Consider the following 57671-nt stretch of genomic DNA (forward strand, 5'->3'; position numbering starts at 1 on the left):
ATATTCAAGGATGTATAAAGCTTGGAGAACATGTGGAAATAGGAAAATATGTAACGATAAAAGGAAATGCGATTATTGGAGATCATACAAAAATTGAAAATGGTGTAACTATAGAAGGAAACGTAGTAATAGGTTCTCATTGTCGCATAGAAAACTTTTGCAGGATAGGTCCTGATAGCGTCATTGGGAGTAAAAATCGCATTGGACATTGTGCAGAATTTAGCGGTATTACCTTTGATAACGTCAGTTTTATACATTTTGGTGAAGTATTCGGAATCATAGGTGAATCAACAGATATCGCTGCTGGAGTCACAGTAGGTATTACTCGTTTCGATGATCTGCCTCAAACTCAAAAGGTGAATGGTAGAAGAGAAATTCCTGAGAAATTTGGAAATGCTGTTTATTTTGGCGACTTTACTCGGACCGGTATTTTGAGTCTATATATGCCGGGAACTAAAGTAGGAAGTAATTGCGTTATCGGATCAGGTGTTGCAGTGGAGAAAGATATACCATCTAAGACGTTATTGTATGCCCAACAAACTCTAATTGAAAAAGGATGGGACACTCATCGTTATGGATGGTAAAGCTTAAAAGCTATCATAGTAATAAATTCAAAAATAAAAACTTTTAATGGAGGAAGAACAATGGGATCATTATTTGCGGATTATAGTAAATTCTTTAACAATATTTTAATGGAAGTTCAAGAAACACAAGAAGAAGCCATTATAGAAGGTGCTAACCTCATCTCACAAGCTGTTAAGTCGGGTGGAAGATTTTATGTATTCGGTTCTGGGCACTCTCATATGATTGCCGAAGAGATTTATAATCGTGCAGGTGGACTTGCCTTAGTCACAGCTATTTTACCTCCAGAGTTAATGTTGCATGAACGCCCAAATAAAAGCACCTATCTTGAAAGAATCGAAGGACTTGCGAAGTCGTACTTAAATTTACATGAAGTATCAGACAAAGATGTAATTATGATTGTATCAAACTCAGGAAGAAATACTGTACCCGTTGAAATGGCTATAGAGGCAAGGAAAAAGGGAGCAAAGGTCATTGCTATGACGAGCATTAAACATTCTCAAAGTGTAACTTCAAGACACCAGAGCGGAAAAAAACTTTATGAACTTGCTGATGTAGTACTCGATAATGGCGCTGTTATCGGTGATGCTGGTTTCCGGATCTCAAACTCTGACATTTATTCTGGAGCTACTTCAGATGCCGTTGGATGCTTCCTTGCTCAAGCTCTCATCGTTGAATCTCTACAGCTTTTAATAGAAGCTGGTATTACCCCTCCAGTATTTAAGAGTTCAAATGTAGATGGGGCTGATCAATTTAATGATGAGATATTTTCAAATTATGTGAAATGGTAAGTAATCCATAATTTGTGTTTCCTTATTACGCTTTTAAAAATAAACCAAGAAAAGGAAGAGAGTGCCAAAAGTCTGACTTTTGAGCACTCTCTCTTATTACTTTTCCCTCTCATTACAGCAAACCAAAAATCCCAAAGCTTGAAGTCTTTTGAATCCTTTCTGAAAAGATTGAAACCAGCTTCCGATATATCTTTATAGTCATTATTCTCAATCAAATTTAAAGCCTCTTCAATAATAAAAAGTACAACTTCTAAACTTTTCTGAACTTGTTTGTAGTTCCCCACTTACAGGTATACCTAATCACCACATATTAAAGATATTTTTTCTGAATTACTGCATCTTTAATTGCCTCTTTGGTTTCTACAATACCATCAGGCAATTCCCAACCTCTTCTGGGCTCCTTCTTTTACAAAACCAATTCTTTCTTCAAAAAACTGCCAAGAAAGCACAATAAGCCTTATTTCATTGAATGGCTCTTCGGAATATACTGAAGTTTTTTACAACAACAGCATAAATAAGAAATCAAATTACTGTAACAAAAACAACCAGTTTTGCTACGGGTGGTAGTGGCATACTTTTAGACTATCTAACTCGTATAAAATAATTAAGAATGTTAGCGGGACAATCAATAACAAGGTGAATAGTGGAACAAAAAAGCTTTTTACCACCGCTGGCATTACCTTTTACTAACCATTTTTTTACTTTTTCCGCAAAATAGGTTGCTAAGATAATCGGAATAACACTAGATGTATAAGTCATTAGAACAACGGGAATCCCTAAAAATTCGATTTGAATTGGTGATTCTAATCGTGTTCCTTGAAAAACTGTCATAATTGGATCAAGCGCTTTGATATCCACAAGAGTTGGGTGTACCAAAGCTGTAGCGATAGCCATCCCTAACATTGGTGTTCCGCCAAACTTTTTCATTGCCGTATAACCTAAGAAGATTGGCAAAAATACGAAGAAACCATCGCCTATCGCATTTTAATAAGGCATAGATTCCATAGGTAGACTCCACTGTGCCTGTCTGAGCATTTACTAGTACATTACTGATCCACCCAAATGCCACAAATAATGCATTAAAACCTTTGATAATACCTGTGGCAGCTAGCAAACCTAAAACTGGGGAGAAAATATTTGAAATAATATCAATAAAGCGATTGAGAAGTTGTCGTTTGTGAATAACGATCAGATAGTTTCTTTTTATGTGACTGAAACACTTCTTCTAGTGGAATATTGTACTTGTTGGCAATTACTATTAAATTACCCAGCACATCACCTAGTTCTTCCGTTAACTCCTGTTTATTTTCCTCATATGAGCCTACTACTTCATCTGGCCTGTCTCTACCAATTTCAAGAGCTCTTATAGCGCGTGCTACCTCACCTGTTTCTTCTGCTAAAAAGCCAATTCGAATAAATATGTCTAGATCAGACCAGCCTCTGCCTTCATAATAATCCTTTACCCATTGCTGAAATTCCGTTACATTCATACTCATCTAACCTCCAATTCAATTATAAGTTTATCAAAAATAATGAAAATTTTTTATGGTTTTAATAGGATATTTTCTAGGAGAATTCATTATTTTAAAAGGAATTACAAAAATAAATAAGATTCCTTTTTATTAAAAATTTATAATTTCGCTTATCCATTTTTGAACCATTTTTTCTCTATATTCGTAGTTGGGTATTTTATCAAGCGATATTTTAAACGACTGAAAATTTTCAGGTAAATGATAAACCTTTCTTCTTAATTTCTCATTATCAGTTGATTCATCATCTATTAGTATAATTTCTTTATTGTCAATTGTAACGAACGATCGTGCAGTATATTCTATATTATTAATATGTATATAGTAATGTCCTCTGTGATTCGGCCTGCAATATAGATGACATCCATTAAACTTTGTAAATTCTTCTTTAAATCTTTCAAACTGCTTATCTATTATATAAAACTCTTCTAGATAATATAGGTTTTCTATATGTTTATCTTTATTAATGTCAAAAGTATCTATGATTAATTTTACATCTGGATTCTTAGGAATATTTTTGTTGATTTTATCATATCCAAGGTTCCTAAATGGCATTAACATTTCTTTGACTAAAGTATCTATTCTTTCATGTTCTAAGTCAGAACCATAGTTCAATAAAAAAATGGTTTTCAACTATTTAAGCCCCCATTTCATTTGTATTGGTTACATAACTTTAATGTTTGCTTGCTTACATATATTACTGACTGATTGCATTTACTTTAGCTATATATACTGCAAAATTACTATTTTATTTAAAGGTATAATTTCATTCTGAATGGTATTGAGTGTAAAACCAAGTGTATATTCTTTCACAAGTAGTCAGCTGTATTTCAAAAAGCATTTAGAATAAAATGGGAATCAATAGAACAAAAGGAAAGCAGAAGCCCCCCCTGCTTTCTTACTCATTCACTCAAAATATCGTAAACAGGGGAATTTGGTTTCAAGTCAAAGTCATGGTTTAAGGGATTCTTATATTTTGGATCAATATACATGGATTGCTTATCACTGTTGGAGGCTTCTTTAAAATCTATAAAATCTGTATATTCTTCTCCTTTCCAGATCCATCTTCCCTGTTTGTTCTCTTCTTTATGATAAATATTTTTCACTAGTCGATTATCTACATTTTTTTGAAATTCATTAACGATAAATAACTGTGAAGAACTAGTTGTCATGATATTTTGTTGGATGGTATTCTTTTTGGTATCATATTGCAGAAGCAGCTGTCCCCCCTCTAACCCCTTTGTATCATTTTGATAGAGAATATTTTTTGCAATAATAGTGTTGGTAGTACCGCCACGCTCTTCGTCATATCCCCCAATAGATATACCGGTATAAACATTTTCATAAACTATGTTGTGGGTAATCTCAATATTATCTGCATACTTCTTTCGATGCTCAGATGTTGCCTCAATCCCAAGGTCATTAAGATAAATCGTATTAGCTTTCACTTTTATATTTTTGCCGCCATCTACATATATCCCCGCTGCACTATAATCATCTCCATAAGCGGGATTACCAAATGAAGAATTATTATATACTATATTATTTCTGATCATTCCATTACGGGTGAAGTCATCCTTTTTTCCCGTGCCTTCGTATCCAATTAGATCAATGCCAATATTATCATTATTACGAACTGTATTCCCTTCAATGATAAATCCGTCTATATTACCATTTAAGACAAGTGCTTCACTTGCTCCAAGCTTTAAATCTTGGACCACATTATTGCGAATGACAATATTCTTAATTCCCTCTGTTCCATAAACTGCTATTCCGTGTGCATTCCCATCCTCGTTCATGGTGCTGATTTTTCTTACTACATTGTTCTCTATCACAATATGACTGCTTGACCCTGCTATATATATTCCCATGACTGTTTCATCAGCAAGACTAGTAGATAGGTCTTCCATTATTAATCCTTTAATAGAAACATAATTTTTATTCTGAATGGTTATTAGAGATGTCTCCTCTTCTTTTTCTGCCTTCTCCACACCGCTAATTATTACTTCCTCTTGGTCATAGGCTTGAAAGACAATCGGAAGTTCTTTTTTTCCACTATGTTTAACTGTGAGTGGTTCTTTGTAAATCCCCTCACGTATATAAACAGTTGTTCCTGCTACCGCTTTATCTGTCGCCTTTTTTAATGTTTGAAAGGGATGTTCCTTACTTCCATCATTTCGATCATTTCCTGTTGGAGAAACATAAATGGATTGGTTTCCAGTTTCTTGCTCTTGGTTTATTTTGGGTTCTGTCTCTCTATCCTCTGTTTTTCCTCTCCAATCGATAAACCCATAAATTATGACAACAAGTATTACAATCGCAATTAAGATTACTACTTCTTTTTTCAAATTATTATCCCCTCATCTAATTTATTTTTAATTAATGGTACTCTAGCAGTTATTATACTGCAAGACTTGCCTACCGAAGCACATTCTACTTTTAGAAAATCACAGCAAAAAATAATGAGGCTGGGACAAAACCCACCTCTAAGACGAAAAAAACGGTGAAATTTTACGACAAGTAAAATTTCACCGTTTTGCTTATTTTTACAATAAAAAATAAGGACAACTTCTGATAAAATTAAGTTACCATACCAAATCTAATCAGAAAGAAGTGTCCTTATGTTTAAAGATTATACCATGAATCAAATCGTTTTGCCTCTAGATTTAGAAGTAAAGTTACAAAATAATGATATTGCCTTCCATGTCCATCATTTAGTGGAAAGTATTCCTCAAGAAGCGTTTGAACCATTTCTTCGAAACGAAGGTTGTCCTGCTTATCATCCACGCATGATGCTTAAAATTATTCTATGTGCCTACACTCAATCTGTCTTTTCGGGGCGTAAAATGGAGGCCCTATTAAAAGACAGTATCCGTATGATGTGGTTAGCTCAAGGGTATGAACCAAGCTATCGTACAATTAACCGATTTCGCGTTCAACCAGAAGTAAAAGATTTAATTCGTCAATGTTTCATCCAATTTCGCTGCCAATTGATCGAAGAAAAACTGATCGATCAAGAAGCGATATTTATCGATGGCACAAAGATTGAAGCGAATGCGAATAAATTTACGTTTGTCTGGAAGAAAGCGATTGAGAAATTTCATCAGCGTTTAATTGATAAGTCAAACCAGTTGTACAATGAGTTGCTTGAGAACGAAATCATACCCCAAATGGAACGGGAAAGTGATGAACAGCTATCATTTGGAGAGCTCACTCAAATGGTTCAAAAAGTAGACGAAGTAGTGACCGAATATGATAAACAAATGGAAGAATCTTCAGACGTTACGGAACGAAAAGCCTTACGAAGTGAACGAAAATACCCGAAACAAGTGCGTAAACAGTTGATTGATTTTGTCTTGAGAAAAAGGAAGTACCAACAGGATTTTAAAATCTTTGGACCACGTAATAGCTATTCTAAAACAGATCTAGATGCGACATTTATGCGAATGAAAGATGATTATATGAAAAACGGGCAATTGAAAGCTGGTTACAATGTACAAATCGCAACGGAAGGTCAATATGCGCTTGCTTATAGTTTATTTCCAAATCCCACAGATACACGTACGTTAATTCCATTTTTAGATGAGATAGAGCAACATTATTTCGAGTTACCGAAACATATTGTTGCAGATGCAGGTTATGGTAGTGAACAAAACTTTAGTGATATTCTCTCAAACAGAAACCGAGAAGCACTGATAACATATAACATGTTTTTGAAGGAACAAAAGAAAAAGTACAAACAAAATACATTTAATCCTGATAACTGGGAATATGATCAAGAAACCGATACATATATGTGCCCTAATCAGAAGCGTTTAGAATTTCAATATCATTCTGTCCGAACGGACGCTACAGGTTTCCAAAGGAGTTTCAAAATCTACGAGTGCGAAGACTGTTCAGGATGCCCATTCCGCTCATCATGTACCAAGGCAAAAGAAGGAAACAATCGAAAACTAATGGTGAACAAAAAATGGGAACAGCAAAAAGAATATGTGAGAGCGAAGCTTTCAGAAGAGAAAACGAGTGCCATCTATCGAAAACGCAAAACCGATGTGGAACCAGTTTTTGGATTCTTGAAGGCTAATTTGCGTTTCACTCGATTTTCTGTACGAGGAAAATCGAAGGTGGAAAACGAAATGGGCCTCGCGTTAATGGCAGTGAATTTAAGAAAATTCACTGCCATTAACTAAAATAATAGAAGAATTAACACGAAAAAATAGAGAAAGGTGAATTTGAGTGGACTCAAATTCACCTTTCTCTTTATTAGAGGCTAGTTATGTCCCAGCCTCATTATTTACAAAGAACTATTAGTACAATTTTTGTATAGCCTGATGCCTACTTAAAACTATTTAGAAATTTACTCGCCTCACTGTTAAATTTCCACGTTACCCCGTACTTATCCACTACCATTCCGAAACTTGCTGACCATGGTGTAGAAGCTAACGGCATGATTACAGTACCATCTTCTGCAAGCTTTTCAAATATTTGCTGATTCCTATTTTGATCTGCATCAATAATACTGATTAAGACGGTATTCCCTTTTACGATTTCGCCCGTTATAACTTGCATAAAAGGCAGGACGTCAGAAATCATTAGAATATTCCCTGAAAACTCAATACGAGATTCCATAATCATGTTTTGCTCTTCTTCCGTTAATGGAGCATTAGGATCTTGACCAAAAGCGCCAAATCTCACCTTTTTTACATTTGTTGCATGTAATGCCTTTTCATAGAAGTCTATCGCTTCTTCTGCTTTTCCATCGAATTGTAAATAACCTATTGCTTTCATATTTAATTCCTCCTTTTTATATTTAAAGTATAATAGGACATAAGCGACAACTATATGTCGTATATAGGAGGAGAAAATGAAAAAAATTGAGCGACTTATATCAATAGTAATGATCTTATTACAAAAAGAAGTTGTTTCCGCATCAGAATTTAGTCGACTTTTTCATGTAACGAAACGAACGATTCAACGTGATATGGAAGCATTAAGCTATGCAAACATCCCTATTTATGCGAAATATGGTGCTGAAGGTGGATATGCACTAATGGATGAGTATAAATTCGATAAACGATTACTAAATCAGAAGGATATTGAAAATATACTCATAGCTTTAGGTGGTTTTGAGCAGCTGATTACAAATCAAGAAATTCAAACGACTATTCTAATCAAAGGAATGACCAGTGCAAATATATCTCCAAAATTAGATGTAACTTTTTATGATTGGAAAGGAAGAAGTCAAATAGATGAAGATGTTTTATTAATAAAACAAGCAATGGAAAATAACTGGTTAGTAAAATTTGAGTATGTAGATTCAATAGGAAATATAACTTCCAGAGTTGTAGAACCTTATAAGATGCATTTGCGAGAAATGCATTGGTACCTTTTTGGTTATAGTTTAGAACGGGAAGATTATCGAACCTTTAAATTGACGAGGATGACTAATATCAACAAAGGCGGTTTTTTTATACCGAGAACTGATAAGGTATTGGAAGCAGAAAAGCAGCATAATGAACAACAAGATTTAGTTAATGTACAGCTATTGATAGACGTTTCAGTCAGAGATCAATTTATCGAGAGATATGGCAAGAACGCTGTTAACAAGAGGAATTCAGAAAGTTATCTTGCCACTATTGAATTGCCTATGAATCCATTTGCCTACCAGTTTTTAGCGGGATTCGGTAATAAGGTGAAAATTATAAAGCCTAAAGCTTTTATTGCTGAATACTTAAAATTTTTGGAGGATACAGTGAAGCTTTATAAGTAAAGTTGATGTTAACCATCATTTTCAGTTCCTTAATAATTGCTTAAAAAAACTGGATCAATACTTTTATTATTATTGATGATTAAGTTTAACGGAAAAAAACTCCAATAAGTCATAAAATCCTTTAGAAAAGGGGAATCCAGAGCCTTCCCTCTGATTCCCTTCTCCCCCTCACAAGCGTTGCAATCGAAGTTCCTGGATAAACGCATCGTAATCAATTTCTAATGTTTCACAATTGGCTTTTACTTCTTCAAAGAAGTCGAATTCTCCATCTGCTGGGCGGTCACGGTTTTCGTAGTAAAAGTTGATTAGGTGGTATAGTTTTATAAAAGAATCTAGCTTCTCTTTTTTATTCATTTTTCCCGCTCTCCTCCTGTTTTTCGATACTGTCTTTTTATCTACAAAACTTTAATAGAAGCAATCACAAATCACCTATGCTCCTAAGCTGGAAAGAAGAACCGTCCCTCTCATTCCCTCCTGGCACCACGATTCTTCCAATTGGTTGACTGATAATTTGGCCGTTTTCCATTACTTTTGTTCCGCGGACAATGGTGGCGACTGGCATTCCTGTAATAGGAGTTAGGTCGTATGCTGTTACCTTGCTTTTACTGTGGAGCTCTTCTCTTTTAATAGTATGTTTTTTCTTCATATCTACTATGGTAATATCTGCATCGGTTCCTACTTGTAATGATCCTTTTTGCGGATAGATTCCATATTGCCTTGCTGGGTTTTCGGAAAGGAGTTTACAGGCATCGACTAAAGAGATTTTCTCTTCACTTACTGCGTTTAATAGTAGCGGTGCTAATGTTTCAACCCCACACATTCCAGCAGGAATATCCCATAAGCTGCCATCCTTTTCTTCCTCGGTATGAGGAGCATGGTCGGAGCAGACAACCGTTACGGTACCATCTTGAATCCCTCTCCACAGCTCTTCCTGATCCTTTTTATATTTAATAGGCGGATATACCTTCATCTGCGGGCCAACTCTTGCATAATCCTCATTGAATAAAAAGAGATAATGCGGACATGTTTCTGATGTAATATTTGTATAGCCATCTGCTTGCGCTTGTCTTATTAACTTTACCCCTTCTCCTGTACTTACATGAAGAATATGCAGTCTAGTGCCAAGACTTTTCGCCAATGCAATCCCAGATTGAATGGTCATTTCCTCTGCTAAGTTCGGGCGTCCTTGCAGAAGTGCCTCATAATCTCTTTTCCCGGAAGCTTCTACTTCCTCTGTCAGCCGTTGAATTATTTGATTATTTTCCGCATGAATAGCAAGAATTTGTCCCGTTTTTTGAACTTCTCGGAAAATACTATAGACCTCTCCATCTGAAAGCGGCGGAATGACGCCTTCGTCTCCATCCTTATAGTTATACATCAACTGATAAGTCTCTTTATTAATGGCATAGCCCCAGAAAAACTTAAAGCCAATAACCCCAGCATGATGCAGTGGAACGATATCCTCTCGGTTAGCATCCCCTAAGCAAATTCCCCATATAGCGAAATCCACATGTGCTTTAGCCGTGAGATTTTTCTTTTGTTTCTCAAAATTTTCGACATTATTAATAGGAGGATTAGTGTTCGGCATTTCAAACACAGTCGTAATCCCACCTGCCGCTGCAGCTTGGGTGCTATAATAAAAATCTTCTTTATACGTTGGACCTGGATCCCTTGAATGTATATGGGTATCCATAAAGCCCGGACACACATATAACCCTTCTCCATCTGATACCTCTACCACTTCTCCCGCTAATTCATCCTGAGTGATGGCCGCAATCTTTCCATCTTTAATATAGAGATGCCCTTTTTCAAATCCATTTCCGGTATATAAATAGCCGTTTTTAATAACATGATCCCACAACATACTCTCCACTCCTTTTTTATATGAAAAAATCGATTTATCAACCAATGCGGCGAAGATATCAGCCAAACTTTGGGAGGCATCAGCCAAAATGGCATGCTTATCAGCCAAACCTTGAGAGGTATCAGCCAAAACGCCTTGCTTATCAGCCAAACCTTGGGAGGTATCAGCCAAAACGCCTTGCTTATCAGCCAAACCTTGGGAGGTATCAGCCAAAATGGCATGCTTATCAGCCAAACCTTGGGAGGTATCAGCCAAAACGCCTTGCTTATCAGCCAAACCTTGAGAGGTATCAGCCAAAACGCCTTGCTTATCAGCCAAACCTTGGGAGGTATCAGCCAAAACGCCTTGCTTATCAGCCAAACACCCCTACATCCGACTACCGAACCACCACTCCACCAATAATCTCTTGTATATCCTTTATTCCATGTGCCTGCATATAGGCTTCCATTTCGTCGCGGATCGTTATCATTGCTTCTGGATCGACAAAGGAAGCTGTGCCAATTTGTACAGCGGACGCACCGGCGAGCATTAATTCGATGGCATCCTCTCCATTCATGACGCCTCCGCATCCTATAATCGGAAGGGAAGTTGCCTGATACACTTGGTAAACCATTCTGACAACGAGGGGCAAAATAGCTGGGCCGGAATAGCCGCCCATTACATTGCTGATCTTCGGTTTTCTAGTATGAACATCAATAGACATAGCCAAAAATGTGTTGGAAACTGTTAAAATATCGGCGCCGGCTGCTTCACAAGCTTTGGCAATCTCCACAATACTTGTTACATTAGGAGATAACTTCGGAATGAGCGGCTTATTTGTCGTCTTTCGTACCTTGCTTACTAATTCATGCGAGATGGATGGATCCATGCCAAACGCCATCCCATTATTTTTCAAATTGGGACAGGAAATATTTAATTCAATGGCATCCACCTCGTCCATAGCACCGAGCTCTGCGCTAACCTCCACAAATTCCTCGATGCTGTCTGCTGACACACTAGGGATAAGAGGAGTCGAAAAAGCTGCATAAAAGGGGATTGTCTTTTCTTTAAAATACGTTAATCCCTCACTTTGAATCCCAATCGAATTAATCATGCCACCAGCCTTTGTTTCACAAATACGAGGGGTAGAGTTGCCTGTTCGCCGATTTTTGGTAATGCTTTTGGGAATAATGGCCCCAATCTGATTAATATCAATATAATTAGTCATTTGTTCCGCAAATGTTCCAGACGCTGGCATAACCGGATTTTTCAAATGAAGATTGCCTAATGTTACTTCCAAGCCACTCATGCAAATACCACCTTTTCTAATGGAAAGACTGGTCCTTCCATACAAATCCGGACCGGTCGGATGCGTTCCTCTTCTTCAATCTGACAGACACATCCATAGCAAGAACCAATCCCGCATCCCATATTTTCTTCCAAGGCGATTTCCGCAAAAAGCCGATGTTCATATGCTAATTCCTTCATTAATTTAGATAGTCTTCTTGATCCACATGTATAGATACTATCTATCTTTTTTTCACTTATCCATGTTTCTGCTAAAAGTTTTACACAACTAGGATCACTCGTTCCAGCTTCATCATTTACAAACACAGCCTCCACACCAGCTGCCTTTAACTCCGCTTCCACTAAATAATCTTCTTTTGTTCTAGCACTGACAATCGCAAAACACGAAGCATTCTTACTTTTCAGCTTGAAAGCAAGAGCGGAAAGGGTGGCAATTCCTACACCTCTAGCAACAATAAGAATATTTTCACTTCCTTCCGCTATACTGAATCCCTTCCCTAATGGACCAAGTATATCCAGCGTCTCTTCCGACTTTCGCTCCGCTAAAGCCTTCGTCCCAACCCCTTTTACTAAATAAAGAAACTCCAATGTGCTTTCTGCTTCATTGATGCGAAAAATACTAAGTGGTCTGCGTAACAAGGGCTTAGGTCCTTCACAGCATTTGATATGAAAAAATTGACCCGCTTGAACTGGGAATAGCTGCTGATTGGGAACTTTTACTTTTAAATGAAAATATCGCTTGCTTACTTGCTTGTTAAATATTATTTCTGCTTTCACTGCCATCCTTTTTCTCTCCTTTCTTTAATTAATACACTGCTATTGCCTGCTGTAATACAGCTGCCTCTAACACATCAATACCGATTAAAATATCGTCTAAATCGGTATGTTCATCTGGATGATGACTAATTCCGTTTAAGGACGGAATAAAGATTAACCCAACCGGACCGAAGGAAGTCATATTCATGGCATCATGCCCAGCGCCACTTTGCATCCATTGATAAGGAAGCTTTTTTTCCAGACAAATTTTTTCTATTTGAAGAGTAAGCTCTTTCGATAACTGAACAGGCTCTTCCTTGCTAATCTCCTGTGAAGTTATCGTTAAACCTCGTCTTTCCTGAACATCCTCCATTTTTTTTAAAAGAGCGGTGAGTACTTTATTTCTAGAGGCAGTCGAAGTGGAGCGAATATCGACTTTCATTTCGACTGTACCTGGCACCACATTCATCGCCCCCATTAGAATGGAAAGCACCCCGATTGTGGCGACGGTCCCGTTATGCTGTTCTTCTTTCGCTGCTTCTTCTAAAGCGAGCGCTAGTTCACTTGCCCCAAGCAATGCATCCTTGCGCATATTCATCGGTGTTGTCCCAGAATGAGAAGCAGCGCCTTTTACTTCAATAATGAAGCGGACGGGTGCGGCAATCCCTGTTACAATCCCAATTTTCTTATTGGTATTCATCAGAATCGGACCTTGCTCAATATGTAATTCAAAGAATGCTTGAAAACGTTCTGTCGCTCTGCTTGCCAAATCCAATTGATCAAATCGCAAGGCACAAAGGGAAAGAGCTTTTTCAAAGGTAATTCCATCCTTATCCTTCAGATGTTGATACTTCTCCTTTTGCAGTGTTCCTGCCATCGCCTTGCTGCCAACCGTTGATACTCCGAATCGAGACGATTCTTCACAGGCGAAAGAAATAATTTCAATCGGATGTTCCGTTTCCAGATTTTGTTCATTGAGGCGTTTTATCACTTCTAAACCTGCTGTAACTCCTACTACGCCATCGTATTTACCGCCTTGGTAAACGGTATCTAGATGGGATCCTATGACAACTGGCGGAAGATCTTTGTGCTTTCCTTCTCTTCTCGCAATAATATTGCCGCAATAATCCATTCTAATTTCTAGGCCCTCATTTTTGCACAAACGCATAAAAGCATGACTGCATGCCTGCTCCTCATTTGTAAAGGCCACTCTGGTGATTCCTTTCGTTCCCGAATTATATTGATTCATATTATTCAACAGTTCTTCGTATCTTCTTTTTCGATCCATCTTTCTATCTCCTTGATTATGGGCCATGGAGCTCCGCCCTTCTCTTTATAAGCGAATAGAACTTAATAGATGCATAGATTTCATATGTTCACTTGCCTCTTTGGCCACTTCTTTTATTTGTTTCACTAATGTTGCTTGCTGCATCGCAATATAGTCACTTTCGCCAACAATGCTGATGCTGACATTCGTTTTTTTATCATCATAAAATATTGGCGCGGAAATAGCAGATACCCCCATTTCCAATTCTTCAATGCAAAATGCTAGTTGGGAATGATAGATTTCTTTTAATTCTTTTTTGATGTCGAGAGGATTTGTTTTCGTATAGGGGGTGGTAGCTTCAAAGGGTGTCTCATGCACCATTCTCTCAACTATCGCTTCCTCTTGATACGCCAAAATTACTTTTGCTGCCGCGGCACTATGAATTGGCATCCGCTGTCCCACATGAACAAAATATTTATTGCGCAGATCTGATGGCTGATGGGTGTAGACACAATAGACATCGCCTCCATGATAACGACAAATGAAGGTATAGAGATTAGTCTCAATAGATAATTTTTCCCCATATCTGCCCAGTAGTTTAATCGGATCCTGCAACCTTAAAAACTGACTGCCCCACAGCATCGTTTTCGGTCCTAGATAATATTGTTTAGTCGTTTTATCTTGGACAACAAGCTGATGTTCACACATACTTGTAAGCATTCGATGAATCGTACCCTTACTTAAATCCGTCTCTCTCGCAAGTTCACTGACACCCATCCCTATATTGGCATTAGAGGAGAGGCAGTCCATTACATCTGTAAAACGATTTAACCATTCCAAGCCATGTCTCCCCTTTTAAAATAAGTTTCTCTGAGCGGAACAATGTTCCATTTTTTTAAAATTAGAGAAGGTGTCATCAAAACATCCTTCTCTCTTAAAATATAGATTGTAACCTTAATTCTTAAACAATCTCTTTATCCTTTGATTCTGGAATTAAAAAGATAAATGCTAATGCAGATAAAATGTAAACACCGGACAATAAGCTAAGTGCATAGCTTAAAGAATGATTAAGAGAAATATAACCAATAATAAATGGCGCAAATCCCGCGATTGCTCTCCCTACATTAAAAATAATGTTTTCTGCAGTGGAACGGACTTCTGTATTATAATGCTCTGCTAGCAGGGCTCCATATCCACCCATCATCCCATTTACAAAGAATCCTAATACGCCGCCAAGAAGCAATAAAGCTGCTGTCGATGTTACTTGGAAATAGACCCAAACAATAATTGCCGCCGCAATCAGGAAAGTGATATACGATGGTCTGCGTCCAATTTTGTCTGCCAAATAACCAAAGATTAAAATCCCTAATATCATCCCGACAATCGTTGTTACCGTCCATAAAGTTGTTTTATTAAAATTGTAACCTAGTTCCGAAGCAAGCATCGTCGGCATCCACGTCATAATGCCATAAAAGCCAAAGTTTTGAACACTTGTGGCGATAATTAAGCCAATCGTTATCTTCGTTGTTTCCTTTGAAGCAAATAATTGTCCAATGGCAATCTTATTTTTATTTTCTTCTTTAAGTTTTGTCCAAATCTCTGGTTCCTTTAAATTTTTGCGGGACCAAAAAGCAAAAATCGCTGGTACTACCCCTGCAAGGAATACACCATGCCACCCGAATTTCGGTGCAATAAACAATACCGTTAAAGTTGCAAGAACAATCCCTAACTGAAATCCGACCGCTACAACAGATGTAGCACGAGAGCGATATTTCTTCGGCCAAGTCTCACTGACAAGCGTCATCCCAATTCCAAATTCGCCCCCAAGCCCTAAACCAGCTAAAAAGCGGAAGATCGCAAATGTTTCTAAATTAGGAGCTAAAGCACATAAACCTGTAAAAACAGAAAATATTAAAATAGTCCAAGTAAACACCCGTACTCGCCCAAATTTATCCGCCATTACTCCAAATACAATTCCACCAATTACAGCTCCAAGCAATGTAATGGTAGAAAGGCTTCCCGCCTGCGCTTGATTAATGCCAAAAAAAGCAATAATGAGCGGCAGCGTATAAGCCAAAATCATCATATCTAGCCCATCCATGGCATATCCAACCGTTGAAGACCATAGCGTTTTCCATTGATAACCCGTTATCTTCTTTTCCGGTACCTCTGAATTTTCATATGCTTTTATATTCACTGAATAACTCCTCCCCTTAACTTAAATATGATCCCTTCTATTCTGTCATCTCTCTATCAAAACCTGCTCCTCTCCTAAAATAATCTTTATATGTCCTTCTAACCGCATTGTTTCACTGAACGGAACGATGTTTCAAAATGAAGTAGCATAAACGTATAATACTATTAACTTTTTTGGAAATCTATCATATTGTCAGAAAATATGACAATATTTTTTATTTTCAGATATTATAACATAGTATGAGTCATGCAAAAATATCCTCATCTGGAATGGGGATGAGGGAGGAAGGATTATTATGAATACTGTAATAGTTTGGTTATCTGCCTTGTCCACTTTACCAAAGACTGTCTATGAACTATTAATCTAAGGCTAATCCCTGAGTCTGTTCCCATGTTTGAATGAATCATTCCATTGTCAAAGTGAATATAAAATGTATAAAGATTTTCCTCCATCTTTTGATAGCTAAATGAAATGTCGGGTTCAATGGCTGTGATGTCTCCAGAAAGGGTGGGATTTTCCAATTTGGACACTACTAGATTCTATATCATAGTTAGACCAAGTTACCTCATGAGAAAATGCTCCAGAGTTAAAGTCAAATGTAAATCTTAATTGTAATTGAGTAAAGCCGTCTTCTAAATTATGTATATCGATTACTTCTGTTTTTAGCTGTGTCTTGCTATATCCAAATCCATCATCTTTTAGGAAAAACATGATGATGAGTCCCCTCCCTTATTCTGATTAATATTATCTTAGCATTTCTGTTAGAGGAAGAGGCTGTCGTTTTGTATTTTTCCATCCGCGCCCCTCTATCAAAAGTATATTTTCGTCAAAATGCTGTAATCATAGACTATTCTAGCTTAGCATCAAAACTGTTCCCACAAGCAAAAAGCACCTTCCATGCTGGAAGGTGCAGATCCTGTCTACTTCACTTTTATCTCTCTTTTTTTACTCTTATTTCCCGCTTTATCCTGTGCATAAATAGTTAAAACCGTATGCTTCTTTTGTTTCTTTATAGTGATTTTATAGGTACCTTTTTTTCCTACTACACTTTTCCCAAGCTTACTTTTTCCTTTATATACATACACGGTTGCACTCTTTTCTGCTTTTCCAGAAATACTAGTAGATTTGGCTGTAACGTTGCTTGCAGTCGGCTTGGCTGGTGCCGTTTTGTCTGCTACCGTCACGGTTACTGCTCGACTTTTATTTTTCGCTGCATCTTCTGCATAGATCGTTAGCTTCGTGCCGGCCTTTTGCTTGGCAATCTTCACTTTAAATGCGCCTTTTTCATCCGCTGTCGCTTTCCCTAAAGTTTTGCTGCCCGCTTTTACGATTACTGCTGCCTTTGCTTCTGTTTTGCCTGTTACTGAAGTTGCCGAGTCACTTACACTATTTACTTTGGATAAAGAAGGAGCTGTTTTGTCTACTACTTTTACCACTACTTCTTTGCTTTTATTTTTCGCTGCATCTTCTGCATAGATCGTTAGCTTCGTGCCGGCCTTTTGCTTGGCAATCTTCACTTTAAATGCGCCTTTTTCATCCGCTGTTGCTTTTCCTAAAACTTTGCTGCCTGCTTTTACGGTTACTGCTGCTTTTGCTTCTGTTTTGCCTGTTACTGAGATTGCCGAGTCGCTTACACTATTTACTTTGGATAAAGAAGGAGCTGTTTTGTCTACTACTTTTACCACTACTTCTTTGCTTTTATTTTTCGCTGCATCTTCTGCATAGATCGTTAGCTTCGTGCCGGCCTTTTGCTTGGCAATCTTCACTTTAAATGCGCCTTTTTCATCCGCTGTTGCTTTTCCTAAAACTTTGCTGCCCGCTTTTACGATTACTGCTGCTTTTGCTTCTGTTTTGCCTGTTACTGAGGTTGCCGAGTCGCTTACACTATTTACTTTGGATAAAGAAGGAGCTGTTTTGTCTACTACTTTTACCACTACTTCTTTGCTTTTATTTTTCGCTGCATCTTCTGCATAGATGGTTAACTTTGTGCTGGCCTTTTGTTTAGCAATCTTCACTTGGAAAACACCTTTTGCATCGGCTATTGCTTGTCCTAATAATGTGGACCCAGCCTTCACTGTAACAGCTGCCTTCGCCTCTGTTGTCCCTGTAACAACTGTTGCTGAATCACTGACACTATTCACCTTTGGTAATACTGGTGCAGTTTTGTCCTTGACTGTAACGGTTGCCTCTTCACTCTTAACTCCATTTCTCTCTGCGTAAACAACTAGCTTGGTGCCTGCTGCTTGGCGCGGGATAGAAACAGCAAAGGAACCATTAGAATCGGAATAACCTGTCGTTAATACCGTGTTATTTTTCGTAATAACAATGGCGGCATTCTTGTCTGTCTTGCCTTTCACCTCAAGATCAGAGTCTCCTATTTCATTAACACTAGGTGTTGCCGGCTTCCCAATTGCTGCATCCTTCTTTGTTAAAAGGGTATACGTAATGTTTTGCCCCTTATTTGCAGGTACGGTAAATTCCTTTTCAGATTGAATCGCTTTAACTATCGCTCCGCCCCCCTGCAAATATGTGTAATTGCCGTTATATAATTTCTCTTTAATCGAATCGAATGAAGTATTACCCTTAAAACCATAAGGGCCTGAATCTGCTTTTAATGTGAGTGCTCCTCTAAAGTTTGTCATCAATTGGCCAAATGTAATGTTAGAAGTATATTTTTGCATGACTTCTTGTATTGCAAGATAATTTGAGTTCTTATTGTTAATGATTTGTTTAAAAATCTGATTTCCTTGTCCCGCTTGCTCTTTCACATATTGCATAAATAGATAGGACAAAGAATAGTTCGCTAGCGTATCACCATTGTAATCCCAATAGACTAAGGAGTGCCCATTTGTAATGCTTGAAGCACTATTATAATAATCAATTCTGCTTTGGAGCGCCTCTCCTAAATAGATTTGCTCGGCAGCCATCGCTAATCCCTCGTCCATCCAGACATCCATACCAGGCTTGCCTTGAACAAATACTTTTTGATTATAGTTAATCATATGCTCAAATTCATGGGCAAGAGTTGAATAGGCTGCGGACACATCTTTTGATGTATACATTCCCATGAGCGGATAAGTATCGATATAAAAGATTTCTGCGCGATTGGATGTGGAGTATGCATATAGATCCTGCGGTGAAAAGTATCCTGCTACATAACCGCCACTGCCACTAAAGCCATCCTGTATATCATAGGTTAAAATATTTACCTTTCCATCTCCATCCACATCTGATTCATTTCCAAAATTCGTAACATCTGATCTGTAAATTTTATTATCAAATTCTTTTCCTAATTGTTCTGCCTGCTGTTTGGAAAGCTGGTTATTATGAACCCAGACATTCGTATGGTCCCCACTGTAAAGCAAAGTTGCAGTTAACGAATAATCTTGATTTGTTTCTAAATTTGTTACCCAAAAGCTTTTATTTTCCCCAACCTGATAGCTTTTTTGAATGGAGCGCATATTCTTGTTGATCTTTTTACTATCACTTTTATCTGGATCAAAAGGCTTTACAAAGTCCAGTTTGTACGCATCTTGATTTATCTTCTTATTAAAGCTATATTCTTCATTGTTTATTTGAAAATTACCGGTAGATTCATAAGTATTTTCATCAGGGGATTCGTTACTGATTAACTCAAAGTAACGACCATCGGACGGTTCTGAGGTCCCATTATAAAAAGGATTCACTACTTTAAAATAAGTGGAATCAGAGTAATAGCTATCATCATTATTACTATATGTACCAATTCTCATATAAATATAAGGCTCTTCCTCATACAGTGATTTATCCAATGTAATTCCTAATGATACAATCCCTGAATATGATCCCAAATAACTAGTGGAAGTACCTATATAAGATATTTCTCCACTGCTTGCTGTATAAAAATTCACATCCAAATAAGGATCTTTGGAATAATCATCGTTTTCTATCACAAGAGAGACTTCCATTTTCGAATCCATGTACTCGGTAGTAGAAGAATAAGTAAGCAAGTGCGTGCTTCCCATACTATCAACCAATGAATCAATAAAACTACCTTGTTTAATTAATGGATAATCATTAGGATTCAAGTAATTCTGATTACCCTTTTTATTCTTACGAAGATTCTCCTGCTTAGCAATGCTTGTTTGAACCTGTCCATTCTTTATAGATGATTGCTGCATTTCATTACTGTTTGCTAAAACATTTGATGATAGACCAAAAGCTAATAGCAACGACATAAAGATAGATATTATCTTTCTACTTTTTCTCATCATTTTCCCCTCCGTTGCTATCATACTATATTCCTCCATCCACTTCTATATATTAGGAATATAATCCATATTTTTCTAAATTTATAGTAATAAAGTTTCTTTTTATGTAATCAAAAGCAAAAAAGAGCCTCCATATGATTGGAAACTCCTTAAATATTAGGCTAAACCTTACCAATATATAATATACCTTTAACATAGTTTTGTCCTTCTAAGATGGACAAAATTGATAGGATGTCTTTTTGAGGTACCTGTCACCATTAAAAAAAGAAGCAGAAAAGTCCCCTTCTGCTTCTTTTTCATTTATTAAATTAAATTAAATTAAATTAACCAGGTTATAAAGATTGGTAATGTAATTAATGATAATATAGTGCTAATCACGAAAGAAGATGCTGTTTCCGTTGTTAGCGAATCGAATCTAGTTGAAATCATCGCTGCAACGGCTGATCCTGGAAATGCTACTAATAAAATAGCTTTTACAGTATCGGCGTGGTTTAATCCTACTAGATGAGCAACCAATATCATAAATAATGGCAGCACTATCACTTTTAATAGCGAAATACCAAAAGCAACTCCTTGGAAATTGATTTTGCGAATACCTACGGTTACCCCTACCGCAAATAACGCAACACCAGATGTTACAGAGCCAATCTGATCAAGCGCACTTTGTATTATTTCTGGTGAGTGGAAACCACATAGTGTCAATACAACTGCTAGTAATGGAATACATGCAAGTGGTTCACTTAATCCATGTAAAATAATACCTATTGTGCTTCCCTTCTCATCCTTTGCTTTCCCTTTATTGCTTTCGCCAATATTCCCCACAATTGTTGCTAAAGGATCTAAAATGGCATTAACCACAATTCCTGTAATCGCAATAGGAATAGCAACTTCTTGTTGTCCGAATAAACTACCAAGCACAGAAATCCCCATAAAGGCAAATGCCGGCTGCGTAGAATTTAACGAGAACATCGAAGCTTTTGTAACATCATATTTAAAAACAAACTTCGAAATAAGTAGTAATATGACATAAAAACCAATAATACCAATAAACATATTTAAGAAAAACGGCCATTGATCGATTAGTGTTTGCTTCGATGTGGTTGTAATTCCAATAAATAAATGCGCTGGTAATGCAAATTTTGTTACTAATGTATTGAGACCTTTAGAAGAATCAGCATTAAAAATGTTTAAATAGCCACCTAAATATCCTAAAATAATGGTAAAAAAGATGGGGATTAATACTAAAAATATATGCCCAAGAGACATGGTAGTTCACTTCACTTTCCCTTTGTTCGTTTCTAAGCTGTTTGAATCGTCTTACAGTGATTGCAAGACGATTCTATTTATTTACTTGTCTTATTTTAATGTTATTGTTTTATATTCTGGCTTCCACATATAGTCATTAAGCGCTTGTTCTATATCCTCTATTTTCGCTTGCGCAATTCCTTCTTTGATTGCAGCTTCCGCTACTGCTATAGCTACAGCCTTAGATACCTCTTGTAATTTATCAATGGAAGGGAGAATTGATGCCCCAAGCGAGCTGCTATCAGCTAATGATGCAACTGCATTTGCGGAGGCCGCAAACATTCCTTTTGAAATAATAGCAGCTTTTGCAATAATTGCTCCCAACCCTAGTCCTGGAAATACAAATGCATTATTGGATTGACCAATTTCATATGTGACACCGTTATATTCCACGTCTTTAAATGGACTACCAGTAGCAATTAGTGCTTTCCCATCTGTCCATTTAATAATGTCTTCTGGTGTAGCTTCTGCTAATGGAGTTGGATTAGACATTGGCATGATAATCGGACGCTCTACATGCTTGGCCATCTCTTTTACCACCTCTTCAGAGAAGGCACCTGCTTGTCCAGAAGTACCAATAAGAATAGTCGGCTTTACTTTTCTAATAACTTCTAGAAGCGGAATAATATTTTCCTCGTTTCTTTCCCAATCTGCTACTTCTTTTGCAGAACGAACATATGGTTGTTGGAATGCTACAACCTCTGCTGTTTCGTCTGTTAATAACCCACGGAAGTCAATTGGCCAAAAGCGATTATACGCTTCTTCTCTTGAAACTCCCTCTAATACCATTGTTTCTACCATTTGATCTGCGTTCCCAATGCCAGCAGCACCTGGTCCAAAGATAACAACTCGCTGATCAGAAAGAGACTCTTTCGTAACTTTTAAAGCAGACATAATTGCCGCCAAAGTAACAGCACCTGTTCCTTGGATATCATCATTGAAAGTAAGAATTTTATCACTGTATTTTTCCATGATTGCACGAGCATTTACATTACCAAGGTCTTCCCAATGAAGGAGAACATCTGGAAAAGTTTTCAATGCATTTTCCACAAATTGTTCAATAAACTGATCATAGCTTTTGCCGCGAACACGACTAAACTTGTTACCAAGATATAATGGATCTTGAATTAAAGCTTCGTTGTTCGTTCCCACATCCAACACAATTGGAAGCACTCTACTAGGATCTATGCCAGCTGCTGCCGTATAAACAGCTAGTTTACCGATTGCAATATTAATACCACCGACACCTTGATCTCCAATACCAAGAATACTTTCTGAATCGGTTACTACAATTAAATCAATTCCATCACTAGGAATATTTAAATTGTTAAAAGCTTCTTCCATGTTCTCCATATTATCGATAGATAAGTATAATCCACCAGGAATATGGTATTCATGAGAGTACTTTTGAATCACTTCGCCAACAGTTGGAGTGTAAATAATGGGCAGCATTTCGTTCAGGTTATCCTGAAGTACTTTATAAAATAGAACAACGTTTCGATTATACAAATCATATAAAAGACCGTTTTTACGTAAATCACTTGTTTGGGCAGAAAATTGTTCGTAAATACGTTTTGCTTGTTCTTCTAATGTTAGAATTTGAGTTGGTAATAAACCATTTAAACCAAGCTCTTGACGTTCTTCTTTCGAAAAAGCTACGCCTTTATTAAGAAAAGGATTTAATAAAAGCTGTTTTCCTTTTAAATTTGTTTGAATAACATCTTGTTTACTAATTGTACCTATTGCCATGTCTTGCTCCTTCTTTCTTTTTTAAGTTAACAGAAATTCTCAAATTAAGATATCTTTAATTCAAGATAATTTCCGACACTTCTTTTCCTTACGAGGTTTTATTAAGCCTCGTTCCTTCCTATAGTTAACTAATACTTCTTCTTCCCCCTTCTCTCCATTAATCTATAGGTCATTCTTATTCTTTTTTTAATAACTTTTTCTACCCTAGTTATAATTCGTAACCAAATATACTCCTGCTAAAAATACTTGTCAAGGAATTGATTTAGACAAAAGTTTATGAAAAAGGATTGGGACTTTAGTAGCCGCGTAGATGGTACCGCTTTATCATTATAGAAAAAAAAACAATGAAGCCATGTATCTTTAGTGGAAACAATCTAGCACCTTTGTTTTTAGGTTTTACCTCCAGCTTACTCTTTACCCTTTATTAGGAGAACAAGGTAAATTTAAGTTGCTTCATTGTCGAATGAAAATTTTATAAAAAACAGCCTCCTGATGAAGACTGTTTTCTGTCTTCAACTTTTGTCGAAAAAATACCTATTTCTACTTCATTCTTTTTCATACAAGAAGAAATTTACTCGTCAACGTCCATGAATGCCAGTCTAGGTAGAAGGATCATAATTGTATCACTTTTGCAATACATAAAGTGGTTATAAATATTATCCCCACGTTTCATTTTAATATGTTCAAAAAACTATAAAATAATCCTTCATTCACGTAATGATTGAGCTCTGTCCAAGAGCATTAGAAGCAAGTCTCAATGTTACCTTTTTTCATCATATAACAAGAGCTATATTTATACGCTAAATTAAATGTTCACTTCGTGTTAATAAAGTGCACAAATGTTATATTCATTGAGCTTAATGTTAATCTCACTCGACTTTTATATTATGTTTTTTAGAGAGTTAATATACTATTTTGAGAAATAAAATAAAAATCACTATTATTTACGCTAAATTCTTTAGGAATTGAGTCATAAGTTATTAATAAATAAGGATAAGTTTCAATATTTAAAATAGACCTTATCAGGTTGATTTTTTTATGATAGGAAATAGCTTTTTCAATTATTTGATAATATCCAATGGAAGATTGATGATACCACCATGAATTATACTGATTAACAATATTTTCTTTTTGTTTTGAATCTAAACCTACTAAGACTTCTTCCGCAAGTGAATTTTCCACTTCTATATATTGAATATACTCACCATTATTAAGTAATTGTTCAAAATATAGGTTCCATTGCTCAATAATATTTTTTTTAATTTCATTAATATCTAAATTTTCAACCCTAACTTCAAAATGAGGAAATTCCTTTTTATCAATCCAATTATAAAGATATAATAAAAAATTAAACTCGTTAGGTACAATTATTGTAAAATTTCCGGAATTCTCCACTGCAAAAACCTCCATTTTTATCTAGTATTTTAACAAAAATAATAGGAGGAATGGACACTGATTAAGCAAGAAAATTTCCTCCAACTAACATAGATAAATAATCGTTTTTACATTAACATTATGGATAAATACATCTATTAGATTTTTAAATATAAGTACTTTAGAGAGGGGAAGTATTTTGAAGAAAAAATTATTTCTAACATTTGCTTTAACTATTTTGTTAATAGGAGGATGCTATTATTTCTTTATCTATTTTCCATATCCACCTTCAAAAGATTTTTATGACTTCCCAGTTCCTAGAAGTGCTGAAATGATAAGAGAAACTGAAACTTCAAAAACATATAAATGGTCAAATGCATCAGAAGAACACGGGATTCCCTTTGGATATGTAAAAGCCATAAAATCAAATGGCTGGAAAAAAGGAGAACAAGCGGGGGCCTCGACTTATTATAGCAATGGAGTGCATCAAATCATATTGACTTCCACAACGGATATAATAGCCATCGAAAAAGTAAAATAAGATATAAGAATTTTGTTGTAGTGTGTTGTTTTTGAGGAGAAATACAACTATTTGGAGGTTTGGGTATTAAAAAAGCATGAGGCTTATTATTTTTTTGTTCTTTAATATAGGCTATAAAGCTTATCCAAGTGAACAGACATTTTTAATTAATAGTTTTATCAGTACAGTAAAGAAAGAAGAAAAAACTCTTCAAATAAGGTCTTATTCAACTATCCTAAAGCTAATATCGCAAACCTTAAATTGGATATTGATCAGATTCTTTTCCTCTTGCATGTAAAAATTGAAGATATTGCTCAGGTTTGGGGTCGGGAAAATAAGCAAAAATCCGTTCTGAATTTACCATACTTCCCTCTTTAGCCTCTATATAGTCAAAATAACTGCTCCAAGGATACTCTTCCAAGCGTTCTACGATACCAGCTCGAATTGGATTAAGATGAATGTACCGATTGACCTCTAATTCATATTGAGCAGAAGTGATCAACTCAGATCCATAACGACTTTCAAACACATGCCCTGTAAAATTATATTTTTTATTGAAATATATCGCGTAATTAAAATGAAGAGTTCTTATAATGTCACTTGGGGAATGTTGAAGGGTTTTTATTTGAAGATGGATGTGATTTGTCATCAAACAATAGGTTTGCAGAATAAATGGCTTTTCCTCCATTACTTCTGTCAACAATCGAAGATACTTTTTACGATCTTCCTCGTCCAAAAATAAAGAAGTACGGCGAATACCTCGACTTGTAATATGATAACTAGCACCAGGATACCAAACACGCTTTTTTCTAGGCAACGAACAACCTCCTTTTTTATGAAATTTGCTTGCATATTATGAAGGATAAAATCGAGGGAGATTAGCAAAGGGACTTATAACTGTATCCTAGGAATAAGATAAAGAGAGGCAGCTTAAAATATAACATTCTACCTCCCAGACAAAATCCCTCCATTTTCCGACAAAAAAATAGGAAAAGAAATCAAAAAATGATCCCTCTTCCCTTTGTCCTCCAGAGAGAGACAGAATTAGCTTTTTGTCTTTTTATGGTGCCTGTCACCAGGAGTTGTTCCATTCTCCACCCCAAGTTCCTGCAGCCATCGACGGTAGCTGATCGTCAGGGCGTCTGACTTAAGATGCAATTCCGCCTGTAGATCCAATGGCAATAATTCCGGCTTTTGGCTTTGAACAATATCTAAATCTTGATAAAAGATTTTATCCTGGAATTCGATAAATGGTTCATCTGGTTTATCTAAATCATAGTTTCTTGTTAGCAGCATAAAGGCTTTCGACTGTTCGTTATCTTCTTGATTGACGACAAGCAAAATCGTCAACGCGTCTTCTGATCCATCTGTTGTTTTCGTGAAACGAGCAGTTGTTGGATTTAGAATTTCATACACATAATTGGCATATCCACCTTTTGAGCGTCCATCTGGATTGGGCTGGTAGACAGGAATTTTACTTGTAATAAAACGGTTATCAATAAAATCCACTTTATAATCGACCACTTCCGCATGGTCCTCATCCCCAAGCAAGCCTTCATGAACAAACATAAGATGAGAAACATCAAGGAAGTTTTCAATGATTCGCGGTGCATTTGCTTTTACCTCATAAGGACCACATATTGCTGTTCGATATCCTTCTGTACTATATTCAGGATAAGAAATAAGCGGTGCTGGATCGTCCCCCAGATTCACCCAAATAAGTCCAAGATATTCCTCACAATGATAAACAGTTGCTTTCGCTTTTCTTGGAATAGCTCGTCCATTTGGCAATGCCGGTATCTTGACACATGCTCCTGCACAATCGTATTCCCAAGCATGGTATGCACAAACTAAATTCCCGTTTTTCACCTTACCAAGTGAAAGCGCCGCTCCTCTATGAATACACAAATCTTTAAAGGCATGAACGCCTTTCTCATTTCGAAAAATGGCTACTCTTTCCCCAAGCACAAATACTTGTTTCGGATCATCCAGCAATTCCTCTGCTTTACATACTGGATGCCATTCATTCCATAGTCTATCTTGTTGCATAATCGCGCCTCTCCTGTTCCTATTTTTAGTTAACATTTACCGTTGGCTTGTTTGTATTTACACGCTCTCCTTGTTTTTGCGGCAGAACTAGATTAAGGATTAATGCAGCAATGGCTCCTATAGCTGTCCCTGATGATACAAAGTAAGTTACAATTTCAGGCAGGCCATTTAACACATTTGCCGGCATTAACACAGCAAATAAAGCAAGCATAATTGGAACTCCAATAACAATCATATTTCTCTCCGTAAATTCCAATCCTTTCACGACTTTAAATCCATTCATCATAATGATTACGCATAAAATCGCAAATACACTATTAATCACCACACTAGGGATGCAAGCAATCAAACTCGTCAGCTTTGGCATCATTCCTAGAATAACTAACATAATTCCACCCATAATAATTGGCTTACGACTCTTTACTCCTGTAATCGCAATAATACCAGCATTAGAGGAATAGCCCGTTACTGGTGTTCCGCCAAAGAAAGAACCGACAAAACAGCCTAACCCTTCTCCAAATGCGCCGCCATTTAAACGCTTATCATTCAGCTCTTCGCCCGTTACATTGCTTACAGTAAACCATGTTCCCGTCGTTTCAATAGTGACAATTAAATAAACTACAATCATAACAAGAATGGCATGAACATTGAATTGTGGCGCTCCAAATGCAAATAGACTTGGCATTTGAAACCAGCTTGCATTTTCTAATGAGGCAAAACTAACTAAACCGAAGAAAGAAGCAACAAGCGAGCCTAATCCTAACGCTAAGATAACCGATACTACCTTTATATATTTCCATTTAGATTTAGCCTTTTCCCCTACGTACATACAGAAAATCAATACAGCCGCTGTAACGGTCGCAACCAAGATATTTTCGCCAAAACTACCCTCTGCTGTATAAATAGAATTAATCGCACTCGGCATTAAAGAAATCCCTACAACCACAATAACGGTCCCAGCAACAATCGGCGGGATGACTTTTCTAACCACTTTACTATAGAGTTTAAGCGGATAACCAAGTAAGGCAATAATTAACGCACCAGGTATTAAGCTGCCTATCATCGCTCCAATTCCTGATGTCGTTCCAATTGCTGCAAGTGCACTTAATGGTACAAAGGAAGGTCCTTGCATAACAGGAAGCTTCATTGCAAAGCCTGCTTGAATAATCGTTGCAATTCCACATGCGATAAAAGTCATTTGGATCAGCAATGAACTATCCTGTACAGAAAAGGATAATAAACCTGCCAAGATAATCGGTGGGATAAACAAATCCATCGCTAATATTTGCTGAACTCCTAGAAAGATCGATTTGCCGACAGTAATTTCTTCTTTTCCTTCCTGTATCTTCCCCTTTGCTTCCAAATCCTTTGCCATCTTCTCCATTCCAGTACCCCCTATTGATGATACTTCCTATAATCTTTGTTTCTTCGTTAATAAGTAAATTCACCGAACAGAAAAAGCTCGAAGTACATACCTTCCTTAACAAAAGAAAAGCATGCACTTCGAGCCCTTTATAATCAAAGTATGACAAGAATAGACATCTCCCTATAAAGGGGCGTTATGTCCATTTTATCTCTGCTTTTCATAGTCAGTTTATTTACGGTAAACAGGTAGAAACTTGTAGGCCATATCCCTACGATTATATGAAAATACACTATTTATTTTTGAATATTATAGCGACCTGAAACCTTTTGCAACTTTCAAGCTCACCATCAACATTCACTTCATTTTTTAAAATACACAATAAATTTTTTTATTTACTAGTAATTATCAACTTGCTACAATGACTATATTAACACAAAACACGAACATTAGGAAGGTGTTTATGAGCAATTATACGCATATTTTTCAAGGAACTGCTTTTTCTAGTGAGTCTCCCAAAAAAGTAACTATATTGAAAGACTATTTATTCTTTATCGATACCAATGGAATGATAAAAAAAATGGTCGGACCGGAACAGTCCGAATATTCCACCTTGTTGGAGACTTATGAGGGCCAAGCTAACTTCCACCGTTTAGCAGAGGGGCAATATTTCTTGCCTGGTTTTGTAGACTTGCATGTTCATGCACCACAATGGGCACAGTCGGGTACAGCTTTAGATATTCCACTATACGATTGGCTGCATACCTATACATTTCCATTAGAAGCGAAGTATGCAGATTTATCCTTTGCCACAACAGTATATGAAGACTTAGTAAGCACCTTGCTCGCAAATGGAACAACAACCGTTCTTTATTTCGCAACTGTCCACAAAGAGGCGAGTTTGTTATTAGCAAAAATCTGTGCAGAAAAGGGTCAACGAGGTTTAGTAGGTAAGGTCGTCATGGATGATCCAGAACAAAATCCATCCTATTACCGAGATGCTGATACAAAAACAGCTCTAGCTGATACAGAGTCATTTATTTTAGCTGTGAAAGAGTTAGCTAAAGAGACGAAACAAGGTGTTTATCCTGTTGTTACACCTCGCTTTATTCCAAGCTGCTCTGATGAAGCCCTTAAGGGTCTTGGGAAGTTGGCGGCGAAATATGATACCCATATTCAGTCCCATTGCAGTGAAAGTGACTGGGCCCATGGTTATGTAAAAGAACGCTTAGGTAAGCATGATGCGTTTGCTCTCCATGATTTTGGATTATTAGGCAACAAATCGGTTATGGCTCATTGTAACTTCTTAGATGACAACGATGCCGCGTTATTTGCGGAAACTGGCACAGCCATCAGCCATTGTCCGCTATCGAATGCTTACTTCGCCAATAGCGTACTGCCCATAAAACGATTTCAATCAATGGGAATTGATATCGGACTAGGTACAGATATTTCCGCTGGTGCCACTCCAAGTCTTTATGATAATGCGAAGCAGGCCGTTGTTTCCTCGAGAATGCTAGAAGATGGCGTAAATCCAACTCTTCCCGCAGAGGAAAGAGGCGTTCCAGATTCCCGAATTTCTATTCATGAAGCCTTTTATTTAGCAACTGCCGGCGGTGGTGAAAGCTTAAGTCTGCCAATCGGACGTTTACAAGAAAACTACACATGGGATGTACAAATCATCGATACAAAAGCACCAACTGCAAAATTACCGATTTTCTCTGAAGCAGAAGATTTAGATGATATTTTCCAAAAGATCCTCTATCTCGTACGCCCAGATAATATCTCGGAAGTTTGGGTTCAAGGAGAGAAAGTTCACTCCCGTTCTTGAGAATTCTATTAGTCTACAATCAATCAGATAGCATAAAGCACCCTAATCAAACGTTTGATTAGGGTGCTTCTACTAAATAAAAAAGCTAATACGAAGTGTCCTTTGTAGAGAAACAGTGTCTTTTTATGGTGCCTGTCACCCTATCTCTACCTTCACCCCAAAATGATCAGATACAACCGGCGTTGTTCTTCCATCAAAAACCGTTTCATATGAATAAACAGAGAGATTAGAAGAAACAAAGATATAATCAATCCGCAGAAGATCACTATTATTCTCCCAGCCATCAATTCTCTTCTCCACAGTATGGCTGCCATTTTTGACCGTGGCATCTAGAAAAGCGTCCTTTATATAAGGGTGCTTGGAAACAACACTATACCCTTCCTCTTCGATATGGGCAGGGTTATTAAAATCGCCCATCAACAAGATAGATCCACCTGCCCGTGCTTCCACTTCCCATGCTTCGACAAGCTTGCTCCATTCATATAAGAAAGGATAGCTTCCGGTTTCATCCTGCCACCAAGAGAGGTGCAATCCGTACACTAAATAGTTTTTTTTATTTGCTTGAAAACGAACTTCCAGGGCTTTTCTTGTATGATAGTCTGTATAATCATCTTTGCAGGACAGCAATATCCCTCTTGCATTTGTTACTTTAAATCGAGTAAGAATGGCGATTCCTTCATCATATTGGTCGTAACCTATATGACTAGGAACCCAGCTCCAATAAAATTCGAGTCCTTCTTTCTTCAGCTCCTGCTGGAGAAGAAACGCAAAGTTATCTTTTTTAATCACTGTATCTTGATTGGGGGCAATGAAAAAAGAATCCACCTCCGCTTCCTCTGCATCCATCGATTGATTTACTTCCTGTAAGGAAATAACATCATAGGAATCAGCCAGCAATTGCTCCTTGATCGCTTTCAGTTTTTCTAAAGGTCTTTCTTCTATCCAGCTATGGGTATTTAAAGTTAATAATTTCATTCACTTTGCTCCAAATAGTCATTAATATCCGATTTCAGAATGTCAGCCTTTGGACCATAGATAGCTTGAACACCGCCATCCTTCTTAATTAAGCCCATTGCGCCAGCTGCTTTCCATGACGATTCATCGCCAACTTTATCTAGCTCTTTTACGGAGACACGCAGCCTTGTCATACAGGCATCTACATCGGTAATATTAGCTTTTCCGCCTAATAAGTCGACAATTTCTAAGACTTGGCTGTTAGTAGGACCAGCGTTTCCAGCTTCTGTGGTGTTAGAATCTGCATCACTTTCATAGTTACCATTACGACCTGGTGTTGAAAAATTAAATTTCTTAATCATGAAATTCGCAATAAAATAGCTCACTATAAAGAAGACAATACATACAATGACAAAGTTTAGGACGTCGCCTCCCAAGCCTGCTTTAAAAGCAATCGGCAAACGTGTGATCAATTCTAAGTTTCCAAAGGAATGGAGACGTAAATGAACAATATCCGCAGAAGCAAAAGCTAATCCTTGTAAGATAGCATACACAACGTAAAGTACTGGAGCAGCAAACATAAACATAAATTCTAAAGGCTCTGTAACCCCTGTTAAAAAGACAGCGATGGCTGCGGAAAAAATCATTGATTTATATTTTTTCTTTTTATCCATATCTACATTTCGGTAGATTGCAACAGCGACACCCATCAAAATTGCTGTCGCACCAATCATCTGCCCTACTTTAAAACGGGCTGGAGTAACAGAAGATAGCAGTTGATTATATGCCGCAATATCACCCGCATTTTGTAGATTCACTAAATCACTTGCCCATGCTAGCCAAAGTGGATCTTGTCCAAATACTTCCTTACCAGCCATCACACCAGACATGATCGTATATGTTCCACCTAGTGAGGTATAGTTAATTGGAATCGTTAACATATGGTGTAGACCAAATGGAATAAGTAGACGTTCAGCTGTACCATAGATAAAAGGCGCTAGGATTGGAGCGCTTTCACTTGAAGTCGCAATCCACAGTCCAAAATGGTTAATTCCTGTTTGAATCGTTGGCCAAATCACCGCAAGGATCAAGGAAACGATAACAGACCAAAGGATAACCACAAACGGTACAAATCGTTTTCCATTAAAGAAGGCCAGTGCATCTGGCAGCTTTCTGAAATTGTAATATTTATTATAGACAATTGCTCCGATAAAGCCGGAGATAATCCCCACGAAAACACCCATATTAAGTGCAGGCGCTTCCAATACACTTGTAAAATATCCTTCTACTAAAATCTTCGTTCCAAATAAAGTATGCGTAAATGCGCCATCTTCAGATAGCATTTCATTTGTGACTCCAAAGATAGAGCCTGTAATTCTATTAATTAATAAGAAGGCAATCCCCGCAGCAAAGGCCCCGCCTGCTTTTTCCTTTGCCCACGAACCACCAATTGCTAAAGCAAATAAAATATGTAAATTCCCAATAATCCCCCAACCAATATTCTCTACAACGCTTCCAATTGTGATAAAAACAGAAGCATCGATCATGGCAATCAGCTTACCTAAACTAATCATAATTCCAGCTGCCGGCATAACAGCTACCACTACCATCAATGCTTTCCCGAATTTTTGCCAAAATTCAAATGACAACATCTTTTTCATTGTGTTCCCTCCTATTTCCAATTAAAACGTTTGCACTAAATCATATCTATGATTATAGTAATATATCTACCATTTTACAAGAAAAATATTCATAATTTTAGTAATAAATTGTGAAAATAACGCAAACGATTGCATTAAGCGGAATCACCTTCAGAAAAAATCCTGCTTTTAAAAAGAATGATAAATAAATTGCTTCTGTTAACCTAACTGTCTATCTCCTATGGACAAAAAAGACCGGTTGTCTTTTTGTGGTGCCTGACACCACACTAAAAAATCCCCACCACTATGGATGAGGATTTTATCAAGTTTTTTTAATATAACCAAAGCCTTACTTCACCAAATACCCTTCCACTTCATTCAAAGTTGGGATTGCTTCTTGGCCGCCGCTCCGTGATACTTTTATTCCTGCTGCAACGCTTGCGAAATTAGCCGCTTTTACTAAATCATTCGTATCTAAATAGGCACTAGCAAGAGCACCTGCAAAGCAGTCGCCTGCTCCTACTGTATCCACTGCTTTCACTTTAATAGCATCTACTACTGTTGCTTCTCCATTTTTGTATACTAAGCTTCCATGTTCGCCCATTTTGACAATGACATCAGGAATGCCTTTTTCATTTAGTTTTTTCGCTGCTTCTAGTGCTGTTTCTTTATTTATTACATCAATTCCAGTGATGCGTTTTGTTTCTTGTTTGTTTGGTGTTACTAAGTCAGCATATTGAAAGGCTTCCTCAAAGATTCCATCTGCAGGTGCTGGATCTAGGATTACATACATTCCACGTTCTTTAGCAGCCTGCATCGCAGCGATGATAGATTCCTTGCTAGTTTCCAATTGGACGAGCAGAATTTTCGCATCTATTTGGGCAAATATCTTCTCGATATCTTCTTTTGATAGAGAATCATTTGCTCCCTTTGTTCCAACCATTGTGTTTTCACCTGAACTGTCAACAATCGCAACAAAAGTACCAGTGCCTGATTCTTCACTTTTCACAATATAACTAGTATCCACATTTTTGGCCTGTAAATTCTCAATCAATTGATTTCCTACACTATCTTTTCCAACTGATCCAACTAAACAAGTTTTTTTGCCAAGCTTCGCTACAGAGACAGCTTGGTTTGCTCCCTTTCCCCCTGGCAGCATCTTAATCGAATCACAAAACATCGTATCCCCATATGCTGGATACTTCGGTGCTTCTACAATTATATCCATATTAATACTGCCGACAACTACGATATCATAATTCATTTTAGCCTTCCTCCAGTTGGTTTTAATTAAATATTTCTCTTGTTAATCGAACATTTTCTTCCAATGAATGATTACTATTAAATACAGCACTTGTTCCTAATACATACATCGTCGCACCATTTTCTTGGCATGTTGGAATGGTACTCTCTCCAATATTGCCGTCTACTTGGATCTCAATTTCCCGGTTATACTGCTTTATCTTCCCATTTAGTTTCGCGATCTTTTCATACATAGAAGGAATAAATTTTTGGCCGGCAAATCCTGGATTTACAGTCATCACTACGACATAATCGATTAAGTCATATACTTGATCAAGGAATTCAAGCGAAGTTCCCGGATTTATCGCTACTCCTGCTTTTATTCCTTTCTCTTTAATTTTCATTAATACACTATGTAGAGCATTGGTTGATTCTTGATGTACAGAAATCATGTCTGCTCCACACTCTGCAAATAAGTCGATATGTCTTTCCGGCTCTTCTACCATTAAATGAATATCTAATGGTGTTGTTGTAAGTCTGCGAACCGTTTTCACAAAGTCTGGTCCTAATGTGAAATTGGGAACAAATTTCCCATCCATAATGTCAATATGATAAAAATCAACACCCGCTTTATCTAACTCTTTTATATTTTGTTCTAAATTTCCTAAGTCTGCACACATCAAAGATGGTCCGATTTTATTCATTAATACTTCCTCCATTAATTGTTGACGAATTTCTTATAACTAACTTTGGCTCCAATTGATATTGCTTCTGCTTATTCTTCGGATTTTTTATTAATTGGATTAATTCATTGACCGCTAATCTGCCAATATCCTCTTTACACTGATCTACAGAGGAAAGAGTTGGATACATATAGGAAGCAAGACTAATATTATCATAGCCTACAATCTTCACTTCACTTGGTACTTTAATGCCAAACTCATGGCATGCACGCATGGCGCCAATAGCCATTGCATCATTTGCACAAAAAATGCTATCAAATGAACGGCCCTTTTCAATGAGAGCCTTTGTATTTTCATATCCACTTGCGGTTCCAAAATCCCCATAACATATATGCGTTTTAACAGGATGCCTCGCCTCGTTTAAAGCAAGCGTGAATCCAGTTAAACGATCAATCGCACTTTTCTCATTTTTAGGTCCGGAGATAAACACAATATTATTACATTTTTCATCTCGAATAAGATGAGTAACAGCCAGCTGTGCACCTAAAGTGTGATCAACAGTTATGGCAGAGTATGGATGTTCAAAATTTGCACGGTCAATTGTAATTGTTCTGATTCCGCGTTTTTCTAATTCTGCTAAGTCACTTGCATCTACATGAAGGGAATTTATAATGGCTCCACTAACATAGTGGTCAATCATGGATTCTAGATAATATTCCACTTTCATGCGATCATCATCACTATTACATAAATACACATTATAACCGTTTTCATTTGCAACCTTTTCAATTTCCCTAACCAACTCAGGAAAAAAGGGATTATTCAATGTTGGTACAAGAAGCGCAATTAAATTGGAGCTTCCTTCCGAAAGACTTTTGGCTATTTTATTTGGTTTATAATTTAATTTCTTTATGACATTTTCTACATGCGTAATTGTTTCAGGCTTCGCACCACCTTTATTATTAAGAACTCTTGATACAGTAGCAACAGAAACACCTGCTTCTTTCGCAACATCTTTGATTGTTATCATCTTAATCCCTCATTTACGTAACCGATTACTTATTTTCATTTAATCATTCAAAAAAAATAATGTCAACTGAAATTATATATTTTAAAAACTTACCGCTTTTTATCAATCCAGCGAAAAGGCTCTCCTATAAACGAAACCGGTTACTTACCTTTCCCTATTATTCTTCCAAAAATGATTTTACTTGAAAAAACTAATTTAAATTAATAGTTGTACCTTTAAAAAAATTCTGTTATATTTTGAGTAACCGTTTACGGAACCGATTACGTAAATTTCATAAAAGGAAGGTAAGCCAAATGTTTCTTGAGAAATTAAATGATGCTTTTAATGGCTTTATTAATTTAGGAGGATCTGCCATGATGTTTATCATCATTACGATTCTTTCTTTAATCGTTGGCGTTTCTATCTCGAAAGCAATTGAAGGCGGTCTAAGAATGGCCATTGCCTTAACAGGTATGGGAGCAATTATTTCTTTGCTTACTACTGCTTTTTCACCAGCGCTAAATAGTTTTGTAGAATCTACGGGAGTTGCCTTATCTGTTACGGATTTAGGATGGGCTCCACTCGCTGTTATCACATGGGGATCTGTTTACACACTCTATTTCGCTTTTATATGCCTTTTAGTAAACGTATTCATGTTGATCGCTAAGAAAACAACAACCTTAAACGTAGATTTATTTAATATTTGGAATCTCTCTGTCATTGGTCTTCTTACTATGTATTATTCTAATGATAATCTAATTTTAACAACATTATTCGTAGCTTTTATTTACGCATTAATGCTTATCAATGCAGATGTAATGAAGCCTACAATCAATGAGCTTTTAGGCTATGACCAAAACAACATTACAACAACTGCTCATCCATCCTTACTAATCGCACCACTTGTTATGGTGTTAAACAAGTTTATTGATATATGCTTACCATTTATTGATAAATTTGACTTTAATGCAGAAGCATTAAATAAAAAAATTGGTTTCTGGGGCAGTAATTTCGCAATTGGTGCCTACTTAGGGATATTCATCGGTATTCTTGGACAATTGTCAGTCGCAGAAATTTTCACCTTAGCCTTTACTGGTGCTGTTGCCCTTGAACTATTTGCATTAGTTGGCAGCTGGTTCGGCCCAGCTATTGGTCCTTTATCCGAAGGTATTACATCGAAAATGAGTAAGCGTTTTAAAGGCCGGAAATTATTGATAGGAATCGACTGGCCAATCTTAGCGACACGCGCAGAACTATGGGCAGTAGCGAATATTTTAGCACCAATCTTGCTGCTAGTCGCTATCTTTCTTCCCGGCAATACAGTCCTTCCATTAGGAGGAATTCTGCTTACTGTATTAGCCCCAGCTCTTCTAATCGTAACAAAGGGAAGAGTAGTACGCATGACCATTATTGGAACCATTTTAATTCCTTTATTCTTATGGGGAGCAACTTTTATTGCTAAATTCGTGACGGAAACCTCCAAAGCTATGGGGAATTTTCCTAATGGACTGGCTGCTGACGCCCTGTTCTCTTCCGTGGACTCTGATCCAATTGAAAAAATGCTCGCTATTCTATTTGGAAAAGCTGTCGATACTTGGGATATCAAATTAATAGGATTCTCCGTGCTAGCTCTTGCCGCTTATATCCTGTTATTCGGCTGGTACTTTAAACAAATGAGAAAGGAAAATAAGAAAATGGAATTGAAACAAAATACAGATAAGAAAGTTTCATAACTAGAAAGTAGGATGTTAACCATAAAGTTTTAAGGTTAACATTCTATTTTTATTTTCACGGAGTGTAAGAAAAAAATCGCCAAAACTACTTTATTCTATCCTTCAGCAGATTCTACTGCCAAAAGAAGTCCTCATCTTCTATTTATTCAAAATTTTTATTCAAAATACGAACTTTTTAAGTTACAATGTAAATATTGTACGTAAATAACCCGTATAATCCCGGTAATATGGTCTGGGAGTCTCTACAGAGTGGCCCTAAATCACTCTACTATGGACGGAAAATTTCTTTTTCTAGAAACCGTTCTACTTTGCTGAACGGTTTTTTTCTATAGGACATTGCGGGAAATAGTAAAGGAGAAGGAAAATGGAAGATATACTAAAAGACATACTAGCAGCATTAAGTGTTGTATTAAATGGATTGCCCCAAGGGTTACTGGCGCTATCTTTTGGCTTTGCGTCCGTGCCAACCGCACTTGCCTTTCTTGTAGGTGCTGCTGGGAATAGCTTAACAAGCAATGTTGCCGTTATTTCCTTTCAGGCGGAAACCATAACAGTTGCAGGAACAATGGGGAAAAATATGTGCGAACGGCTCTCTTCCATCTTTTTTGGTGCCTTTTTATTAGTTATTATAGGTGCTTTTGGATTGATGGAACAAATCGTTGCCTGGATTGGTCCTGTTATTACAAATGGGATGATGGCTGGTGTTGGTTTTATGCTTGCAAAGGTTGCCTGGGATATGGCAAAAAACGATCGATTGATTGGGGTCACTTCATTCGCTAGTGCCTTATTAACCTATATTATTTCAAAAGACTTAGTATATACCATCACTGTTTCTGTGCTGCTTTCTAGCATTGTCTATCATTTCACTAAAAAAGAATCTGCCACTGTAACAAATATGCTAACAGAAGATAAATTTAAGCTCCAAAAGTTTATTCTCAACCCTTCTGTTATTCGCGGGGCACTCGCTCTTGTTTGTTTGAATATTGGTGCTAATATTGCCTTTGGAAAAATCAATGGAGAAATCGCCGGAGCAAATGTAAATATTGACACGCTAACGATTATTAGTAGTTTAGCAGATATGGTCTCTTCTCTATTTGGTGGAGGACCTGTGGAAATCATTATTTCCGCTACTGCCTCTGCTCCCCATGCAGTATGGGCAGGAGTTCTAACAATGGCCATCATGGCAGCGATCCTGTTCTTCAAACTTTTGCCGAAGATTGGAAAATATGTACCTAGTTCATCCATTGCCGGTTTCCTTTTCGTCTTAGGGGCGATTGTGACATTACCAGGCAATGCAACAGCTGCACTAACTGGTACAGAAGCTAGTTCCCCTATTGTTGGAGCCATTACTATCATCGTAACAGCCATTGCCGATCCATTTTTAGGGTTATTAGCTGGCGTTGTGATGGAATTTTTACTAGGACTCTTTGGAGTTTAAGAAAAAGGAGAATTTATGATGGAGACTTATTCACTTACTGTTGCCGGAGTAAAAAGAGAGTTACCGATTATCCCTATTTCAAATGATTTAAAGATTGCAAGCTTTGTTATTTTAGGCGATACAGAAATCGTCGTTGCAGCCGCTTCCCTCTTAGCTGAGCAATTGAAAGACATCGATTATTTAGTAACAGCTGAGGCAAAAGGAATTCCCCTCGTCCATGAATTATCGAAACAACTGAACATGTCAGAATATATTGTTGCTCGAAAAAGTGTAAAACCCTATATGGACGAACCGCTAATCAATCAAGTCGTATCCATTACCACACAAAAAGAACAATTACTCTGTTTAGATGGAAAAGACGCCGCCAAGATTAAAGGAAAACGCATTGCCATAATTGATGATGTCATTAGCACTGGAGAGTCGATACGAGTACTCGAGGAACTCGTTACCAAAGCAGGAGGAATCATTGTTTCAAAAGCTGCCATTCTTGCTGAAGGAGATGCTGCCGAAAGAGATGATATCGTTTATTTAGAGAAGTTGCCTGTGTTTTAATAGGTTGGGATACAGAGGATGTTTTTTGTGAAGGATTAAAAAAATCGTGTCGTAAAAACAGCCATTGGAACAAACATTGTTCTAATGGCTCTTCATTATTTTATTCACTTTAAAAACAACGCCGAAACCTCTACAATACTCCCCCAAAAAGAAAGCAGGAGGAACCGTCCCGCTAAATAATGGAATACCCTAATTCTTGTACATCTTTATTAAACATTTTTACTGTATCGAGGGATATAGTTTTTAGGTCTCTTCCTACGTTTGCTAGTTTGTTAAGGATGTCTGGAGAGCAGGTGATGATCGAGCAGCCACATGCGTCTGCTTGCATGATGTTTAATAGCTCTCTCGAACTGGCCCATAATAGCTCCGTTCCTTCTTTTTTGCTGCATATTTTGGCGGCTTCTTTCATAGTGGGGATAGGATCAATTCCCGAATCTGCAATTCTGCCGGCGAATACGGAAACAATATTCTTTGTTCCAGATTTGAAGGCTTGAACCGTTTCTTCGACTTGGTCTAGTGTTAAAATGGCTGTAATGTTTAATTGCATTCCTTTACTGGATAGTTTTTGGATTAAGGGAATAGATGACTGCCCCATCGAATTCGTAATTGGTATTTTAATATAGACATTTTCTCCCCAGCTATTTATCTTTTCTGCTTCTTTTTCCATGATGGCAAAGTCATCGGAAAATACCTCAAAAGATATTGGCAAATCTGGTATATAGTGAAGTGCTTCGACTGCAAATGCTTCATAGTCTTGAATACCGGCTTTTTTCATTAGACTTGGGTTTGTCGTAAATCCACGGATGATTCCACTTTTATATGCTGCTAACATATCAGCTAATACTGCTCCATCTGCATAGATTTTGACGTTTAATTGATCGATTAATTTATCCATTCTACTCCACCACTCCTACATATTGGAATCTTCATCGAGATGATTGATTGTAACGGTTTTCGTTTTAATAAAGTTAGGAATAATTAAAATGAGTACTAGCAAAAAGATAATCGCGTAGATGCCAGCTGTGGTAAATAGGTTTCCTGCTTGCCCAAGAAGTATCCCAATTAGAGCAAAATCCACATCACCGAACGTAGAATTGGCAAAGCCTAAATCTCCTAATACAGGGAGAAGTAATGCAGGTAAGAAGGTTAGTGCCAACCCATTTACAAAAGAACCAAGCATTGCTCCTTTTCTTCCGCCTGTTGCATTTCCATAGACGCCAGCCGTAGCTCCACAGAAAAAATGAGGAACGAGCCCTGGTATAATTAATACACCACCAGCAAATCCAAGAATGAGCATTCCAATAATTCCTCCTGCAAAGCTACAGATAAAGCCAATGATTACCGCTGTTTGTGCATACGGGAAGAAGACGGCACAATCTACTGCTGGAACTGCATTTGGGATTATCCTTGTAGCAATTCCTTGGAAGGACGGAATAAGGTCTGCAAGAATCATCCGCACCCCGTTATAAACGATTGTTACACCAATGGCAAATTTCAAAGCACTCATAATAGCAAATAAATAAGGGGACACCCCGTCCGATAGGGTGTTAACAAATTCTGAACCAGCTGCGATTGCTGCTATAAGATAAATAACACACATCGTTAGTGCCGTAGATAAGGTTGTATTTCTTAAAAAGGACCATTGCTCCGGAATATTAATTTTCTCCGTACTATCCTTTGGACTTCCCACAAACTTTCCAACCCATGCAGACAGATAGTATCCGATGCTCCCAAAATGGCCCATCGCAATATCATCCCCATCCGTAACTTTTAATGTATATTTCTGCCCGATTGCTGGGGAAATCGCACTCCATGCGCCTAAAATAAAGCCACCGATCATAACGAGTAATGCTCCTGATAAACCAGATGCACCTAGCACTGCGGATAACAAGCAAGCCATGAAAAAGCTATGGTGACCGGTTAGAAATACATATTTGTACTTTGTAAACCTTGCTATGACGATATTAAGAATGAGACCTAGTAATAAAATCGACATCGTTTCTACACCAAGCATTTTTTGAGCGGTAGCAACTACTGCTTCATTATTGGGAACAACCCCTTGGATGTTAAACCCTTTTTCTATCATTGCTCCCAATGGCTCCAGATTGGCAACAATAAAGGATGCACCTGCACTCAGCATAATATAACCGAGAATAGGACCAAGTGTACCGGTTAAAACTTTATGAAATGGTTTCCGCAATGCAACAAGGCCAATGAATGCAATTAACCCTATTAAAAGTGCTGGCTCTGAGAGAATATCCTTAAGAAATTCTAAAACATTTGTTAAAAAGCCCATTTTAAAGCCCCCTCAACCGTATGTTATTTTTTATTAGAAGCAACCTCTTGCAACACTTCCTGGACATCCGCTTTAATTTTCTTCTTATTTATATAGCTCCTTACCACACAAACTCTTTGCGCCGTGCTATCAAATTGTTTTGCTAATTCATCAATCGTCACGACTAAGTCACAGTTTCTTCCCTTGGCTCCGTTAAAGTCAGATGATTCGACCTGTGCTGGAATTCCCAATTCTGCACAAATTTCTTCTATCTTCATTTTCAACATTAAACTACTGCCAATCCCATTTCCGCAAACGGTTACAATTGTAATCATTGTTAAACATCTCCTTTATAATTCACTATAGCTTTGAATAAGCTCGAGAAATGATTCAGTTGCTGTCATTTCTATCATTTGGTCGATATTCTCCTCTTCCTCTAATAATTCTGTTAGCTGACTTAATGCTTTTAAGTGCGAATGATTATCTACAGCAGCCAATACAAAAATCAAGTGAACATTTTTCTCTGGATCATCTGGTGAAAAAGAAATAGGTTCGTGCAATTTAAGTAGACTCATGCCTAATTTTTTCACACCTTCTTCTGGTCTCGCATGTGGAATCGCTACATGCGGGGCGAGAACAACATAAGATCCCAGCTTTTCAATATTGGTAATCATTGCATCGATATAGCGTGGTTCTATCGCTTGTATGTCAAGCAATGGTGACGAAGCAACACGAATTGCCTCCTGCCAACTATCTACCTTATCTTTTATTTGAATCAATTCTCGTTTTAATAGATCACTTATCACTGGTTTGTACCCCCTAAAATGAGCAGCAGTATGCCCCATTACTAAATCACAAAGTGCTTCATAGAGTCCATTTTCATTATGGATGGTCGTAAAAGGCTTGATGACTTCCATTATTTGATTAACGCTGACTCCTTTTAAATCCTTTTTCCTGAGAACACGAAAATCAAATTCCTGAAGAATACGCGCTTTATCTAACGCTGTTAAAATAGGATTAACCATAATAATTGGTTTTGTTGTTTGAAAAGGAATGGTTGAAAACAACAAATCAAATTCATCTTCCCTTTGATAGTCATAGTCACTTAGGGAATAAATAGCTAATATTTCTACCTCTGGCACAAGCTTTTCTATCTGGTATTTGAGCATATTAGATGTCCCCATTCCATTCGGGCAAACAATGACTGCCTTTTTACGCAGATCCACTTGAATATTTGCCGCATCCACATAGGAACCAAAATGTAAGGTAATATAACCTGCCTCCTCCTCCGAAATAGGACGGTTTACGAATTCCTCTAATGGCTTGAGCGCCTTTTTTACTAACACAAACAAATCCGGAAATTCTTCCTTTATTTGCTTTAATAATGGATTGACGATAGGAATATGAAATAACATTCGATAGTAAGCCGGTCTAATATGATAATAAAGAGAGTGAGCTAACTCCTTCTGATTGGAAATCGACACACAGGCTAGCAGTTCGAATTCTTGAATGATTACTTGTGTCAACGCATATAATTGCCTTTCCATTAAGAATGAAGCTTCGTTTAGATGGCTATCCTTGCATTGCAATCCTATCAGAACGCTTGTTATATAAAGGTGTTCATCAGTCTCCTTTGAAATGCCAAGTTTGGTGACTTTTTCAGAAATAACCTTATACTCGTTTAAGTTCGCAATGATTTCTCTCCTATCATCTGGATAGAAAATACTGCCTCCTTTTTGTATTCTCAATAGAAGAAAAAGCAGAAAGACGATTACTTCTTGGACCTTTTCTTCAACGTATTTAATGCCAAGCTGTTTTTCCATTTCTGCTATAATAGCAGCAATCTTTTTGTGACTATGTTCATAAGCCCCTTGGCCATTTTCTTGATTGTATAAGTCCTTTAATAGCTCAGATCCTTCCTCATAACGTATAAATTCCGAAATGCAAAGCATCATGAGAAACCTTATATTACCTTCCTCCCCAACCAATTCGTAACCATGCCTTCTTGTATACTTAATAATTACATGATATTGTTCAGCGAGCTTAGATGCTTCTTTAATAGAAGTAAGGACCGTATTTTTGCTTACCTTAAGTAAATCAATGAAGTGATTCACAGACACATATTCTGTATTCGTAAATATTTTTAATAGAATTAACCCTTTTCTTTCCGTTGGTGAAGCAATATAAGTATTTGTCTTTACGACCGGTATCTTTCCTTCTTCCTGTTCCTTCCATTGATTAGGAAAGATTAACCCTCTTGAACGATCATTTTTAATAGGGGGCATCCCCTGATCTATTAACCAATTATTGATTTTCTTTACATCATACGTAATTTGTCGCCGCGTACATCCTAACTCCTTTTCTAATCTCTTGATTCTTTGAGGACCATAATTTTTTAATACCTGTAATAAAGCAGCCGCCCTCTGATCCAACATCTTCCTACCTCCTTCTACGTACAGTATAAAATATTCTAACGAAAGAAAGCGTATTCATTTAGTCCGAATTGTGGCTAGTTCGTTTGAACAAGATTGGATTGATTTTGAGGTCTATTGTTTTTTACTTATATGGAAGGTACCTAATTCTAATTAAGAGGGAGTGTTGCAAATAGTTTAAGCAGGCAGTGAGGAGTTTTGAGCCACTATTTGCAGACATCTGAGCCAGGAAGTGCGGGGGAAAAGCTATTGTTATTAAAAATACAAAGTAATTAAAGAGCCATTAGAACAATATTCGTTCCAATGGCCGCTTGTATTATCTGAATCTTTATGCATAATTTACCTTGTTATACGCTTTTCAACTTCTGTGGGAATTATATAGATAGCGTTAAACCATAACGTTCCCTCATCAAAATTCGCCATCAACCAGGGTTTTATAAGAATTGTATCTGCGATTTGTTGCCTGTTCTAGTTTTGAATGCCATCCTCTGCTCCCTCCTACCTGAGTCCATCAATAAATGTCGCAGAGGAATTTCTTTATGGTTACAGATTATCAGCCTGCTATTTAGTAAACTGGGTCTCGAACTCTATTGAAATCTGCGTTTCCTTAACATTTTCTAAATGAATAGCTAATTTCTTAATATTATTATTTTGATTTTGTTGTTGGTTTTCACCAAGCGAACTAGATAATGGTTTAGCATCTATTACTGAGAATTTAGCATTAGAAGGATTCTTTATTGTTACTGTAATGAACTTTTCACCCATTACCAATATAGCTGTTTTTCGATCTACACTTAGACCAATATTTGCTCGAGTATGCATAAACCAATAAATTTCTGATGGAGTACTTAATGTAATATTATCCTCTATAAGTATGTCATTTCTATCATTAATCAAAGATGCTCTTCTTTGGATAGATTTAGCATTTTTATACGCATCTGTCATATCAATAAGGGTACTAGCCTCATTTTTCTTTGAAGTAAAGTCTATTATTTTTCCTTTTGCAAAAATATTTTGATCTGGACCTTCATCTGGATTTATCACTAGTGTATTTTGACCCTCTGCTCTTTTCCTATAATAATTCCAGCGCTTGCTTTTCTTATCAAAGTAGCCTGGAAGATTATAATTATCCATACCAAGATCAATAGCCCATCTCTCACCTAATGCATCAATTACAAATGTCCCTATATCTAAATCGCCATGACTAGCTTGATTATCACCAGCATGTATGCCTACAAAAGATGACTTTGAATCCCATGAACTTCTCATAGTTACAATACCAGCACTACCATTGAACATTTTGTCTAATGGAAGGGAATAATTTTTTTCTTCTTTTGGTCTGTACCAAATCATATTTAGAGGACTATATGTTTTTAGCACACTATCTGCCAATTCCGGCTTATTAAATTTATTAGAAAACCAAAATAATTGTGGTGATTTAATAAAGTTATCTTCTTGAGAATCACCTATATTAAATGCGCCATTATTTCCTTTGGTATAGATTGCATAATATCCAGTATTGGCTATTCCTTTTACTTTGGAAAACTCATAATCTGTACCTAAAGAAGTTTCTAAAGAGGAGAAAAGCAATGCCAAATATTTTGTTGCATAATTCCAATATCCAGGTCCTTCTTCCGTTCCTCCATCGTCACCATACGACATTAAAGAAGTTTTTAATGAAGAAAGAGACTTTTGAATAATTTCACCCGTAATTCTTTCGGTAAATGGTGATTCATCTGCGATTGCCAAGGCACTAATTAATATACCGCTATTAGAAACTGTATTCCAATTATTACTTTCATCTCTCCAAAAAGTAGGTATTTGAGCTTGACTATTTTGATCATTATATACTATAAGTGCTGGATTAAGTGCCTTTTTAAGTATGGACTGTTTTAGAATATCCTTTTGGTTCTGATCTAAATAATCATAAAGCCAATCAAAACCAATTCCTACTGCCGCAGCCATCTCAGCTGTATCTAAAAAATGTGCAGGGTTCCAATCATAGAACCTATTTCGATCAGATACTCGCTCCAACTCTTTCCAAGCTCTTTCAGCATATAACTTATTACCACTCAACCTATACATTAAAGACAATGTTAGGGTTCTGTCTAAGACAGTTCTACTAATTGGCAGTAATCTCACACCATCTGATTTTTCATATGTCACCACAGGCTTTTCTAATAAATTATTAGCATTTATTGTCAGCTCTTTATACCAACGCTTTAAATTTGAATCAGTTTTTAGAGATTCTTTTATTTTTTCAAAATCTTCACTTGTTGCTAATAGTCTGGGATGCTTTTTATTAGGAGATACTCTCTTTAGGTCATTTATAATCACTTGTGCTGCTGGTTCCTTTAAAGAAGAAATATTATTTTTTCCTTTATATTCAACATTATTCTGTTTTGAGCTATCCCTATGGATGGTTACACTACTAAAAAAAATAATAAGAATTAATACAAAATATGAAAATTTCTTTTTTATTTTCATCCCAAACCTCCCATTCATTTTATATTATTTCTATATTTGTTGATTAACTCAAAATAATTACTCTCACATTTAAACGTTAAATATTTACTTTTATTTCCCAGTATTAGTCTTATTTAATAAAAATAAAATACTCCTACCTATATTGGTAAAGAGTATTTTATAATTTTATTTCTAATCTCTACTAAATAAATCCCTCGTATAAACCTTGTCTTCAACATCTGCTAAATCGCTAGATAATCTATTGGCAACAATCACATCAGAAATTTCTTTAAATTGATCGAAATCATTAATCACTCTTGAATTATAGAAAGTCTCTTCCTGCAATGCTGGTTCATAAACAACCACTTCAATACCTTTTGCTTTAATACGTTTCATGACACCTTGTATGGCTGATTGTCTAAAGTTGTCTGAATCCATTTTCATTGTTAAGCGATAAATACCAACAACTTTTGGATTCTTTTTGATAATCATTTCTGCAATATGATCTTTTCTTGTTCTATTAGCATCAACAATTGCTGTCATAATATTATTAGGAACATCTGCATAGTTAGCTAGTAGCTGCTTTGTATCTTTTGGTAAACAGTAACCGCCATAACCAAAGGAAGGGTTATTATAATGGGTTCCGATTCTTGGATCTAGGCCTACACCATCAATAATTTGCTTTGAATCTAAACCTCTTACTTCAGCATAAGAATCGAGTTCGTTAAAGAATGCAACTCTCATCGCTAAATATGTATTAGCGAATAATTTAATAGCTTCTGCTTCAGTAGAATTTGTGAATAAAACATCTATATTCTCTTTAATTGCACCTTGGACTAACATATTAGCAAACACCTTTGCTCTTTCTGATTGTTCTCCCAATACAATTCGAGATGGATACAAGTTGTCATATAGTGCTTTACCTTCTCTTAAAAACTCTGGTGAAAAGATAATATTATCCGTTTCAAACTTTTCTTTAATCTTCTCTGTGTATCCAACAGGAACAGTTGACTTGATAATCATAATAGCTTCTGGATTAATGGATAATACATTCGCAATTACGGCTTCAACCGTTCTTGTATTAAAATAGTTTTTTTCCGGATCATAGTTAGTTGGAGTAGATATAATTACATATTCTGCGTCTTTAAATGCAGCATAATTATCTGTTGTTGCTGTCAAATTTAAATCCTTTGTCGCTAAATATTCCTCAATTTCATTATCAATTATCGGTGACTTCTTATTATTGATCAAATCCACCTTTTCTTGAATAATATCAAGTGCTATAACTTCATTATGTTGAGCTAGAAGAATAGCATTAGACAATCCAACATAGCCAGTGCCTGCAACTGTTATTTTCATTTAATTATATCTCTCCCTTGATAAACTAGTATTCAAATAAAAAACAAAAATTTTTTAAGCGTATACTGCTTCTCGAAATATGCCTGATATTCTCCACAAATAATTTGCTCGCATCAATCCTGTTACTAACATTTTCTAACCTAACCATATTCTTCTCTAGCAAGCCTTTGGCGGGTTTTCTTCACTTGTAAACTAGTAATTAATTAGTATTATTCCTGTTTCTTTCAATAAAAAGTAAGAAAAAAAACTATAGCGAAAGTTCATTTTCCCTTCTCTTTATCTAATTTGTTTGTTGTCTTTTTGAGAAGCCCGATATCTAATTTTTATAAAACCTAACCAGTTTGAACTTCAGTAAACTTCAACTCTGATAGAGCATGAATTTCATGTTTCACTCACTTTGTCAGAAGATGAACAAATCATCTACTTAAACGTGAGTAATACTATCGTTCTTCATCTCTTTAAATACTCTTTTAATATATTATTTGCCCTCATCATCAGGTAGACAAATTCCACTTTCTGTTTTCGATACAAGCTCAGAAACATACGTTCTTTAAACGTCCAACTATCAAACTGAACTCCCTTTACTGCCTCCAGGAACTCCTGATCTTGCATGACCTCACGAATCTTCTCCAAAGCTTGCCTCTTCTGATTCCAATTGGAAAAATGCAGTACAGTACGACGAACTACTTCATTACCATAATGGAAATATAGTTCATTCTTATGCCCGACTTCAGTTCCTGCAAGGTTACAGGCGGACATGTACGATTTTTTCAGTTCATTCCAAAAGTCCGACCTATAGGAGTGACTCGCACTTTCACTATATACCACGTACAGATAAGGGGACTCTGCTGCCAACACTTCAAATTTCTTAACTACTCTAAAACAAGAAAAACAGAAAATACAGTCCTCTGCAAACCTCATATTCGTTGGAAAAGCAAGCTCATTATCAAGCAAAAATTTTCGCGAAAATAGGTATTGATATACCTTCCCGCCAAAATATGTTGCTTTATAGTTTTTAGAGAAAGGCTCATCGTAAAGCCTTTCACAAAGTAACCTTGCATCAGCCTCGTTATAGCAACCTGGTTCGAGCGGTAATGGTACTTTCCTCACTATTTTTTGGTTCATAACAGCATATGCAAACATGTAAATCTCTTTATCAAAGCCTACACTGTTCAAAATCTTACTGTACTGTTCGGGGAGCACTAAATCATCAGCATCCACAAATGCAATATAGTTACCAGTTGACTTTCGAATACCGGTATTTCTAGCTGCCGATACCCCACTATTTTTCTGTGAGACTACCATAAGACGATGATCTATAATAGTCTTCAGTTTTTCTAGTGTCAAATCTGTAGAGCCATCATCTACCACAATCACTTCAATCTCCTCATATGGAATCTGAAGAATCCTTGTGACACAATCCAATATATACTTCTGTGCGTTATATGCCGGAATAATAAAAGATACTTTTTCCTTTTTCATTGCATCACCTTCTTATTTCTTCTTGCCTCAGTATTTTTTGAAAATTTGTATAAACATAATAAGCCTTATATAGTCCCTAATCATTACTATTTCAATAACGTAACAACCGTTTTTCCAAGGCTAATTTACCCTTTGTCATTTTGTCAAATAGCTGAAGACTTTGACGAAATTCTATCTGTTTATGATATGCCAGATAGAAAATGACATTGGGAATTATACAACAAAGTATCCCGCGAGTAACAAGCGTAGTAAAATCTGAAAATTGTAGCAAACTAGAAGGGATATAAGTCAAAATACACGCCAAAATTGTTACAATGACATATCGAAAAAGTTTTCTTAAATAAGGCCACATATCGCTTTTATCAAATAACTCGCTAAAAATATTGTGTAGTAGCCAAGGCATACCTATCAACAATGTAGCTAATACAGTGGATAAAATTATTCCATATATTCCCCAAAATTGAACCATAATCAAATTCATTATCAAATTTGCCAAAGCTGTTACTAAAGGACGGAATCTATCCTTATTCCAAATTCCTCCTGCATCCTTAAATAAATTTAGGAGTTGATTTATTTCGTATATGAAGTAATAAATACAAAAATAAATTACAGCAATAAAAGAAAGCTCATATCTTTCTCCAACCCAAAGTTTCATAATTGGCTGATACAAACATAACAAGCAAACTGTACAGAATCCGGAAATCCATACAATAATCAATGTGAATTTTTTCAGGTCCTCTACGTTTTTCTCCTTTGTTTCCTTAATCAAACTATTACCAATACCTGCAGTACATGAATTAAATACAATAGTGACTAAGGCAATTAAAGAAGATAGAATATAATAGTAATTTTGATAAACAGCTAACATGGTAAGACCTAAAAATGCAGATATCACAATTGTATCTACAGAGTTCAGAATTACCGCACCGACCTTTGATGTAAACAAGTCTCTTATCCTTTTGTTAATCTGACTAATTACTGTTTTTTCGAGTCTACCTTTCGCACGATAATTAGGATACATTTTCGTAGCAACAACGGCAGTTAAAATATTGGTCATCGCCTGTGTAAAAAGTGCAACGATTAAATACCAGTAATAATTTTGTAAGATAAACAAAACTAACAATTGTAAACCGTACTGAAAAGTGTTTGTAAACAGTTGTACCTTGCTTATCACATCATTTCGTTGATGTGCATTTAACAAGCTATTTTTATATGCAAATAGCCAATAAGAAAGTACAGTTGCTCCTAGGTTTAATAGATATAGAATATAAACATTCAATCCACCAGGTACCTCACCACTAATCAAGCTCGGTATAAAAGGTAAAATTATCAAGCCTACAACCGCAATAATACACCCAATCACACGGTAATATATTTGATATAAGCGTAGCAATGCACTGATGGTTTTTTCATCATCTTCTGCAATGGGTTTATACATACTAAAAACCATGGCAGATCCTATTCCCAGCTCTACTAAATTCAACACTTGAAGAATCGACGTGAACAGACTATTCAAACCAAGATACTCAATACCCATCCAATAAATCATTGCTGTACGCATTAAAAACGGTACAATAATTTGATATATCTTCAAAATACCGCCAAAGATGATATTACGTGTTGCATTTTTTGTGCGTTCTATTTTCACTTGTAAAATCCCCCTCAATTACGTTTCATGTGAATTGAAAAAATTCATTATCAATACAATCAACATAATTGTAATGGTTAATACATATTAGTTAACATATATAAAGAATGATAAATATATCATTCTGTTCAGTAATATTTCCATAAATACTATTAAATTTAATTCCAGATATCTTTTGGAAAAACAGCAATCAATTGTTCCTGCATTTCCGATAGGTTCGGTAGTTCCATTGCCTGCATTTTAAGAGCTTCATCTAGCGTTTCAGCCATTTTAACTGAAGTTCTTCCTGTTGAGAAGTACCAGTCATAAAACTTTATAATTTCCTGATCCATTCCCTTTTTTAAAAAAATAGCCGGAACTCCATAGGCCTCTGCCAAAATAATACCATGCAAAGTAGACGAAATAACAAGCTCTGATGCAACTACATCGTTCAAAAAAGACTTATGATCGTATGTTTCTATATTGATATAATTCAAATCATCTCGTCGGTTTCCATCTTTTCCATTCTGAGACATATGGTATATCACCGAAATTGGGTATTTTTTTTCTACATTTTCTGGCTTATAGATTAAAGGCAGCAATATACCTGGATCTCCATATACCTCCGGGCATTCATATCCGATGCCTTGCAAGAACCATCTCGTTATTGGTCCCCTAACTGCACGGATATCATATTTTCTATTTTTTTTTTGTTTTACCACTGCTTCCATACTACTGACACTATGGATTCCACTTCCCCAAACTGTAGCATCAAAACCACCCATGCCAATCAATGAGCCAACAGTTAATAAATGCTTCGTACCATTTACCTTTTGTTCTTTGTCCAAGCCGTAATAATCAAGCATCCAATCATATATCACAATTGCCAATCCATCACCTAAATTGGGCTTTTTATTCCACCACTCTAGGTTAACTTTATTTTTTTGCGATTTCTTATATCCAATAGACAGCTCATTTCTCATTAAAAATCTTTTTATCCTAGACACATATAGTCCTCCATCACATATTTTTTTTGAATGGTATTCCTAATAAAATGTAAAAAGCAAAACCAAAAGCACTAAACACCAAAGTTGAAGACGTAACGCCAACTATTAACAATGAAATAATACCAGCAATTAACACCGCTTCATGCCGCTGATACGTACCATTTTTTCTTTTTGTTGCACTTATAACCATCGCAACATAAAGAAGTAGCCCCACTACTCCAGTAGACACCAAAATGCTAAGTACCATATTATGGGCAGAGGTTGCGAACACATTTCCTGTTATCTCTACATATTTTTCTGCATATAAATAACCCACTCCATATATCGGGCTGGAAGAAATCACATTTAAACAACTTTCCCAAATGAATGTCCTCGTTGTTAGCGTCGGACTTTTTCCTAAAATATTCACAACAAAATACTGCATAATAGGTGACCGATCTATTAATATGGTAAAAGTAACGAGCAGTCCATAAAGTGGAATAAAAACTTTATAATTTAAAATTTTATATATAATTTTTTCGCTTCCCTTTATTATTTTACTAAGGTTAAAAAAAATAAAAAACCCACCTATCAATAGGATACCAACATTGGCTGCTGTTGATTTAGAGTGATACAAACATATTGCCGAAATTATAATGGCAAGATAACTCTCTATATTAATTTTTTTATTTTTCACTTCTGACAAGTATGCAGTAATGATGCATAGTGGTAAACTATAAACTAATCTTGCCGTCTTATACCCTAAAAACCAGTTTTCAGTGTATAGGTCATCGCTATATAATCCACTTGGGTATAATACCATTGATAATGCATCGGCAATAATAATTACCCATAGAGTATTTTTCCATATTCTCAAAATTGGAATAATACTTTTCTGGTAGGAATCGATACAAAGCGAAATTAAGAATGGAATAGATAACAATCTAAACGCATACCCAACATTTCCATAACCAAATTGTGTACATAATAAAGAAAATAAAATAAATACACTTAGCCATTTAAATGTAGTTGTGTATTTATGTCTAATAAAAAAATTTCTTATGACAAGTCCTATAATCGCAACAATTCTTATCCAAAAAAGGATTTGAGTCATTTCACTAAAAATGGAATTTAAAAAGGTAATATTTATACAACTAATAAGGATTACTAAACTTATTAAATCCGTTGAGGTAATCTTCTTTATTCTAAAGTTCATTATTTTCCCTCACCAAAATTAAGGCTTGCTATTCAAACCCCATATTATAAATCAATATAAACTTAACACGATTTCGTTATCCAGAAAAGTCTATATATGTAATTATTTCACAAAGCGAGATGTATCATTTTTGTAAAATAGCAAACAGTTCCGGATAATGTCTCATAATTTTTTCAATAGCAATATCGTTATTTCCGCCTTGCACATTTTGCGATTGTAACGAAGAAGAAGGCTGTCCAACCACCCAAACTGGGCAAAGTCCCCTTTGCTCCGGCTCCGATACCATGGCGCGTGTACCTTGTTTCACAGCCATAAATTTTAGCCAAAGATCATCAACCGATGGAGCTAGCGACATAAGCAATTCTTCTGAAAACAAATCTTTATATAATACACCAGGTGGATAGAGGATGCCCCCCTCTCCGATTGGTAAAATTCGATAACTAGGCTGCTCAACTTTTTCTGGTAGCATTGTTCTCCACTTTACATAAGGGGCAAGTCGATCCCCTTCCACTGCAATCCAACGTGCTTGATTGCAAATCACTGTATTGGGATACTTTTTATGCATTCTTAACAATTTTTCAACCGTATTTTCCGGATAGATAACGTCATCATCGACTGTAATTACAATAGCATCTGGATTTTCAAGCATGGAATAATAATATTTTTTGTGCGACCTTAAATCGTTACAAAATCTAACCTCTAAGCCATATTGCATATATTGTTGGATTTCTTGCGGAATATCTTCTTCTGGATACTGTTCTTCTGCAAGCCATAGAATAAACCGATCGACCGGCACACTCTGATTCAGAAGTGACTTAATCGTCCATCCGACTATGTTATTACGGCCTGGATAGGTCGTCATTGACAGAATGATTTTTTTTTCGCCTTTACTTTTTCCTATGCAATTTTTAATTGGCTGTTTGCGAAGTAGTAAATTTTCCGAAACCATAACGAATCTATTTAATATCCAATTTAATCCCTTGATCCTTTTGTTATAGGGCAGTTTGTATTTATGAATATCCTGTATTTTCATGTATCCTCCCACTATCTTCTAAAGAAGCTTTGGATGCAACACTATCTACCAGAAAGCTTAATCGCACTTTGACAATAATCTTATATGAGCAAAACGACGCGATAAAAAGCTGTAGCAGTTTTCTTAGGCTAGATTTTCATGCGTCTATTACAACAAATTGTGAGCATCCTTTTCTTCCGTTGCGCAGGTCGCTGCGCAATTTGATTTATTCACAAGTGTATCCACTTGCTATTTAAAATCCTTACTATTTTAGTGTTATTCTTAAAAATAACTTTTGAATTTTCATTTTTTCATAAATAACGCTAATGTATCCTAAAAAACGAAATTCTTTTCACTAATTTTATTAGTCAGTTTCTTGTTTATAAAATTGATTATTCTTTAAAAAATTTTTTAATCTACTAATCTTAATGTCTGATAGTTTAATTAATATATGTTTATTTCTAAGCAATTTAATAAAAATTCCTAAGCTATAAGATAAACCAAACTTATACCTTACAAGTGCCATTCCAGTAAGTCTTATGGCAGAATTCCTTATATTTTTATATTCTTTAGTACTTAGCTTTTCTCTGAAAAAATTATTTTTTCTTATATATACATCCAAAATATCCGAAAATTTTTCTTTACTCATCGCACTAGTTATACTTTTGGAGTTAAAGTCCCAACTATATATTATATTTGAATCAACTGTAAATGAAGTTGAATAATAATCACATTTTAAACTAAACATAACATCATTACTGCTTAACGTTGAATCAAAAGTAATATTATGTTTTTTAATCATTTCTGCTCTAAATAATTTTGACCAAACCACTTGTATTTGATATTTTATTTTACTAATATCCCTAGTTTCCAAATATTCTTCGATTGGTTTGGAATAAGAAAGGTGTCTAGTTGTTATATTACCATTTTCATCTTGAGATGTAGGTGGAAAATAAACTATATCAAAATCTGCTGTTAAATACGGTTCTATATACTTATAGAAATTATCAGTAAAATGATCATCACTGTCTGCGAACAAAATCCATGGAGAAGTAGCCTTTTGAATCCCGATATTTCTACAAACACCGGCACCTTTTTTATTTGTTTGGTTTTCATACATAGATATATTTAAAGGAAATTGCTTCACAATTCTTTTTAAGTTTTCTATTTCTGTAACACTACTCTTATCATCAACAATAATAATTTCAAAATTATCCTTTTCTTTCACCATTAGTGAATTAAGGAGCTTTCCTATCCTATCACTTGAATTAAAATGTGGTATTACAATAGATATCAACGAATTCATTTTTAGCCCCTACTAGCATAATTTTTTATAATATTAGAGTTTATTATCTATTACTTTTAATACTATTCGAAAGTAATAGTTGCAAAAAATATCCTTTTCCACCTGATGGAAAGTAAAGATATACTATTCATTTATTTTATATAAATAGTATAATCTTCAATACTTTTTCTATCAGAGGCGGGAACAATTGTCTCTTCTTTAAAGTCACCAATTGCAATAAATAATATTAGTTGTTCAGAATCGTCAACTTCTATTAACTTTCTTATATCCTTTTCATCCCTAGAATTCATCATCGCGTTTAATGGGACAGCAGCTAAGCCTTCGTGTTCTAAGCCATAAATCACTGACATTGAAAATAGGCCACCATCAACAAAAGCCTCATTTCTTTCTACAGGGCTCAAAAATGTACTATTAGAAACACTTATTGCCAAAACCACCTCAGGCAATTTGGGATATCCTTTAAACCCTCTTTGCAAATATAGTAAATTTTTCATTTTTTCTTTATTAGTTACAACGTAAACTTTCCATCCTTGTCTATTACAAACAGAGGGAGTTTTTCCAGCATTCTTTATTGCATTATTCACTTTATTTATATCTATAGGTTGTCCAGAAAACTCTCTAATACTATATCGATTTTGAGCTAATGAATAAAAATCCTTATTATGATTTTGCTTTTTTTCCTCTCGATAAATAGTTTTAGTTCCTGCTTCTCTAAATACTTGATTGTAATCTTCCAAAAAAGTGCTATCTATAATTTCACTCAAAAAACTCACATCAAAATTCTTACTCTCGTGAAATTTTTTATACCGCAGTATAATAGAGCGCCCTTGTCTATAAGGAAAACTATCCTGAGAATAGCCACTTTTTGTATAAACCACTAAAGCATCATTAAGAACAGAAAGTGCCTTTTTACCAAATCCTAATCGAATATTTTCATTACGAGACAATCCTTTTTCAATCGCATGAACATTGTATATTATTCTCGAACATAATTGTTCATATGAACAATCATAAATTGAAAAGGAGGCTGTTTTCGAAAATCTTCTTATATCTTTACCTGCTAAATAACGAAGACGAATCTTTTGCAAAAATTTTTTTCCATATTCCTTCAATTTATTTGTATTAGTTTTCATATATACTCCTCTTCTTATCAAAAGTACAACTATATATTAGATTTCAAATAATTTATCGCCTTTTCTCTCTCTAGGTTTAGTTTTTTATTGACACTATCATAATCAATTTCATTAGATAATATTGAGGACAAGCCATCTAATGATAAGTTATCTGAACGTTGAGAATCAAGACCAAATAAACCTAATAAATAACCTAGCTTTTCTTCGTTACCATAACTGTTTCCAACACTTTTTCTAATTATTGTACAAAATTGTTTATTATTTATAATTGAAAATATTGTTCCATGAAAAGTATCAGTAACAATAGACTCAGCATCACGAAAATAAGCTAAAACTTCAAACGGGTCACAATCAATAAATTTATCACAACAATCTTGGACGCCGCCTATACATATTACCTTAGCACCTTTATTTCTAGCATATTCCTTAATCATTTTATTTTCTTCACTAGTAAGCCTGCCAGAATATCCATAAACTATAATATATTTATCTTTAAATAGACGATTTTTGGGAATTTTCGATTCTAATTTCATATAATCATATGCTAAAACAGGATCTACATTTACTGAAGGATTATTGCCAGTGAGTTTTTCTATTACACTGCGAGAGTTTTCATCTCTAACGGAGATTTGAGCAAATGCC

The 57671-nt window shown here is 36.0% G+C and carries 47 protein-coding genes, 1 pseudogene and 2 riboswitches (2 of these 50 running past the window's edge); of the genes and pseudogenes, 9 read left to right on the plus strand and 39 right to left on the minus strand.

Annotated features, from left to right (window positions below):
* Both NST77_RS17705 and NST77_RS17710 read left to right on the plus strand, forming a co-directional pair.
* Positions 1 to 584, plus strand: partial view of a sugar phosphate nucleotidyltransferase gene (locus NST77_RS17705; protein WP_095334367.1) — the final stretch only. Its footprint begins 808 nt before the window's first position; only the last 584 of its 1392 coding nucleotides appear in the window; its start codon lies off the left edge, out of view; it ends in the stop codon at positions 582 to 584.
* A gap of 60 nt (positions 585 to 644) precedes the next feature.
* Entirely contained in the window at positions 645 to 1373 is a 729-nt protein-coding gene (locus NST77_RS17710) for an SIS domain-containing protein (protein ID WP_047941982.1), read from the plus strand.
* 599 nt (positions 1374 to 1972) lie between these two features.
* On the opposite strand, the pseudogene NST77_RS17715 reads toward NST77_RS17710, so the two are convergent.
* The 4 genes and pseudogenes from NST77_RS17715 to NST77_RS17730 all read right to left on the minus strand — a co-directional run.
* Positions 1973 to 2541: pseudogene (locus NST77_RS17715) on the minus strand (PTS transporter subunit EIIC); the annotation flags it as partial.
* Positions 2522 to 2863, minus strand: coding sequence for a MazG nucleotide pyrophosphohydrolase domain-containing protein (locus NST77_RS17720; protein WP_047941978.1), 342 nt, complete (start codon positions 2861 to 2863; stop codon positions 2522 to 2524). The pseudogene NST77_RS17715 and the gene NST77_RS17720, both read right to left, overlap by 20 nt.
* 132 nt (positions 2864 to 2995) lie before the next feature.
* Positions 2996 to 3535 (minus strand): hypothetical protein, encoded by a 540-nt coding sequence (locus NST77_RS17725; RefSeq protein ID WP_303983683.1) that lies wholly within the window; start codon positions 3533 to 3535, stop codon positions 2996 to 2998.
* 269 nt (positions 3536 to 3804) lie between these two features.
* The gene (locus NST77_RS17730) at positions 3805 to 5250 is read right to left on the minus strand and encodes a right-handed parallel beta-helix repeat-containing protein (RefSeq protein WP_303983686.1); all 1446 of its coding nucleotides are present in this window, start codon (positions 5248 to 5250) and stop codon (positions 3805 to 3807) included.
* A gap of 273 nt (positions 5251 to 5523) precedes the next feature.
* Between NST77_RS17730 and NST77_RS17735 the strand changes: the two genes are divergently transcribed.
* Positions 5524 to 7092, plus strand: coding sequence for an IS1182 family transposase (locus NST77_RS17735; RefSeq protein ID WP_341123217.1), 1569 nt, complete (start codon positions 5524 to 5526; stop codon positions 7090 to 7092).
* 145 nt (positions 7093 to 7237) lie between these two features.
* Here NST77_RS17735 and NST77_RS17740 read toward each other — a convergent pair whose 3' ends face one another.
* On the minus strand, positions 7238 to 7690 hold the full coding sequence (locus NST77_RS17740; RefSeq protein WP_303983689.1) for a VOC family protein: 453 nt from the start codon (positions 7688 to 7690) through the stop codon (positions 7238 to 7240).
* A gap of 76 nt (positions 7691 to 7766) precedes the next feature.
* Between NST77_RS17740 and NST77_RS17745 the strand changes: the two genes are divergently transcribed.
* Positions 7767 to 8672, plus strand: a complete 906-nt coding sequence (locus NST77_RS17745; RefSeq protein ID WP_341123328.1) for a helix-turn-helix transcriptional regulator — start codon at positions 7767 to 7769, stop codon at positions 8670 to 8672.
* A gap of 168 nt (positions 8673 to 8840) precedes the next feature.
* Here NST77_RS17745 and NST77_RS17750 read toward each other — a convergent pair whose 3' ends face one another.
* The 12 genes from NST77_RS17750 to NST77_RS17805 all read right to left on the minus strand — a co-directional run bounded on the left by NST77_RS17750 (position 8841) and on the right by NST77_RS17805 (position 24742).
* The gene (locus tag NST77_RS17750; RefSeq protein WP_144545740.1) at positions 8841 to 9026 is read right to left on the minus strand and encodes a hypothetical protein; all 186 of its coding nucleotides are present in this window, start codon (positions 9024 to 9026) and stop codon (positions 8841 to 8843) included.
* Positions 9027 to 9090: 64 nt separating this feature from the next.
* Entirely contained in the window at positions 9091 to 10896 is a 1806-nt protein-coding gene (gene pyrC / locus NST77_RS17755) for a dihydroorotase (protein ID WP_341123329.1), read from the minus strand.
* 16 nt (positions 10897 to 10912) lie between these two features.
* Positions 10913 to 11824 carry a dihydroorotate dehydrogenase gene (locus NST77_RS17760; protein WP_123260397.1) on the minus strand — a complete coding sequence of 304 codons (912 nt, stop codon included), beginning with the start codon at positions 11822 to 11824 and terminating at the stop codon, positions 10913 to 10915.
* Positions 11821 to 12606 (minus strand): dihydroorotate dehydrogenase electron transfer subunit, encoded by a 786-nt coding sequence (locus tag NST77_RS17765; RefSeq protein WP_303983701.1) that lies wholly within the window; start codon positions 12604 to 12606, stop codon positions 11821 to 11823. The genes NST77_RS17760 and NST77_RS17765 overlap by 4 nt, the downstream gene beginning before the upstream one ends.
* 22 nt (positions 12607 to 12628) lie before the next feature.
* Positions 12629 to 13894, minus strand: a complete 1266-nt coding sequence (locus tag NST77_RS17770) for a Zn-dependent hydrolase (RefSeq protein ID WP_341123330.1) — start codon at positions 13892 to 13894, stop codon at positions 12629 to 12631.
* A gap of 18 nt (positions 13895 to 13912) precedes the next feature.
* A complete protein-coding gene (locus tag NST77_RS17775; RefSeq protein WP_303983707.1) occupies positions 13913 to 14686 on the minus strand; it encodes an IclR family transcriptional regulator in 774 nt (257 codons plus the stop codon).
* A gap of 121 nt (positions 14687 to 14807) precedes the next feature.
* Complete coding sequence (locus tag NST77_RS17780) at positions 14808 to 16043, minus strand: MFS transporter (RefSeq protein WP_123258405.1); 1236 nt, start codon at positions 16041 to 16043, stop codon at positions 14808 to 14810.
* A 480-nt stretch (positions 16044 to 16523) separates the two neighbouring features.
* Positions 16524 to 16754: a hypothetical protein gene (locus NST77_RS17785; protein WP_341123331.1), complete on the minus strand. Its 231-nt coding sequence runs from the start codon at positions 16752 to 16754 to the stop codon at positions 16524 to 16526.
* A gap of 209 nt (positions 16755 to 16963) precedes the next feature.
* Positions 16964 to 20317 (minus strand): Ig-like domain-containing protein, encoded by a 3354-nt coding sequence (locus NST77_RS17790; RefSeq protein WP_341123332.1) that lies wholly within the window; start codon positions 20315 to 20317, stop codon positions 16964 to 16966.
* Between the two features lie 294 nt (positions 20318 to 20611).
* On the minus strand, positions 20612 to 21559 hold the full coding sequence (locus NST77_RS17795; protein ID WP_095332735.1) for an AEC family transporter: 948 nt from the start codon (positions 21557 to 21559) through the stop codon (positions 20612 to 20614).
* Positions 21560 to 21649: 90 nt separating this feature from the next.
* Positions 21650 to 23347 (minus strand): NAD-dependent malic enzyme, encoded by a 1698-nt coding sequence (locus tag NST77_RS17800; protein WP_341123333.1) that lies wholly within the window; start codon positions 23345 to 23347, stop codon positions 21650 to 21652.
* An 894-nt stretch (positions 23348 to 24241) separates the two neighbouring features.
* Positions 24242 to 24742 (minus strand): hypothetical protein, encoded by a 501-nt coding sequence (locus NST77_RS17805; RefSeq protein ID WP_095332731.1) that lies wholly within the window; start codon positions 24740 to 24742, stop codon positions 24242 to 24244.
* A gap of 178 nt (positions 24743 to 24920) precedes the next feature.
* On the opposite strand from NST77_RS17805, the gene NST77_RS17810 reads away from it, so the two are divergent.
* Positions 24921 to 25262, plus strand: a complete 342-nt coding sequence (locus NST77_RS17810) for a hypothetical protein (RefSeq protein WP_095332729.1) — start codon at positions 24921 to 24923, stop codon at positions 25260 to 25262.
* 235 nt (positions 25263 to 25497) lie between these two features.
* On the opposite strand, the gene NST77_RS17815 is transcribed toward NST77_RS17810, so the two are convergent.
* The 3 genes from NST77_RS17815 to NST77_RS17825 all read right to left on the minus strand — a co-directional run bounded on the left by NST77_RS17815 (position 25498) and on the right by NST77_RS17825 (position 28674).
* Positions 25498 to 26058: a transposase gene (locus NST77_RS17815; protein ID WP_286906947.1), complete on the minus strand. Its 561-nt coding sequence runs from the start codon at positions 26056 to 26058 to the stop codon at positions 25498 to 25500.
* 227 nt (positions 26059 to 26285) lie between these two features.
* The gene (locus NST77_RS17820; RefSeq protein ID WP_095332725.1) at positions 26286 to 27290 is read right to left on the minus strand and encodes an aromatic ring-hydroxylating dioxygenase subunit alpha; all 1005 of its coding nucleotides are present in this window, start codon (positions 27288 to 27290) and stop codon (positions 26286 to 26288) included.
* 25 nt (positions 27291 to 27315) lie between these two features.
* Entirely contained in the window at positions 27316 to 28674 is a 1359-nt protein-coding gene (locus NST77_RS17825; RefSeq protein WP_249928235.1) for a solute carrier family 23 protein, read from the minus strand.
* A gap of 182 nt (positions 28675 to 28856) precedes the next feature.
* Positions 28857 to 28958: riboswitch (purine riboswitch) on the minus strand.
* Between the two features lie 158 nt (positions 28959 to 29116).
* Between NST77_RS17825 and guaD the strand changes: the two genes are divergently transcribed.
* A complete protein-coding gene (gene guaD, locus NST77_RS17830; RefSeq protein WP_095332723.1) occupies positions 29117 to 30484 on the plus strand; it encodes a guanine deaminase in 1368 nt (455 codons plus the stop codon).
* Positions 30485 to 30619: 135 nt separating this feature from the next.
* On the opposite strand, the gene NST77_RS17835 is transcribed toward guaD, so the two are convergent.
* The 5 genes from NST77_RS17835 to NST77_RS17855 all read right to left on the minus strand — a co-directional run bounded on the left by NST77_RS17835 (position 30620) and on the right by NST77_RS17855 (position 36033).
* Positions 30620 to 31459: an endonuclease/exonuclease/phosphatase family protein gene (locus tag NST77_RS17835; RefSeq protein ID WP_341123336.1), complete on the minus strand. Its 840-nt coding sequence runs from the start codon at positions 31457 to 31459 to the stop codon at positions 30620 to 30622.
* Positions 31456 to 33099, minus strand: a complete 1644-nt coding sequence (locus NST77_RS17840) for a PTS transporter subunit IIBC (RefSeq protein ID WP_341123337.1) — start codon at positions 33097 to 33099, stop codon at positions 31456 to 31458. Before NST77_RS17840 ends, NST77_RS17835 begins: the two co-directional genes overlap by 4 nt.
* Positions 33100 to 33427: 328 nt before the next feature.
* The gene (gene rbsK, locus NST77_RS17845; protein WP_341123338.1) at positions 33428 to 34342 is read right to left on the minus strand and encodes a ribokinase; all 915 of its coding nucleotides are present in this window, start codon (positions 34340 to 34342) and stop codon (positions 33428 to 33430) included.
* A 22-nt stretch (positions 34343 to 34364) separates the two neighbouring features.
* On the minus strand, positions 34365 to 35024 hold the full coding sequence (gene rpe / locus NST77_RS17850) for a ribulose-phosphate 3-epimerase (protein WP_123258409.1): 660 nt from the start codon (positions 35022 to 35024) through the stop codon (positions 34365 to 34367).
* Positions 35017 to 36033 (minus strand): LacI family DNA-binding transcriptional regulator, encoded by a 1017-nt coding sequence (locus NST77_RS17855; RefSeq protein ID WP_095332715.1) that lies wholly within the window; start codon positions 36031 to 36033, stop codon positions 35017 to 35019. Before NST77_RS17855 ends, rpe begins: the two co-directional genes overlap by 8 nt.
* Positions 36034 to 36326: 293 nt before the next feature.
* On the opposite strand from NST77_RS17855, the gene NST77_RS17860 reads away from it, so the two are divergent.
* From NST77_RS17860 to NST77_RS17870, 3 genes are all read left to right on the plus strand, one after another.
* On the plus strand, positions 36327 to 37745 hold the full coding sequence (locus tag NST77_RS17860) for a PTS transporter subunit IIC (RefSeq protein WP_123260383.1): 1419 nt from the start codon (positions 36327 to 36329) through the stop codon (positions 37743 to 37745).
* 189 nt (positions 37746 to 37934) lie between these two features.
* Positions 37935 to 38036: riboswitch (purine riboswitch) on the plus strand.
* A 73-nt stretch (positions 38037 to 38109) separates the two neighbouring features.
* Positions 38110 to 39183 carry a guanine permease gene (locus NST77_RS17865; RefSeq protein WP_095332711.1) on the plus strand — a complete coding sequence of 358 codons (1074 nt, stop codon included), beginning with the start codon at positions 38110 to 38112 and terminating at the stop codon, positions 39181 to 39183.
* Between the two features lie 18 nt (positions 39184 to 39201).
* On the plus strand, positions 39202 to 39735 hold the full coding sequence (locus tag NST77_RS17870; protein WP_206426434.1) for a phosphoribosyltransferase family protein: 534 nt from the start codon (positions 39202 to 39204) through the stop codon (positions 39733 to 39735).
* A 172-nt stretch (positions 39736 to 39907) separates the two neighbouring features.
* Here NST77_RS17870 and NST77_RS17875 read toward each other — a convergent pair whose 3' ends face one another.
* From NST77_RS17875 to NST77_RS17940, 14 genes are all read right to left on the minus strand, one after another.
* Positions 39908 to 40618 (minus strand): transaldolase, encoded by a 711-nt coding sequence (locus tag NST77_RS17875; protein ID WP_341123761.1) that lies wholly within the window; start codon positions 40616 to 40618, stop codon positions 39908 to 39910.
* A gap of 27 nt (positions 40619 to 40645) precedes the next feature.
* The gene (locus tag NST77_RS17880) at positions 40646 to 42031 is read right to left on the minus strand and encodes a PTS ascorbate transporter subunit IIC (RefSeq protein WP_341123339.1); all 1386 of its coding nucleotides are present in this window, start codon (positions 42029 to 42031) and stop codon (positions 40646 to 40648) included.
* 23 nt (positions 42032 to 42054) lie between these two features.
* Positions 42055 to 42345: a PTS sugar transporter subunit IIB gene (locus NST77_RS17885; protein WP_095332703.1), complete on the minus strand. Its 291-nt coding sequence runs from the start codon at positions 42343 to 42345 to the stop codon at positions 42055 to 42057.
* Between the two features lie 15 nt (positions 42346 to 42360).
* Positions 42361 to 44445, minus strand: a complete 2085-nt coding sequence (locus NST77_RS17890) for a BglG family transcription antiterminator (protein WP_341123340.1) — start codon at positions 44443 to 44445, stop codon at positions 42361 to 42363.
* A 558-nt stretch (positions 44446 to 45003) separates the two neighbouring features.
* Complete coding sequence (locus NST77_RS17895; protein ID WP_341123341.1) at positions 45004 to 46929, minus strand: heparinase II/III domain-containing protein; 1926 nt, start codon at positions 46927 to 46929, stop codon at positions 45004 to 45006.
* A 171-nt stretch (positions 46930 to 47100) separates the two neighbouring features.
* Positions 47101 to 48267 (minus strand): nucleotide sugar dehydrogenase, encoded by a 1167-nt coding sequence (locus NST77_RS17900; protein WP_341123342.1) that lies wholly within the window; start codon positions 48265 to 48267, stop codon positions 47101 to 47103.
* A gap of 450 nt (positions 48268 to 48717) precedes the next feature.
* Complete coding sequence (locus NST77_RS17905) at positions 48718 to 49749, minus strand: glycosyltransferase family 2 protein (protein ID WP_341123343.1); 1032 nt, start codon at positions 49747 to 49749, stop codon at positions 48718 to 48720.
* A 91-nt stretch (positions 49750 to 49840) separates the two neighbouring features.
* A complete protein-coding gene (locus NST77_RS17910; protein WP_176474240.1) occupies positions 49841 to 51397 on the minus strand; it encodes a lipopolysaccharide biosynthesis protein in 1557 nt (518 codons plus the stop codon).
* Positions 51398 to 51555: 158 nt separating this feature from the next.
* Positions 51556 to 52383: a polysaccharide pyruvyl transferase family protein gene (locus NST77_RS17915; RefSeq protein WP_095332685.1), complete on the minus strand. Its 828-nt coding sequence runs from the start codon at positions 52381 to 52383 to the stop codon at positions 51556 to 51558.
* 13 nt (positions 52384 to 52396) lie between these two features.
* Positions 52397 to 53578 (minus strand): O-antigen ligase family protein, encoded by a 1182-nt coding sequence (locus NST77_RS17920; protein WP_341123344.1) that lies wholly within the window; start codon positions 53576 to 53578, stop codon positions 52397 to 52399.
* A gap of 124 nt (positions 53579 to 53702) precedes the next feature.
* On the minus strand, positions 53703 to 54611 hold the full coding sequence (locus NST77_RS17925; protein ID WP_341123345.1) for a hypothetical protein: 909 nt from the start codon (positions 54609 to 54611) through the stop codon (positions 53703 to 53705).
* 343 nt (positions 54612 to 54954) lie between these two features.
* Positions 54955 to 55896 carry a glycosyltransferase family 2 protein gene (locus NST77_RS17930; RefSeq protein WP_341123346.1) on the minus strand — a complete coding sequence of 314 codons (942 nt, stop codon included), beginning with the start codon at positions 55894 to 55896 and terminating at the stop codon, positions 54955 to 54957.
* Between the two features lie 131 nt (positions 55897 to 56027).
* Positions 56028 to 57029, minus strand: coding sequence for a nitroreductase family protein (locus NST77_RS17935; protein WP_123258421.1), 1002 nt, complete (start codon positions 57027 to 57029; stop codon positions 56028 to 56030).
* A gap of 29 nt (positions 57030 to 57058) precedes the next feature.
* Positions 57059 to 57671 carry the 3' portion of a polysaccharide pyruvyl transferase family protein gene (locus NST77_RS17940; protein WP_123258422.1) on the minus strand. It continues 524 nt past the right edge of the window, so only the last 613 of its 1137 coding nucleotides appear in the window; its start codon lies off the right edge, out of view; it ends in the stop codon at positions 57059 to 57061.

It is taken from the genome of Niallia sp. FSL W8-0177 (assembly GCF_038006285.1).
In the GTDB taxonomy this organism is placed as follows: domain Bacteria; phylum Bacillota; class Bacilli; order Bacillales; family Cytobacillaceae; genus Niallia; species Niallia circulans_A.

Bases quoted from the DNA above. Each gene is read 5' to 3' on its own strand.
- NST77_RS17795 (WP_095332735.1), bottom strand. From the start codon at position 21,559: ATGTCTCTTGGGCATATATTTTTAGTATTAATCCCCATCTTTTTTACC.
- NST77_RS17745 (WP_341123328.1), top strand. From the start codon at position 7,767: ATGAAAAAAATTGAGCGACTTATATCAATAGTAATGATCTTATTACAA.
- NST77_RS17710 (WP_047941982.1), top strand. From the start codon at position 645: ATGGGATCATTATTTGCGGATTATAGTAAATTCTTTAACAATATTTTA.
- NST77_RS17855 (WP_095332715.1), bottom strand. From the start codon at position 36,033: ATGATAACAATCAAAGATGTTGCGAAAGAAGCAGGTGTTTCTGTTGCT.
- NST77_RS17905 (WP_341123343.1), bottom strand. From the start codon at position 49,749: ATGAAAAAGGAAAAAGTATCTTTTATTATTCCGGCATATAACGCACAG.
- NST77_RS17825 (WP_249928235.1), bottom strand. From the start codon at position 28,674: ATGGAGAAGATGGCAAAGGATTTGGAAGCAAAGGGGAAGATACAGGAA.
- NST77_RS17895 (WP_341123341.1), bottom strand. From the start codon at position 46,929: ATGAAAATAAAAAAGAAATTTTCATATTTTGTATTAATTCTTATTATT.
- NST77_RS17880 (WP_341123339.1), bottom strand. From the start codon at position 42,031: ATGGGCTTTTTAACAAATGTTTTAGAATTTCTTAAGGATATTCTCTCA.
- NST77_RS17865 (WP_095332711.1), top strand. From the start codon at position 38,110: ATGGAAGATATACTAAAAGACATACTAGCAGCATTAAGTGTTGTATTA.
- guaD (WP_095332723.1), top strand. From the start codon at position 29,117: ATGAGCAATTATACGCATATTTTTCAAGGAACTGCTTTTTCTAGTGAG.
- NST77_RS17720 (WP_047941978.1), bottom strand. From the start codon at position 2,863: ATGAATGTAACGGAATTTCAGCAATGGGTAAAGGATTATTATGAAGGC.
- NST77_RS17770 (WP_341123330.1), bottom strand. From the start codon at position 13,894: ATGGCCCATAATCAAGGAGATAGAAAGATGGATCGAAAAAGAAGATAC.
- NST77_RS17890 (WP_341123340.1), bottom strand. From the start codon at position 44,445: ATGTTGGATCAGAGGGCGGCTGCTTTATTACAGGTATTAAAAAATTAT.
- NST77_RS17935 (WP_123258421.1), bottom strand. From the start codon at position 57,029: ATGAAAACTAATACAAATAAATTGAAGGAATATGGAAAAAAATTTTTG.
- NST77_RS17900 (WP_341123342.1), bottom strand. From the start codon at position 48,267: ATGAAAATAACAGTTGCAGGCACTGGCTATGTTGGATTGTCTAATGCT.
- NST77_RS17860 (WP_123260383.1), top strand. From the start codon at position 36,327: ATGTTTCTTGAGAAATTAAATGATGCTTTTAATGGCTTTATTAATTTA.
- NST77_RS17760 (WP_123260397.1), bottom strand. From the start codon at position 11,824: ATGAGTGGCTTGGAAGTAACATTAGGCAATCTTCATTTGAAAAATCCG.
- NST77_RS17800 (WP_341123333.1), bottom strand. From the start codon at position 23,347: ATGGCAATAGGTACAATTAGTAAACAAGATGTTATTCAAACAAATTTA.
- NST77_RS17735 (WP_341123217.1), top strand. From the start codon at position 5,524: ATGTTTAAAGATTATACCATGAATCAAATCGTTTTGCCTCTAGATTTA.
- NST77_RS17870 (WP_206426434.1), top strand. From the start codon at position 39,202: ATGGAGACTTATTCACTTACTGTTGCCGGAGTAAAAAGAGAGTTACCG.
- NST77_RS17790 (WP_341123332.1), bottom strand. From the start codon at position 20,317: ATGATAGCAACGGAGGGGAAAATGATGAGAAAAAGTAGAAAGATAATA.
- NST77_RS17820 (WP_095332725.1), bottom strand. From the start codon at position 27,290: ATGCAACAAGATAGACTATGGAATGAATGGCATCCAGTATGTAAAGCA.
- rpe (WP_123258409.1), bottom strand. From the start codon at position 35,024: ATGAATAAAATCGGACCATCTTTGATGTGTGCAGACTTAGGAAATTTA.
- NST77_RS17750 (WP_144545740.1), bottom strand. From the start codon at position 9,026: ATGAATAAAAAAGAGAAGCTAGATTCTTTTATAAAACTATACCACCTA.
- NST77_RS17765 (WP_303983701.1), bottom strand. From the start codon at position 12,606: ATGGCAGTGAAAGCAGAAATAATATTTAACAAGCAAGTAAGCAAGCGA.
- NST77_RS17835 (WP_341123336.1), bottom strand. From the start codon at position 31,459: ATGAAATTATTAACTTTAAATACCCATAGCTGGATAGAAGAAAGACCT.
- NST77_RS17930 (WP_341123346.1), bottom strand. From the start codon at position 55,896: ATGAATTCGTTGATATCTATTGTAATACCACATTTTAATTCAAGTGAT.
- rbsK (WP_341123338.1), bottom strand. From the start codon at position 34,342: ATGAATTATGATATCGTAGTTGTCGGCAGTATTAATATGGATATAATT.
- NST77_RS17740 (WP_303983689.1), bottom strand. From the start codon at position 7,690: ATGAAAGCAATAGGTTATTTACAATTCGATGGAAAAGCAGAAGAAGCG.
- NST77_RS17840 (WP_341123337.1), bottom strand. From the start codon at position 33,099: ATGAAAAAGATGTTGTCATTTGAATTTTGGCAAAAATTCGGGAAAGCA.
- NST77_RS17885 (WP_095332703.1), bottom strand. From the start codon at position 42,345: ATGATTACAATTGTAACCGTTTGCGGAAATGGGATTGGCAGTAGTTTA.
- NST77_RS17925 (WP_341123345.1), bottom strand. From the start codon at position 54,611: ATGAAAATACAGGATATTCATAAATACAAACTGCCCTATAACAAAAGG.
- NST77_RS17920 (WP_341123344.1), bottom strand. From the start codon at position 53,578: ATGAACTTTAGAATAAAGAAGATTACCTCAACGGATTTAATAAGTTTA.
- NST77_RS17785 (WP_341123331.1), bottom strand. From the start codon at position 16,754: ATGTTTTTCCTAAAAGATGATGGATTTGGATATAGCAAGACACAGCTA.